The organism is Ruegeria sp. H3 (assembly GCF_056533095.1).
This window is the reverse complement of sequence record NZ_JBQFOD010000013.1, coordinates 52,658-106,889: the sequence shown is the minus strand read 5'-3', so window position 1 is coordinate 106,889 and position 54,232 is coordinate 52,658. Positions and strand designations below refer to the sequence as shown.

At 57.4% G+C, this 54,232-nt stretch carries 65 protein-coding genes and 1 pseudogene (1 of these 66 only partly in view); 27 read left to right on the top strand and 39 right to left on the bottom strand.

Annotated elements, in window-relative coordinates:
- From ACR0JE_RS15690 to parC, 3 genes are all read right to left on the bottom strand, one after another.
- Window positions 1-91: GTP-binding protein (locus tag ACR0JE_RS15690; protein ID WP_215675807.1), on the bottom strand; the 91-nt coding region annotated here is incomplete at its 3' end.
- 115 nt (window positions 92-206) lie between these two features.
- Window positions 207-797, bottom strand: a complete 591-nt coding sequence (locus ACR0JE_RS15685) for a hypothetical protein (RefSeq protein WP_480502129.1) — start codon at window positions 795-797, stop codon at window positions 207-209.
- Window positions 798-895: 98 nt separating this feature from the next.
- Complete coding sequence (gene parC / locus ACR0JE_RS15680) at window positions 896-3,244, bottom strand: DNA topoisomerase IV subunit A (protein WP_480864821.1); 2,349 nt, start codon at window positions 3,242-3,244, stop codon at window positions 896-898.
- A 205-nt stretch (window positions 3,245-3,449) separates the two neighbouring features.
- Here parC and ACR0JE_RS15675 point away from each other — a divergent pair, with 205 nt between their 5' ends.
- The 6 genes from ACR0JE_RS15675 (at window position 3,450) to ACR0JE_RS15650 (ending at window position 7,741) form a co-directional block, all read left to right on the top strand.
- On the top strand, window positions 3,450-4,097 hold the full coding sequence (locus ACR0JE_RS15675) for an SH3 domain-containing protein (RefSeq protein ID WP_480864820.1): 648 nt from the start codon (window positions 3,450-3,452) through the stop codon (window positions 4,095-4,097).
- Window positions 4,098-4,166: 69 nt separating this feature from the next.
- On the top strand, window positions 4,167-4,994 hold the full coding sequence (locus ACR0JE_RS15670) for an SDR family NAD(P)-dependent oxidoreductase (protein WP_480864819.1): 828 nt from the start codon (window positions 4,167-4,169) through the stop codon (window positions 4,992-4,994).
- A gap of 81 nt (window positions 4,995-5,075) precedes the next feature.
- Window positions 5,076-5,279 (top strand): twin transmembrane helix small protein, encoded by a 204-nt coding sequence (locus tag ACR0JE_RS15665; protein WP_170531301.1) that lies wholly within the window; start codon window positions 5,076-5,078, stop codon window positions 5,277-5,279.
- Window positions 5,280-5,852 carry a cob(I)yrinic acid a,c-diamide adenosyltransferase gene (locus ACR0JE_RS15660; protein ID WP_480549913.1) on the top strand — a complete coding sequence of 191 codons (573 nt, stop codon included), beginning with the start codon at window positions 5,280-5,282 and terminating at the stop codon, window positions 5,850-5,852.
- 201 nt (window positions 5,853-6,053) lie between these two features.
- Entirely contained in the window at window positions 6,054-6,812 is a 759-nt protein-coding gene (locus tag ACR0JE_RS15655; protein ID WP_480549915.1) for an electron transfer flavoprotein subunit beta/FixA family protein, read from the top strand.
- A complete protein-coding gene (locus ACR0JE_RS15650; protein ID WP_480549917.1) occupies window positions 6,812-7,741 on the top strand; it encodes an electron transfer flavoprotein subunit alpha/FixB family protein in 930 nt (309 codons plus the stop codon). Before ACR0JE_RS15655 ends, ACR0JE_RS15650 begins: the two co-directional genes overlap by 1 nt.
- A gap of 56 nt (window positions 7,742-7,797) precedes the next feature.
- Here ACR0JE_RS15650 and ACR0JE_RS15645 read toward each other — a convergent pair whose 3' ends face one another.
- Window positions 7,798-8,610: a DUF6473 family protein gene (locus ACR0JE_RS15645; RefSeq protein WP_480864818.1), complete on the bottom strand. Its 813-nt coding sequence runs from the start codon at window positions 8,608-8,610 to the stop codon at window positions 7,798-7,800.
- A gap of 163 nt (window positions 8,611-8,773) precedes the next feature.
- Here ACR0JE_RS15645 and ACR0JE_RS15640 point away from each other — a divergent pair, with 163 nt between their 5' ends.
- A complete protein-coding gene (locus ACR0JE_RS15640; RefSeq protein ID WP_480545017.1) occupies window positions 8,774-9,649 on the top strand; it encodes a 3-hydroxybutyryl-CoA dehydrogenase in 876 nt (291 codons plus the stop codon).
- A 72-nt stretch (window positions 9,650-9,721) separates the two neighbouring features.
- Here the strand turns inward: ACR0JE_RS15640 and ACR0JE_RS15635 are convergent, their stop codons facing one another.
- From ACR0JE_RS15635 to ACR0JE_RS15605, 7 genes are read right to left on the bottom strand one after another with little or no spacing between them, the layout of a single operon-like run.
- A complete protein-coding gene (locus tag ACR0JE_RS15635; RefSeq protein ID WP_480549919.1) occupies window positions 9,722-10,621 on the bottom strand; it encodes a lysophospholipid acyltransferase family protein in 900 nt (299 codons plus the stop codon).
- Between the two features lie 39 nt (window positions 10,622-10,660).
- Window positions 10,661-10,930: an HPr family phosphocarrier protein gene (locus ACR0JE_RS15630; protein ID WP_170531313.1), complete on the bottom strand. Its 270-nt coding sequence runs from the start codon at window positions 10,928-10,930 to the stop codon at window positions 10,661-10,663.
- A gap of 16 nt (window positions 10,931-10,946) precedes the next feature.
- Window positions 10,947-11,339 (bottom strand): PTS sugar transporter subunit IIA, encoded by a 393-nt coding sequence (locus tag ACR0JE_RS15625; RefSeq protein ID WP_170531314.1) that lies wholly within the window; start codon window positions 11,337-11,339, stop codon window positions 10,947-10,949.
- Window positions 11,336-12,217, bottom strand: coding sequence for an RNase adapter RapZ (gene rapZ / locus ACR0JE_RS15620; RefSeq protein WP_480864817.1), 882 nt, complete (start codon window positions 12,215-12,217; stop codon window positions 11,336-11,338). The genes ACR0JE_RS15625 and rapZ overlap by 4 nt, the downstream gene beginning before the upstream one ends.
- Window positions 12,214-12,684 carry an HPr kinase/phosphorylase gene (locus ACR0JE_RS15615; RefSeq protein ID WP_480826580.1) on the bottom strand — a complete coding sequence of 157 codons (471 nt, stop codon included), beginning with the start codon at window positions 12,682-12,684 and terminating at the stop codon, window positions 12,214-12,216. Before ACR0JE_RS15615 ends, rapZ begins: the two co-directional genes overlap by 4 nt.
- Before the next feature lie 4 nt (window positions 12,685-12,688).
- Window positions 12,689-14,407 (bottom strand): ATP-binding protein, encoded by a 1,719-nt coding sequence (locus ACR0JE_RS15610; protein ID WP_480864816.1) that lies wholly within the window; start codon window positions 14,405-14,407, stop codon window positions 12,689-12,691.
- Between the two features lie 32 nt (window positions 14,408-14,439).
- A complete protein-coding gene (locus ACR0JE_RS15605; RefSeq protein WP_170531319.1) occupies window positions 14,440-15,144 on the bottom strand; it encodes a response regulator in 705 nt (234 codons plus the stop codon).
- A gap of 347 nt (window positions 15,145-15,491) precedes the next feature.
- Here ACR0JE_RS15605 and ACR0JE_RS15600 point away from each other — a divergent pair, with 347 nt between their 5' ends.
- The 5 genes from ACR0JE_RS15600 to ACR0JE_RS15580 all read left to right on the top strand — a co-directional run bounded on the left by ACR0JE_RS15600 (window position 15,492) and on the right by ACR0JE_RS15580 (window position 20,899).
- Window positions 15,492-17,090 (top strand): phosphoenolpyruvate carboxykinase, encoded by a 1,599-nt coding sequence (locus ACR0JE_RS15600; protein WP_480864815.1) that lies wholly within the window; start codon window positions 15,492-15,494, stop codon window positions 17,088-17,090.
- A gap of 357 nt (window positions 17,091-17,447) precedes the next feature.
- Window positions 17,448-17,738 (top strand): hypothetical protein, encoded by a 291-nt coding sequence (locus tag ACR0JE_RS15595; protein ID WP_170531325.1) that lies wholly within the window; start codon window positions 17,448-17,450, stop codon window positions 17,736-17,738.
- 111 nt (window positions 17,739-17,849) lie between these two features.
- Window positions 17,850-18,314: a hypothetical protein gene (locus ACR0JE_RS15590; protein ID WP_480864814.1), complete on the top strand. Its 465-nt coding sequence runs from the start codon at window positions 17,850-17,852 to the stop codon at window positions 18,312-18,314.
- A 144-nt stretch (window positions 18,315-18,458) separates the two neighbouring features.
- On the top strand, window positions 18,459-20,150 hold the full coding sequence (locus tag ACR0JE_RS15585) for an acyl-CoA dehydrogenase family protein (RefSeq protein ID WP_480864813.1): 1,692 nt from the start codon (window positions 18,459-18,461) through the stop codon (window positions 20,148-20,150).
- Between the two features lie 197 nt (window positions 20,151-20,347).
- Window positions 20,348-20,899 carry a hypothetical protein gene (locus tag ACR0JE_RS15580; RefSeq protein ID WP_480864812.1) on the top strand — a complete coding sequence of 184 codons (552 nt, stop codon included), beginning with the start codon at window positions 20,348-20,350 and terminating at the stop codon, window positions 20,897-20,899.
- Window positions 20,900-20,901: 2 nt separating this feature from the next.
- Here ACR0JE_RS15580 and ACR0JE_RS15575 read toward each other — a convergent pair whose 3' ends face one another.
- Window positions 20,902-22,134, bottom strand: coding sequence for a hypothetical protein (locus ACR0JE_RS15575; RefSeq protein ID WP_480826576.1), 1,233 nt, complete (start codon window positions 22,132-22,134; stop codon window positions 20,902-20,904).
- A 218-nt stretch (window positions 22,135-22,352) separates the two neighbouring features.
- Here ACR0JE_RS15575 and ACR0JE_RS15570 point away from each other — a divergent pair, with 218 nt between their 5' ends.
- On the top strand, window positions 22,353-22,745 hold the full coding sequence (locus tag ACR0JE_RS15570; RefSeq protein ID WP_480826575.1) for an META domain-containing protein: 393 nt from the start codon (window positions 22,353-22,355) through the stop codon (window positions 22,743-22,745).
- On the opposite strand, the gene recO is transcribed toward ACR0JE_RS15570, so the two are convergent.
- On the bottom strand, window positions 22,729-23,454 hold the full coding sequence (gene recO, locus ACR0JE_RS15565; RefSeq protein WP_480864811.1) for a DNA repair protein RecO: 726 nt from the start codon (window positions 23,452-23,454) through the stop codon (window positions 22,729-22,731). The genes ACR0JE_RS15570 and recO overlap by 17 nt on opposite strands.
- Window positions 23,455-23,620: 166 nt before the next feature.
- Between recO and ACR0JE_RS15560 the strand changes: the two genes are divergently transcribed.
- Window positions 23,621-24,010, top strand: a complete 390-nt coding sequence (locus ACR0JE_RS15560) for a VOC family protein (RefSeq protein ID WP_480864810.1) — start codon at window positions 23,621-23,623, stop codon at window positions 24,008-24,010.
- A 49-nt stretch (window positions 24,011-24,059) separates the two neighbouring features.
- Here ACR0JE_RS15560 and ACR0JE_RS15555 read toward each other — a convergent pair.
- Window positions 24,060-24,143 (bottom strand): annotated as a pseudogene (locus ACR0JE_RS15555) (DUF1491 family protein); the annotation flags it as partial.
- 118 nt (window positions 24,144-24,261) lie between these two features.
- Between ACR0JE_RS15555 and ACR0JE_RS15550 the strand changes: the two are divergent.
- Window positions 24,262-24,870 (top strand): hypothetical protein, encoded by a 609-nt coding sequence (locus ACR0JE_RS15550; protein WP_480545002.1) that lies wholly within the window; start codon window positions 24,262-24,264, stop codon window positions 24,868-24,870.
- A 4-nt stretch (window positions 24,871-24,874) separates the two neighbouring features.
- Here ACR0JE_RS15550 and ACR0JE_RS15545 read toward each other — a convergent pair whose 3' ends face one another.
- The 13 genes from ACR0JE_RS15545 to folK all read right to left on the bottom strand — a co-directional run bounded on the left by ACR0JE_RS15545 (window position 24,875) and on the right by folK (window position 34,550).
- Window positions 24,875-25,204, bottom strand: coding sequence for a DUF1491 family protein (locus ACR0JE_RS15545; protein WP_480864809.1), 330 nt, complete (start codon window positions 25,202-25,204; stop codon window positions 24,875-24,877).
- On the bottom strand, window positions 25,201-26,109 hold the full coding sequence (era, locus tag ACR0JE_RS15540) for a GTPase Era (RefSeq protein WP_480864808.1): 909 nt from the start codon (window positions 26,107-26,109) through the stop codon (window positions 25,201-25,203). The genes ACR0JE_RS15545 and era overlap by 4 nt, the downstream gene beginning before the upstream one ends.
- 183 nt (window positions 26,110-26,292) lie before the next feature.
- Entirely contained in the window at window positions 26,293-26,811 is a 519-nt protein-coding gene (locus ACR0JE_RS15535) for a GNAT family N-acetyltransferase (RefSeq protein WP_480864807.1), read from the bottom strand.
- A 22-nt stretch (window positions 26,812-26,833) separates the two neighbouring features.
- Window positions 26,834-27,511 (bottom strand): ribonuclease III, encoded by a 678-nt coding sequence (gene rnc / locus ACR0JE_RS15530; protein WP_480544997.1) that lies wholly within the window; start codon window positions 27,509-27,511, stop codon window positions 26,834-26,836.
- Complete coding sequence (gene lepB, locus ACR0JE_RS15525) at window positions 27,508-28,335, bottom strand: signal peptidase I (protein WP_480864806.1); 828 nt, start codon at window positions 28,333-28,335, stop codon at window positions 27,508-27,510. Before lepB ends, rnc begins: the two co-directional genes overlap by 4 nt.
- A 31-nt stretch (window positions 28,336-28,366) precedes the next feature.
- Window positions 28,367-28,810, bottom strand: coding sequence for a holo-ACP synthase (gene acpS / locus ACR0JE_RS15520; RefSeq protein ID WP_480864805.1), 444 nt, complete (start codon window positions 28,808-28,810; stop codon window positions 28,367-28,369).
- Window positions 28,807-29,301, bottom strand: a complete 495-nt coding sequence (locus ACR0JE_RS15515; protein ID WP_480864804.1) for an ABZJ_00895 family protein — start codon at window positions 29,299-29,301, stop codon at window positions 28,807-28,809. The genes acpS and ACR0JE_RS15515 overlap by 4 nt, the downstream gene beginning before the upstream one ends.
- Window positions 29,301-29,924 carry a LysE family translocator gene (locus tag ACR0JE_RS15510; protein ID WP_480864803.1) on the bottom strand — a complete coding sequence of 208 codons (624 nt, stop codon included), beginning with the start codon at window positions 29,922-29,924 and terminating at the stop codon, window positions 29,301-29,303. Before ACR0JE_RS15510 ends, ACR0JE_RS15515 begins: the two co-directional genes overlap by 1 nt.
- Complete coding sequence (locus ACR0JE_RS15505) at window positions 29,921-30,667, bottom strand: pyridoxine 5'-phosphate synthase (RefSeq protein WP_480864802.1); 747 nt, start codon at window positions 30,665-30,667, stop codon at window positions 29,921-29,923. Before ACR0JE_RS15505 ends, ACR0JE_RS15510 begins: the two co-directional genes overlap by 4 nt.
- Window positions 30,668-30,716: 49 nt before the next feature.
- Window positions 30,717-31,358 (bottom strand): DUF2062 domain-containing protein, encoded by a 642-nt coding sequence (locus tag ACR0JE_RS15500; RefSeq protein ID WP_480864801.1) that lies wholly within the window; start codon window positions 31,356-31,358, stop codon window positions 30,717-30,719.
- Window positions 31,359-31,374: 16 nt separating this feature from the next.
- Window positions 31,375-33,507, bottom strand: a complete 2,133-nt coding sequence (locus ACR0JE_RS15495; protein ID WP_480864800.1) for a RelA/SpoT family protein — start codon at window positions 33,505-33,507, stop codon at window positions 31,375-31,377.
- A gap of 25 nt (window positions 33,508-33,532) precedes the next feature.
- Entirely contained in the window at window positions 33,533-33,886 is a 354-nt protein-coding gene (rpoZ, locus tag ACR0JE_RS15490) for a DNA-directed RNA polymerase subunit omega (RefSeq protein ID WP_142639234.1), read from the bottom strand.
- A gap of 94 nt (window positions 33,887-33,980) precedes the next feature.
- A complete protein-coding gene (folK, locus tag ACR0JE_RS15485; RefSeq protein WP_480544990.1) occupies window positions 33,981-34,550 on the bottom strand; it encodes a 2-amino-4-hydroxy-6-hydroxymethyldihydropteridine diphosphokinase in 570 nt (189 codons plus the stop codon).
- Window positions 34,551-34,687: 137 nt separating this feature from the next.
- Here folK and ACR0JE_RS15480 point away from each other — a divergent pair, with 137 nt between their 5' ends.
- The 7 genes from ACR0JE_RS15480 to ACR0JE_RS15450 all read left to right on the top strand — a co-directional run bounded on the left by ACR0JE_RS15480 (window position 34,688) and on the right by ACR0JE_RS15450 (window position 39,179).
- On the top strand, window positions 34,688-35,257 hold the full coding sequence (locus tag ACR0JE_RS15480) for a LabA-like NYN domain-containing protein (RefSeq protein WP_480864799.1): 570 nt from the start codon (window positions 34,688-34,690) through the stop codon (window positions 35,255-35,257).
- A gap of 190 nt (window positions 35,258-35,447) precedes the next feature.
- Window positions 35,448-36,398 carry a 4-hydroxy-3-methylbut-2-enyl diphosphate reductase gene (gene ispH / locus ACR0JE_RS15475; RefSeq protein ID WP_480864798.1) on the top strand — a complete coding sequence of 317 codons (951 nt, stop codon included), beginning with the start codon at window positions 35,448-35,450 and terminating at the stop codon, window positions 36,396-36,398.
- Window positions 36,395-36,847 (top strand): DUF3429 domain-containing protein, encoded by a 453-nt coding sequence (locus ACR0JE_RS15470; protein WP_480864797.1) that lies wholly within the window; start codon window positions 36,395-36,397, stop codon window positions 36,845-36,847. Before ispH ends, ACR0JE_RS15470 begins: the two co-directional genes overlap by 4 nt.
- Entirely contained in the window at window positions 36,844-37,437 is a 594-nt protein-coding gene (locus tag ACR0JE_RS15465; protein WP_480864796.1) for a class I SAM-dependent DNA methyltransferase, read from the top strand. The genes ACR0JE_RS15470 and ACR0JE_RS15465 overlap by 4 nt, the downstream gene beginning before the upstream one ends.
- Window positions 37,430-37,897 carry a ribonuclease HI gene (gene rnhA / locus ACR0JE_RS15460; RefSeq protein ID WP_480544985.1) on the top strand — a complete coding sequence of 156 codons (468 nt, stop codon included), beginning with the start codon at window positions 37,430-37,432 and terminating at the stop codon, window positions 37,895-37,897. Before ACR0JE_RS15465 ends, rnhA begins: the two co-directional genes overlap by 8 nt.
- Window positions 37,894-38,517, top strand: a complete 624-nt coding sequence (locus ACR0JE_RS15455; protein ID WP_480826563.1) for a trimeric intracellular cation channel family protein — start codon at window positions 37,894-37,896, stop codon at window positions 38,515-38,517. Before rnhA ends, ACR0JE_RS15455 begins: the two co-directional genes overlap by 4 nt.
- A 65-nt stretch (window positions 38,518-38,582) precedes the next feature.
- Window positions 38,583-39,179, top strand: coding sequence for a COG3904 family protein (locus ACR0JE_RS15450; RefSeq protein ID WP_480826562.1), 597 nt, complete (start codon window positions 38,583-38,585; stop codon window positions 39,177-39,179).
- A gap of 46 nt (window positions 39,180-39,225) precedes the next feature.
- Here ACR0JE_RS15450 and ACR0JE_RS15445 read toward each other — a convergent pair whose 3' ends face one another.
- The 5 genes from ACR0JE_RS15445 to def (ACR0JE_RS15425) are packed head-to-tail and all read right to left on the bottom strand — an operon-like array spanning window position 39,226 to window position 41,634.
- Window positions 39,226-39,462: a GlsB/YeaQ/YmgE family stress response membrane protein gene (locus tag ACR0JE_RS15445; protein WP_170531376.1), complete on the bottom strand. Its 237-nt coding sequence runs from the start codon at window positions 39,460-39,462 to the stop codon at window positions 39,226-39,228.
- A 1-nt stretch (window position 39,463) separates the two neighbouring features.
- On the bottom strand, window positions 39,464-39,700 hold the full coding sequence (locus ACR0JE_RS15440; RefSeq protein ID WP_480864795.1) for a hypothetical protein: 237 nt from the start codon (window positions 39,698-39,700) through the stop codon (window positions 39,464-39,466).
- 7 nt (window positions 39,701-39,707) lie between these two features.
- The gene (fmt, locus tag ACR0JE_RS15435; RefSeq protein ID WP_480549977.1) at window positions 39,708-40,622 is read right to left on the bottom strand and encodes a methionyl-tRNA formyltransferase; all 915 of its coding nucleotides are present in this window, start codon (window positions 40,620-40,622) and stop codon (window positions 39,708-39,710) included.
- Window positions 40,623-40,624: 2 nt separating this feature from the next.
- Complete coding sequence (def, locus tag ACR0JE_RS15430) at window positions 40,625-41,119, bottom strand: peptide deformylase (RefSeq protein ID WP_480549978.1); 495 nt, start codon at window positions 41,117-41,119, stop codon at window positions 40,625-40,627.
- Window positions 41,116-41,634 carry a peptide deformylase gene (gene def, locus ACR0JE_RS15425; RefSeq protein ID WP_480549979.1) on the bottom strand — a complete coding sequence of 173 codons (519 nt, stop codon included), beginning with the start codon at window positions 41,632-41,634 and terminating at the stop codon, window positions 41,116-41,118. The genes def (ACR0JE_RS15430) and def (ACR0JE_RS15425) overlap by 4 nt, the downstream gene beginning before the upstream one ends.
- Before the next feature lie 97 nt (window positions 41,635-41,731).
- On the opposite strand from def (ACR0JE_RS15425), the gene ACR0JE_RS15420 reads away from it, so the two are divergent.
- Window positions 41,732-42,904, top strand: coding sequence for a MalY/PatB family protein (locus tag ACR0JE_RS15420; protein ID WP_480864794.1), 1,173 nt, complete (start codon window positions 41,732-41,734; stop codon window positions 42,902-42,904).
- Between the two features lie 80 nt (window positions 42,905-42,984).
- Here ACR0JE_RS15420 and ACR0JE_RS15415 read toward each other — a convergent pair whose 3' ends face one another.
- Complete coding sequence (locus ACR0JE_RS15415; protein WP_170531387.1) at window positions 42,985-43,338, bottom strand: hypothetical protein; 354 nt, start codon at window positions 43,336-43,338, stop codon at window positions 42,985-42,987.
- Between the two features lie 215 nt (window positions 43,339-43,553).
- On the opposite strand from ACR0JE_RS15415, the gene ACR0JE_RS15410 reads away from it, so the two are divergent.
- Window positions 43,554-44,543: a glutathione S-transferase family protein gene (locus ACR0JE_RS15410; protein ID WP_480864793.1), complete on the top strand. Its 990-nt coding sequence runs from the start codon at window positions 43,554-43,556 to the stop codon at window positions 44,541-44,543.
- Here the strand turns inward: ACR0JE_RS15410 and ACR0JE_RS15405 are convergent.
- Window positions 44,525-44,887, bottom strand: a complete 363-nt coding sequence (locus ACR0JE_RS15405) for a response regulator (protein WP_170531391.1) — start codon at window positions 44,885-44,887, stop codon at window positions 44,525-44,527. The two genes, ACR0JE_RS15410 and ACR0JE_RS15405, sit on opposite strands and share 19 nt — an antisense overlap.
- A 183-nt stretch (window positions 44,888-45,070) precedes the next feature.
- Between ACR0JE_RS15405 and cobD the strand changes: the two genes are divergently transcribed.
- Genes cobD through ACR0JE_RS15390 form a run of 3 tightly spaced genes read left to right on the top strand, consistent with a single transcriptional unit; the run spans window position 45,071 to window position 48,121 of the window.
- On the top strand, window positions 45,071-46,030 hold the full coding sequence (gene cobD / locus ACR0JE_RS15400) for a threonine-phosphate decarboxylase CobD (RefSeq protein WP_480864792.1): 960 nt from the start codon (window positions 45,071-45,073) through the stop codon (window positions 46,028-46,030).
- Complete coding sequence (gene cbiB / locus ACR0JE_RS15395; protein ID WP_480864791.1) at window positions 46,027-46,947, top strand: adenosylcobinamide-phosphate synthase CbiB; 921 nt, start codon at window positions 46,027-46,029, stop codon at window positions 46,945-46,947. Before cobD ends, cbiB begins: the two co-directional genes overlap by 4 nt.
- Window positions 46,948-46,957: 10 nt before the next feature.
- Window positions 46,958-48,121 carry a lytic murein transglycosylase gene (locus ACR0JE_RS15390; RefSeq protein ID WP_480864790.1) on the top strand — a complete coding sequence of 388 codons (1,164 nt, stop codon included), beginning with the start codon at window positions 46,958-46,960 and terminating at the stop codon, window positions 48,119-48,121.
- A 10-nt stretch (window positions 48,122-48,131) separates the two neighbouring features.
- Here the strand turns inward: ACR0JE_RS15390 and ACR0JE_RS15385 are convergent, their stop codons facing one another.
- From ACR0JE_RS15385 to ACR0JE_RS15365, 5 genes are all read right to left on the bottom strand, one after another.
- The gene (locus ACR0JE_RS15385; RefSeq protein WP_480864789.1) at window positions 48,132-48,929 is read right to left on the bottom strand and encodes a class II glutamine amidotransferase; all 798 of its coding nucleotides are present in this window, start codon (window positions 48,927-48,929) and stop codon (window positions 48,132-48,134) included.
- Window positions 48,930-49,060: 131 nt separating this feature from the next.
- Entirely contained in the window at window positions 49,061-49,411 is a 351-nt protein-coding gene (locus ACR0JE_RS15380; protein ID WP_480864788.1) for a hypothetical protein, read from the bottom strand.
- A gap of 53 nt (window positions 49,412-49,464) precedes the next feature.
- Window positions 49,465-52,920 carry a chromosome segregation SMC family protein gene (locus ACR0JE_RS15375; protein ID WP_480864787.1) on the bottom strand — a complete coding sequence of 1,152 codons (3,456 nt, stop codon included), beginning with the start codon at window positions 52,918-52,920 and terminating at the stop codon, window positions 49,465-49,467.
- A gap of 140 nt (window positions 52,921-53,060) precedes the next feature.
- Window positions 53,061-53,456, bottom strand: coding sequence for a hypothetical protein (locus ACR0JE_RS15370; RefSeq protein WP_480864786.1), 396 nt, complete (start codon window positions 53,454-53,456; stop codon window positions 53,061-53,063).
- Between the two features lie 44 nt (window positions 53,457-53,500).
- A protein-coding gene (locus ACR0JE_RS15365; protein ID WP_480864785.1) for an aminotransferase-like domain-containing protein crosses the window boundary here: on the bottom strand, window positions 53,501-54,232 show its 3' portion. 462 nt of this gene lie beyond the right edge of the window; the window shows 732 of its 1,194 coding nt (coding positions 463-1,194); the start codon falls outside the window, past its right edge; its stop codon occupies window positions 53,501-53,503.

Sequence of the window (54,232 nt, the reverse complement as noted above, 5' to 3'; positions counted from 1 at the left end):
CTGCGGTCAGCGTCGTCTTGCCGTGGTCAACGTGGCCAATCGTGCCGATGTTGACGTGCGGTTTTGTACGCTCAAACTTTTCCTTTGCCATTCCTCAGGCGCCCTTTTGCATTTTGGGGGACCCTTGGTCCCGTGGTTACATCTGCGCGCGCGAGATATTTGGTTCAGGGGGGAAAATCAAGCACATCCTTGGGGAAAAGCCGAGCTCAGGCCGGATTTTGCACCAGTTCGGTAGAATCGAGCGGTTGGATCAGGTCTGGTCGCTTGTCGAACCAGCCATTGTCATTGTGCTCTTCGGCGAGCCATTCTTCGACGCGGTCAGCAACTTTGAGGGCCAAACCACTCATTTGCTCTTCTTTGGTTCGGGTGCGCCCTGAACCGGCAAAGGCGCTTTCCCCAGTCGTATCTTCCAGCACTTGGAACTGTTTGGCCTTGGCCAGAAACTCTTTCTTTTTCACGTCATAAACGTTTACCAAAACAATCGCGGTGCTTTTGGGATTATAGATAACGGGAACTCCGGGAGGAGCCAGCATATAGCCTTCGAGGCTGATTCCGATGTCATATTCCTGCGCCCCTTGATAGCGCCCCAGACGGATATCAACCGCGTTCTGGATCGCGTCTTCCCATTCTTTTGGGGTTGCATCGCGCGAAACCGGACCCTGTTTCGCTTTTTCGGCAAACGCGTAGTTTACACGTAGCTTGAATTCACCCAGTGACTCGGGTTCTTCGTAAACCTGTGTCTGCGTGCAGGCGCCCATCAGGGCCAATCCGGTGATCAGTGTCAGAATGCGCAACATGTCTCGTCTCGATAGGCCCGTTTTTCTTTTGATTTAGCGCACCAACACAGGCCATGCCAAGTCGCATCAGCAGAATTTCACCCGCGCAAGCCCTTTGATCACGAGAATTTATAGTCGCGTGGGAAACCATAGGGGGGCTTTTTCCCAACACTGGCGCGTTTGGCCAGCCACTGAGACATATCCGCCTCGTGCCGTGTCTTATCGCCACCCATCGACCATTTGAGGCCTTCCTCCCAGTTGAAGGTGGTGATGTCAGACAGGCCGCCATCCAGTTCCAGCGTCCCCTGCCGCCCGCGCGCCATATTGTATTTCTGCAGACGCACACCTTTGCCGCGTGTCATCTCGGGCAGGTCTTCGGTCGGGAAGACAAGGAACTTACCGTTCTGAGATACGACCGCCACATGGTCGCCTGCGACCGGCTTACAGATCATCGCCGTTTCGTCATCCTTGACGTTGAGCACCTGTTTACCGTTTCGGGTCTGGGCCAGCACGTCATCCTCGGGCACCATGAATCCGTTGCCTGCGTCGGAAGCCACCAGCAGCTTTCGCCTCGGTTTGTGGATCAGGATGTCGATGATCTGAGCCTCGTTCGGCAAGTCGACCATCAGGCGCAGCGGTTCGCCCATGCCACGCCCACCGGGCAGGTTGGCGGCACTGACCGTGTAAAACCGCCCGTTTGAAGCAAACACCAGCAGCCGGTCGGTGGTCTCTGCATGAAAGATGAACCGGGGGCCGTCGCCGTCCTTGAACTTCAATTCGCGTGCCAGATCGATATGTCCGGTCATAGCGCGAATCCAGCCCATCTGAGAGCAAACGACCGTGATCGGTTCGCGGTCGATCATTGCTTCGAGCGGCACTTCCTCGACCTGTCCGGCCTCAGCAAACTGCGTCCGGCGCGCGCCACCTTCATAGTCTTTGCCGAAGGTCTTCTTAGTCTCTTTCAACTGCTCGGCGATCTTGGCCCATTGCAGGGCGGGATCGGCCAGCAGGTCTTCGAGATTGGCGCGTTCCAGCATCAGGTCGTCGCGTTCACGGACCAGTTCCATCTCTTCCAGACGGCGCAAGCTGCGTAGGCGCATGTTGAGGATCGCGTCGACCTGAACCTCGGACAGTTCGCCCTCGCCCGGTTTGGGTGAGACATAGTCGGATTCGTCGGTCGCGCGAACATGGTCTTTGCCCCAGTCCTCGCGCATCAGCGCGGCCTTGGGGTCGTTGTCGTATCGAATGATGTCGATCACACGGTCGAGGTTGAGGAAGGCGACGATAAAGCCCTCCAATACCTCCAACCGGTGGTCGATCTTCGCCATGCGGTGGCGCGAGCGGCGGATCAGGACCTCTTGCCGGTGATCGAGGAAGGCGCGCAACACTTCCTTCATCGAACAGACCTTGGGCGTCACCCCGTCGATCAGCACGTTCATGTTCAGGCTGAACCGCACCTCAAGGTCCGAGTTGCGATAGAGCATCCCCATCAGCACCTCGGGGTCCACGTTTTTGGAACGCGGCTCGAGGATCAGACGGATGTCGTCGGCGGATTCGTCGCGCACATCGGCGAGGATTGGGATTTTCTTGGTCTGGATCAGTTCCGCTATCTTCTCGATCAGCTTGGACTTCTGAACCTGATAGGGAATCTCGGTGACCACGATCTGCCATTGGCCGCGGCCCAGATCCTCGACCTCGAACTTACAGCGCAGCCGGAAAGATCCGCGCCCGGTGCGATAGGCCTGCGCGATATTCTCGGGCGGCTCGACAATGACGCCACCCGTCGGGAAATCCGGGCCGGGCACGTAGTTCAACAACGTGTCGTCGCGGGCATCCGGCGTCTTGATCAGATGCAGACAGGCATCGCACAGCTCCGAGATATTATGCGGCGGGATATTCGTCGCCATGCCGACTGCGATACCGCTGGCACCGTTGGCCAGCAGGTTCGGAAATTGCGCGGGCAGTACGACCGGTTCGGTCAGCGTCCCATCGTAGTTGTCACGAAAATCAACCGCGTCTTCGTTCAGACCTTCCAGCAGCGCCTCGGCCACGATGGTCATCCGCGCTTCGGTGTATCGCGAGGCCGCCGGGTTGTCGCCGTCGATATTGCCGAAGTTCCCCTGTCCGTCGACCAGCGGGTAGCGGACGTTGAAGTCCTGCGCCAGACGCGCCATCGCGTCATAAATCGCAGCGTCCCCATGGGGGTGATAGTTACCCATCACGTCGCCGGAAATCTTGGCCGACTTTCGGAACCCTCCGTTTGCACTGAGTCGCAACTCGCGCATCGCATAAAGGATTCGCCGATGCACCGGCTTCAACCCGTCCCGCGCATCCGGCAGGGCGCGGTGCATGATGGTGGACAGCGCATAGGTCAGATAGCGCTCACCAATTGCGCGGCGCAGCGGTTCGGCTACCTCGCCCCCACCTTCAGGGGCCTCCATATTGGGGTCGTCGATCGTGTCATTCATAGATGATGTGATACGACGCAAGCGCGGCTGGGTAAAGCAAGCATGGCCCATTTTGCTGGGGACAAGTCGTGCTTTTTGCAACAGGGGGAGGCAAGCCTGTGTTTTCCCCCGATTTTCGACTCAGCCATCAAAATATGGTACCATTCCGACAATAAATGAATGCTGCCTTTTTGTTGTTGTAACGATTGATTTTGGGGGATGCGCCATGACGCGCCTTATTCTTATTACATTTGCCGCACTCGGCTGGACCTTTTACGTGATGAGCGGAGGTCCGGATTTTGAACCACGCGGCCTGCGCGCCGACAATCCGCAACGTATGGCTGAAGCTTTCAGTCCCGCATCTAAGCCCGTGGCCTCAGCCCCGGTGGAAGAGCTTGTGACACAGGTCAGCTTTGAACCGACCCCGTCGAATCGTCCTGCACCAACACTTGAGCCGCTTGCAGAGCCTGAGCCAGCCCTGACCGAAGAAGAAACCAAGGCCATGCTGGCACAAGTGGCCGCTGGCCTGCAGGCGAACCCCTCTTTGTTCGAAGATCAGACAGTTTCGCTTGCGCTCGCATCGCTTGAAGACGGTGTTGCCTCACTTCAACAGGTCGCCACAGACGCCGACCCCGAGACAGTAGGCGTGCCTGCTTTGCCTGAGCCAGAAAAGGACATCCGCGAGATTTCAGGCACACGCGTGAACATGCGCGATGGGCCCGGTACGATCTATCCGATCATCGGCAAAGCGCAGATCGGCCAGCAGGTCGAAGTTCTGAGCGACCCGGGCACCGGCTGGCTGCGCCTGCGCGTGTTGCCTGGGCAACAGGTCGGATGGATTTCAACATCGCTTGTCCGAAAAACATCAAACTGATTGTTTAGAGTCATTGTCCTGCCCCAATGCTAACCGTAGCTATTGAGCACATTCTGGTGCGGGACACTCATGCAAAAATCGATTCTCATCACAGGTTGTTCTTCGGGTATCGGGCTTGATGCGGCACACGGTATGCGAGCACAAGGATGGCGGGTGTTTGCCTCGTGCCGACAGCAGCGTGATTGTGATCGGTTGCGCGCCCAAGGCTTTGAAAGCCCGCGAATCGACTATGCGGATGCAGACAGTATCAAGGCCGGGTTGACCGAGGTTTTACAGGCCACCGGAGGCACGTTGGACGCCTTGTTCAACAACGGCGCCCATGGCCTGCCCGGCGCGGTCGAAGATGTACCCACAGACGGGTTGCGTCACATCTTCGAATCAAACTTCTTTGGGTGGCACGAACTGACGCGGCAGGTCATTCCCGTCATGCGGGAACAAGGGCATGGGAGAATTGTTCAATGTTCTTCTGTACTTGGGCTGGTGGCATTCCCATGGCGGGGGGCATATGTGGCGACGAAATACGCCATCGAAGGGCTCAGCGACACGATGCGTCTTGAATTGAAGGACACAAACATCCGCGTGATCCTCATCGAACCAGGCCCGATCACGTCAAAGCTGCGTGAAAAGGCCATCCCGTTATTCGAACGGTTCATTGATTGGGAAAACTCGGCCCTACGAGCGAAATATGAAAACTCACTGCTGAAGCGGCTGTATGAGAGCTCGGGACCCGACAAGTTTGAACTGCCCGCTTCGGCGGTCACGGCCAAGCTGGTCCATGCGGTCGAAGCGCGCAGACCCAAAGCCCGCTACTATGTCACCACGCCGACCTATATCGCCGGTTATCTGCGCCGGATATTACCCACAAGGGCGATTGACCGCATTCTGTCCGACATCTGAGACGAAATTACCGGTTCGCTTTTTCGGGTATCGGGGCTAGATCAGTCCAAACGAAACAAAAAACGCAGACGGTGAACCCTTATGGACCTTTTGATGGTCGTTTTGCTTCTGGCCATGGCGTCAGTGGTGGTCGTATTGGCGATCGGCATTTCCAACTTCGGCAAAGGCGGCATGGCGGCTGCGAAGAAAAGCAACAAGATGATGCGGCTGCGCATCCTGTTTCAGTTCATTGCCGTATTGCTGATCCTGCTCTACGTCTACCTCAAAGGACAGGGGGCATCTTAAATGGTTGTACTAAACAAAATCTACACACGAACCGGAGATGACGGGAAGACCGCCCTCGGCAATGGTGAGCGGGTTGCCAAATACTCTGGCCGGGTGGCCGCTTATGGCACAGTGGATGAGTTGAACTCCTTCGTGGGCGTGGCACGCACAGAGGCCGGTGGTGAAACCGACGCGGCCCTCGCCCGCATTCAGAATGATCTGTTCGATCTGGGGGCCGATTTCTGCCGCCCCGATATGGAAAAAGATGCCGAGGCAGACTATCCGCCACTGCGCATCGCCCCTGCCCAGATTGACCGTCTTGAGGCCGAGATTGATGCTATGAACGCCGACCTTGAACCGTTGCGCAGTTTCATCCTGCCGGGTGGATCCCGTCTGGCGGCCCATCTACACGTCTGCCGCACCGTGTCCCGTCGGGCCGAACGCCTTGCCGTTGAGCTGACAAATATGGAGCCGGTGAACGAGGTCGCCGTCAAATACCTCAACCGTCTCAGCGACTGGTTTTTTGTGGCGGCACGCTGCGCCAACAACAACGGCAAAGACGACGTCTTGTGGATTCCGGGCGCGAACCGCTGACTGGCACGCCTGCAAATCAACTGCTTCTATCCGCAACAAAGTTTCGCGCCGTGGCGTCAAAAATTACGAAACGCGACGTCCCGAGCCCCTGACGTGACGATTTTGCCCTGTTGCACCGTGAATTGAGACGCTATTCAGTCGTCCGAGAGCATTGGTGGAGTCGCGTTGCGACTTACCGTTTTTGTGAGGAGAAAGCGCAAAATGAAGGTACTCGTGCCTGTCAAGCGCGTGATTGACTATAATGTGAAGGTCCGCGTGAAAGCGGACGGTAGCGGTGTTGATCTCGCCAATGTCAAAATGTCGATGAACCCGTTCGACGAGATCGCGGTGGAAGAAGCGATCCGCCTGAAAGAAGCGGGCAAGGCTGACGAAGTGGTTGCCGTTTCGATCGGCGTCAAGCAGGCGCAGGAAACCCTGCGCACCGCGCTGGCCATGGGTGCAGACCGCGCCATTCTGGTTGTTGCCGCTGATGATGTCCATCAGGACATCGAGCCGCTGGCCGTCGCAAAGATCCTAGCCAAAGTGGTCGAGGAAGAGCAGCCCGGCATCGTTCTCGCAGGGAAGCAGGCGATCGACAACGACATGAACGCCACCGGGCAGATGCTGTCGGCCCTGCTGGGTTGGTCGCAAGGCACCTTCGCGTCCGAACTGGACATCGAAGGCGATAGCGCCAAGATCACCCGCGAGGTTGACGGCGGTCTGCAGACCATCAGCGTCAAGATGCCGACCATCGTGACCGTTGACCTGCGCCTGAACGAGCCGCGCTATGCGTCGCTGCCCAACATCATGAAGGCGAAGAAAAAGCCGCTGGACGAGAAAACCGCCGCCGATTACGGCGTCGACGTCACGCCGCGTCTGGAAATCGTCAAGACCGACGAGCCGCCGGCACGTGCCGCAGGCATCATCGTAGGCTCGGTTGACGAGCTGGTCGGGAAACTCAAAGAAGCGGGGGCTGTGTAATGGCTGTTCTTCTTCTGGCTGAAGTCAACAATGGCGAGCTGTCGCTGGACGCTACCGCCAAGGCCGTAGCCGCCGTCAAGTCGCTGGGCGACATCACCGTTCTGGCCGCTGGCGGTTCCGCTGCCGCAGCTGGCGAGGCTGCTGCCAAGATCGACGGTGTCGGGAAGGTTCTGGTTGCCGAAGACGCATCGCTGGGCCACCGCCTGGCGGAATCGACCGCAGCCCTGATCGTGTCGCTGGCCGATGGGTATGAGCACATCGTGGCCCCTGCGACCACCGACGCCAAGAACGTGATGCCGCGCGTTGCTGCGCTGCTGGACGTGATGGTGATCTCGGATGCGTCCGGCGTGGTTGACGGCTCGACCTTCGAGCGTCCGATCTATGCGGGCAACGCGATCCAGACCGTGAAATCGAACGACGCCAAGAAAGTTGTCACCATCCGTACCGCGTCCTTTGACGCGGCAGGCGAAGGTGGTTCGGCATCGGTTGAAACCGTTGCGGTTCCCGGCTCCGCAGGACTGTCGTCCTGGGTTGAGGACAAGGTGGCCGAGAGCGACCGTCCGGAACTGACCTCGGCTGGTGTTGTTGTTTCGGGCGGCCGTGGTGTCGGCTCGGAAGAGGACTTCAAACTGATCGAAACGCTGGCCGACAAGCTGGGCGCGGCGGTTGGTGCCTCGCGCGCGGCGGTGGACTCGGGCTATGCGCCGAACGACTGGCAGGTGGGTCAGACCGGTAAGGTTGTTGCCCCCGATCTGTATGTAGCTGTCGGCATCTCGGGCGCGATCCAGCACCTTGCTGGTATGAAAGACTCGAAGGTCATCGTTGCGATCAACAAGGACGAAGAAGCGCCGATCTTCCAGGTCGCCGACTTCGGACTGGTCGCCGACCTGTTCCAGGCCGTGCCGGAACTGACCGAGAAACTCGGCTGATCTGACAGACCAGGTTTTTGCTGAAGCCTGTCGAAAGGCCCGCCAACAGGCGGGCCTTAGTCGTTCAGATCTTTGAGGTTAGGCAAGATAGCATCCGCAATGGCACGATGCGCGGCGGGGCCGATCATGTGTTCGGCCATTGGCTGCTGCAACGTGCCAAACAGCACATCCTCAAGCATCTCAGACGCACCTGATACGGCAACCTCGGCTTTGGCCACTTTCGCAGCAAACTGTCTGAGTTGACCCAGCATCGCATCGCTGATCTGTATCAGGGTATCCTCGACAAGCTGCACCCGACTCACCGTGAGGTGCAGCAGAAGAACCGGATTTTCGATGTTTAGCAGCAAGGTTTTCATCGCCTTCACCCAGCCTTCTTGCAGCTCCTGGGCGACCATCTCAAAACGGGCATCCTGATTGGCCTGAAGCCGGGTCAGCAAATGGCGCACAAAATTGATCTCGGCAAAGTCAATCTCGGGATACAATGCCAGAAGGTCGGGCGTAGGAGCAAGGAAGCGGTCGTTGCGGCGAGGGTGCACGCGATAGAATCGATTCGATTGACCATAAACCTCTGGCAGTTGCAGAATACACATCTGGCTGCCATTGATCAGCTCCAGCAAACCGTCGTCGCCAAGAATGGCATCAACACCTGAAAACAGGCTGCCCAGGTTGACGCATGTCTGTCGCAACTTGTCTTGAAGAACAGCAGGATACGGGTGCTCGACAAATCGCCCAAAGGTTTCATCCATGCCGACACAAGCCACATAGGGACCATCCAGCGCATTGGCAGGCCCGCGAAACCACAGTTTCGACCCAAAATACTGACATAGTTCGCCCCCGGCCACGCCGGAGCCTGCCTGATGATAGCTCATCTCACTCACCCATTTTTCACCCAACTGCCATCTTGACGCCCCAGATGTTGAGATTTTCCTAATATGCGCATTTGAAGCGAATTGCGGCCATACCTGCCCCTTGCCGCCCGCCCCGAACTGCCGATACTGTCGCCCATAACGCGCAGGGCAAAGGCAGCAGAACATGGATGTAAAATCGGTCGGAGTTATTGGCGCAGGTCAGATGGGCAACGGTATCGCTCATGTGCTGGCCTTGGCGGATTATGATGTTCTGCTGAACGATGTCAGCCAGGAGGCGCTTGACCGGGCGATCAATACGATCCAAGGCAATCTCGCGCGTCAAGCCTCGCGCGGGAAGATCAGCGACGAGGTAATGCAGGCTGCGTTGCAGCGGATCACAACAACGCTGGAACTGCCACGACTGGGCCAGACTGATCTGGTCATTGAGGCCGCAACCGAGCGCGAGACGATCAAACAGGCGATTTTCGAAGACCTGCAACCGCATCTTCTGCCACATACGATTCTCACGTCGAACACCTCGTCGATCTCAATCACACGACTGGCCAGCCGGACAGATCGGCCAGAGCGGTTCATGGGATTTCACTTCATGAATCCGGTTCCCGTGATGCAACTGGTCGAATTGATCAGAGGCATCGCGACCGATGAGCCAACCTATGCTGCGTGTAAAGCAGTGGTGGACCGTCTGGGCAAAACCGCCGCGAGTGCCGAAGATTTCCCAGCCTTCATCGTGAACCGCATCCTGATGCCGATGATCAATGAAGCCGTGTACACGCTTTATGAAGGCGTAGGGAACGTTCAGTCCATCGATCAATCCATGAAGCTTGGCGCAAACCATCCGATGGGGCCATTGGAACTGGCGGATTTCATTGGGCTGGATACCTGCTTAGCGATCATGAATGTGCTGCATGACGGATTGGCGGATACAAAATACCGCCCCTGCCCGTTGCTAACCAAATATGTTGAAGCCGGATGGTTGGGTCGCAAAACGGATCGTGGCTTTTATGACTATCGCGGTGAGGTTCCCGTGCCCACGCGCTGAGGGGGCCAGCCCCCTCGCCCGGATGGTATCCGGGCTCACCCCCGGGATATTTCTGGCCAGATGAAGAGTAGATCAGGACCTGTCTGATGTGCCCAAGGACATGGTGCGATCTCTGAGCCACGCCATGAACCCGCGCGGATCACGTTCCAGAAGCTGCATATCCTCGTCAGAGATCGGCTCTCCGATGACCGGAGATTGCGGTTTGTTGCAAGAGCGGACGATCTCATGCAGCAACAAGCCCTGGCGTAGGATCGGCGACAGTTTATTGGCAATCTGATAGGCACGTGAGTTACGACCCGGGAAATAAATCGGAACAACCGTCGCACCCGAGCGGCGGATCATTTTGGCGGTGAAAACGTTCCACTCGCGTTCAATCGCCGGGCCGAACCAATCGTCCGAGGACATCACCACCCCAGAGGGGAACAGCGCGACGACACCACCATCCTTGAGATGGTCCATCGCCTTACTGCGCATTTCCAGCATTTTTGCCTGCGCTTCGGGGTCATGTGGGAACGGCACCGGGATCATGAACGACGTGGCGGCCTCATCCAGACCGGTCAGAACCGAACGTGTCAGGATGCGGTAATCACTACGGACGCGCCCGATCAATTCTGCAAAGATCATACCATCCACCATGCCATGCGGGTGATTGGCAACAACGACAACAGGGCCGGTTTTCGGAATACGCGCGATCTGTTCTTCGGGCGTTGTAAGGGTAATCCCCATGGTCTTGAGCGCGCCGCTCCAGAACCGTTGGCCACGATACAGCTCATTTTTCTTTTCGAACTTGTTGACCATCCTCAGAATGGTCAGCTTGCCGGTGCACCATTCGATGGCGCGAATAGCGGTTGCGGTCCAGGCATCGTCGAACGAGTTCGCATAGGTGAGCGTTCTACGATCGTAGATCTCGCCCTGATCCTCGGTCCCGTTTACGATCGGGCCTGTCTTGGTCTCGTGCGTTGTTTCCGCCAATTCCTGGTCTTCCCGTAGTTCCTGTCCCGGTGGGGCGGTTTAGAACCCTTCTCCGAACTTGTCATTCACAAGCGCTTCCAAGGCTTCTGCCAATGCCTCAGCATCTGGCCCCGAGGTCTGAACGTCAATAGTCGTTCCGCGTGAGGCTGCCAACATCAAAAGGCCCATGATGCTGTCGCCGGATGCAGAAAGGCCATCCTTGGAGACTTCAGCATTGGCATCAAATCCCTCGACAACCTCGACCAGTTTGGCGGAGGCACGGGCGTGAAGCCCTTTTTCGTTAATGATTTTCAAGCTTCGGTTGGTCATTTCAATCTGTCCGGTCTTAGTCCAATGTCACATTTTGCGCATTGATGTATTTCCGTCCAGCCTCCATCGCCTGACGTACTGCGTCGGCAACCGGCAGGTGGCGGCTTTTGGCCAATTTGATCAGCATGGGTAGGTTCGCGCCATAGAGGATTCGGCGATCCTGTGGCGCACAGGCCTTGAGGCTGAGGTTTGAGGGGCTGCCTCCGAACAAGTCTGTCACGATGACAACGCCGTCACCCAGATCGACCTCATTCGCTGCACGGCAGATTTCGGCTTGTTTCTCTTCGCGGTCATGATCGGCTTCGATCGCGATCGCCGCCAAACCAGGTTGCGCCCCCACCACATGCTGCATGGCGGCCAGATACTCCTGAGCCAAACCACCATGCGCTACGATTACAATCCCGATCAATCCGACCTCACATTCAACGCGCGTCGTTCCATTTCGCGGTGTCTAATTGCCACCTGCTGGCCCTGTTCTGCAAGGGCCTTTGCAACCGCTTCAGCCATTGCCACCGATCTGTGTTGCCCCCCGGTGCAGCCAAACGCTACCGACAGGTGCGCCTTACCCTCGGCGCGAAACGCCGGCAGAAGCAGATTTAGCAGATCGGTGATCCGGTCAAAAAACGGCGCATAGTTCATATCCGACTGGACATAGTGCGCGACATCCGGGTTTCGACCATCTGCCGACCGCAATTCGGGTCGCCAATAGGGGTTTGCCAGAAACCGGCAGTCGAAGACCATATCCAATCCACGCGGCAGACCGCGCTTGTAGGAAAAAGATTCAATCGAGACCGCCAGATGCCGACCGTCTTTGGGGGCGAACCAGCGCTCAACCTCTTCGCGCAACTGGTGCACGTTTAACCCGCTGGTATCGATCAGAGTATCCGCGATCTCTCGAATGGGCGCTAACAGCTCTTTTTCGCGGCGAACGCCGGTTTCGGGGCCCGCATCCTGAGCAACCGGATGGCGCCTGCGGGTTTCGGAAAAGCGCCTCAGCAACACATCATCGCTGCAATCCAGATAGAGAACTGTCAAATCCACTTGGGGCATGCGGCCCAGCTTCTCGGCAAGTTCGATAAAACCGATGGTCGAAAAATCCCGGTTGCGCGCGTCGATACCAAGAGCCATGGGTCGGTCAGCCTCTGCTCCGTCCATTAGACGCGCCAGAAGCCCCATAGGCAGGTTATCGATGGCCTCAAAGCCCAAGTCTTCCAGCACATGGATCGCTGTAGAGCGGCCTGCGCCCGACGGCCCTGTCACCAGAACGGTTCGCTTTTGCGATGTCATTTCGTCGGCCATTCCGGGTCTACGCGTCCGAATCTGAGAAGTTGCAACAGGGCTTGTGCCAAATTGGGCACAGCAGCGCCCCGAAGCAAGGGCACGGTGCCCCTAAGCAGCGGGATCGTGATCGGATCAGGCAGGCGCGCTGTCTCTTGCTGATCCAGATCTAATACGAAATGCAGCGCAACAGACAGTGTATTCTGTGCCCTCAACAAGCCGATCCCACGGGCTTCGATCAAACCGGCAATCTCTGGTACGGGTGAGGCCATGATACAATTCCGTGCCATCCCAAGATCAACGCGATCATCGGCAACCAATACTGCGCCCTGCGTCATCATCTGCAGCGCCAGAGAGGATTTACCTGCTCCGGAAGCCCCTACGATCAAAAGCCCCTTGCCGGCAACGGCAACACAGCTGGCATGAACGCGGGCACTGTCCCGGTCTGCTGCATCTTTCAGGGATGAGATGGTCATCGGATCAGACAGGCAGCCCGACGACAAATCGCGCGCCTAGCGGATCAGAGGTGACATCCGCCTCGGTAGGGCGGATGTTTTCAGCCCAGATCACGCCGCCATGTGCCTCGACAATCTGCTTTGAGATCGCAAGGCCAAGGCCGGAATTGTTGCCAAAATGCTCGGCTGGACGCTGCGAGTAGAACCGTTTGAAGATCTTTGTCAGGGCCTGTTCCGGGATCCCGGGGCCAGTATCTTCGACGACAACCAACACTCGATTGTCCCGCTGGCGCACCCAGACGCGGATGGCGTCGCTTTCCTCGCAGAACGAAATCGCGTTGGTGATGAGGTTGACGAACACCTGTGCCAAGCGTGCCTCTAGCCCGTTCACGACAATCGGATCGGCAGGCAGGTCAGTGATATAGTCGATACCCTGCGCACGGGCATCCTCGCCCAAAAACTGCCCGATATTGCCAAGCAGTTTAAGCAGATCAAAAGGCTGTTCTTCCTCTTTGACCAGTTCCGCATCCAGACGTGACGCGTTCGAGATGTCGCTGACCAAACGATCCAGCCGCTTTACGTCATGTTCAATCACGCCCAGCAGCTTCTCGCGCTGATCATCGCGTTTGACCATGCGCAGGGTTCCGACGGCGGATTGCAGGCTGGCCAGCGGATTCTTGATTTCATGCGCGACATCGGCAGCAAATTGTTCATTCGCATCAATGCGATTGTACAGCGCAGTCACCATACCCCGCAGCGCGCGGCTTAACCGGCCAATTTCATCCGGTCGGGCGCTGAGGTCCGGAATGCGAATACGCCCCGGATTGACACCTGTGCCCCTGTCCTTCCCCATCTCGGCCGCCGAGGCGAGATCTGCCAACGGGTTGGCAATAGTCGAGGCCAGAACAAGGCTAAGGCCGATCGAGACAAGCAGCGCAACAACAAACATCTGAAGGATGCGTTCCTGTTCACGCCTGGCGAGCGCATCGATCTCACCCGCAGGACCGGACATTGCCACGGCACCTGCTGGAACGCCTTCATACAGGATCGGAGCGGCGGCCACGATCACCGTATCTCCGGCATCATCCTGCACAGCCTGAACCTGACTCTGGCCCATCAACGCTTGCGGAATAATAGCCTGCACCTGTTGTGCCAATGTCGGAGCCTCGGTGCCCGAAGACCAGTTGAAAATGCGCGACAATCCCGTCCAGACCGCATTCAAGGCGTCACTGATGACGGTGCCGCCTGTCCGCATCTCGGTGTCCGGCCGCAAAAGTACAGGAAGCTCCGATGCTTGCGGCGCGCCCCGTGTCCAGCCGATCAGCGTACCGCTGGCATCGTAAACAAAAACCTCGCCCCCTTCAGGCAGGCTGAGACCAGCCAGCGTGTCCTTAACGTCAAGTTGGCTTGTATCCTGCGACGATTGCACAACACCCTGTCGCAACTGTGTTTCGAACACATTGCTGACCAGCTGCGCATCGCCCATTAAGTTGCGTGCGGTCTGCTGTACCTGCTCGGACCGCGAGTCATCCAGATAGAGTAGCCCCGTGACCAAGATCACGAGAGCAATCAGGTTGAAGGTGATGATCTTGCGGGCCAAAGGTGACCCGCGCAAAGAAAACAGGTTCCTGCGGGACCGCTTTTCTCGTAACTCCGCAGACTCGGGGTCCTGGGGGATAACCCAGTCATCCCCGAGAACGACATCACCGTCGCGCGTTTCATTGGCTTGTTCGGTGTCGCGCACGGGACCCCATTACCCCTTGTAGATGGCCGCGCCTATTCTTCGTTGTATCTGTACCCGATACCATAAAGCGTTTCGATTGCCGAAAACTCAGAATCTGCCGCACGCATTTTCTTGCGCAGACGCTTGATATGGCTGTCGATGGTGCGGTCATCAACATAAACCTGATCATCATAAGCCACATCCATTAACTGATCCCGGCTTTTGACAAAGCCCGGACGCTGTGCAAGTGCCTGCAACAACAGGAATTCGGTCACTGTCAACGAGACATCGGTGCCTTTCCAACTGACCGCGTGGCGCAACGGATCCATCCGCAATTCTCCGCGTTCCATGACCTTGGTGTCGCCGGTTGCGGCAACAGTTGCATCACCGCTGGTGGCTTCTTGCCGACGCAGCAGCGCACGAATGCGCTCCACAAGCAGACGCTGAGAGAATGGCTTTTTGACATAGTCATCGGCCCCCATACGCAGGCCAAGGACCTCATCAATCTCGTCATCTTTCGAGGTCAAAAAGATCACCGGCATTTGCGTCTTCTGGCGCAGACGCTGCAACAGGTCCATCCCGTCCATACGCGGCATTTTGATATCCAGAACGGCCATATCCGGCAGTTTCTTGTTGAACGCGTCCAGCGCGGCCTGTCCATCATTGTAGGTTTCAACCTCGAAACCTTCGGCTTCGAGCGTCATGGATACGGACGTCAGAATGTTTCTGTCGTCATCCACCAGTGCAATCTTTGACATCGGGCTTACCCCTATTCCTGCTCACATACGCAATAATACGCTTTTTTGTAAGGTATTGTTGGCGTTTTTGCTGATCCGAATCAATCCGTAACCTTGAATCGTGCCATTGTTGCGGCAGCTATGCGGCAAAAATGCCTTGCTGCCCGCAAAATGCTGCCCAGTTTTCCGACAGGAAATCTTTGGTGGCGCTAAACCTCAACTTGGTTGCGCTAACTGCGCCAAACCGTCCTGTTCACGCCCCAAAAGACCATGATAAGACCCACTCATCGGCCGGTTTTCCCCGGCAAACTGCCCCAAAGGCGCACCCGACCCAACACGCCGCAGCGCCGCCACAGGAGAAGACACGCATGACATCTGGACGGGTTAACCCGCAATTCCGCCTCGAAAATCAGGGGATCGAGGGCCTGGGCAATGTCTATTACAATTTCATGGAACCGGCGCTGATCGAAGAGGCGCTGAAGCGTGGCGAAGGCACGCTGGGCAACGGCGGTGCCTTTTTGGTCACCACCGGTAAGTTCACCGGCCGCTCGCCCAAGGACAAGCACGTCGTCAAGACCGACAGCGTCGCCGACAGCATCTGGTGGGAAAACAACGCCGCGATGAGCCCGGAGGGGTTCGATGCTCTCTATGAAGATATGCTCGAGCATATGAGGGGCCGCGACTATTTCGTGCAGGACCTCGTAGGCGGAGCTGATCCTACCTATTCAATCAATGTGCGCATGGTCACCGAGCTGGCCTGGCACAACCTGTTCATCCGTCACCTGCTGCGCCGTCCCGATCGTGAGGATCTGGATGATTTCACGGCGGATTTCACCATCATCAACTGCCCCAGCTTCAAGGCGGACCCGGCCAAGCACAACTGCCGCAGCGAGACAGTCATTGCGCTGAACTTTGACCGCAAGCTGATCCTGATCGGCGGCACGGAGTACGCAGGTGAGAACAAAAAGTCCGTCTTCACCCTGTTGAACTACATGCTGCCGGAAAAAGGCGTGATGCCGATGCATTGCTCGGCCAACCACGCCGTGGGCAACCCGGTCGACACGGCGGTCTTCTTCGGCCTGTCGGGCACCGGCAAGACAACGCTGTCCGCTGACCCTGCCCGCGTGCTGATAGGTGACGACGAACATGGCTGGTCGGATCGTGGCACCTTTAACTTTGAAGGTGGCTGCTACGCCAAGACGATCAACCTGAACGCCGAGGCCGAGCCCGAGATCTACGCGACAACCAGCAAGTTCGGCACAGTCATCGAAAACATGGTCTTCGACCCCGAAACAAAGGAACTGGATTTCGACGATGACTCGCTGACCGCGAACATGCGCTGTGCCTACCCGCTCGAGTATATCTCGAACGCCTCCAGCAGCGCCCTCGGTGGGCATCCCAAGAACATCATCATGCTGACCTGTGATGCGTTTGGCGTGTTGCCTCCGATCGCGCGGCTGACACCGGCGCAGGCGATGTATCACTTCCTGTCCGGCTTCACCTCGAAGGTGGCAGGCACCGAGCGTGGCGTGACCGAGCCGCAGCCGACCTTCTCGACCTGCTTTGGCGCACCCTTCATGCCGCGTCGACCCGAGGCCTATGGCAACCTGCTGCGTGACAAGATCGCCCAGCACGGCGCCACCTGTTGGCTGGTCAACACAGGTTGGACTGGCGGCGCTTATGGTGTGGGCAGCCGGATGCCGATCAAGGCGACCCGCGCGCTGCTGACAGCTGCGCTCGAAGGGTCTCTGGCTGACGCCGAATTCCGCAAGGATGCCAATTTCGGCTTTGACGTACCCGTTTCAGTGCCCGGCGTTCCCGAAGTTCTGCTGGACCCGCGCCGTACGTGGGACGATCAGGCAGCCTTTGACAAGCAAGCCGAGAAATTGGTGCAGATGTTTGCCGAGAATTTTGAGCAATACATCCCCTTCATCGACGACGACATAAAATCGGTCGCAATCGGCTAAACAGACAGGGGCGCTTGCGCCCCTTCTTTTTTGCGTCATCAATATGGCGCTTTGACCTTCAATAGTTACGCGACGGCACCATTCTCAACAATTTTATTGTTTTGACACTCAGATTGAGATAGGCACTCTGCCCATTACTAAGACCTCCGATGCAACTGCGCCGGAACCAAAACAGAAAGCACCACAGGGTTTCTCGCGCCTGCATACTCACCTCTGCAGATCGGGCCACCCAAATAGCAGAGTAAACCACTTACACGGGGATACGTGCCAGCGCGCAACTTGTTGAACACCCAAATTCAACCGATTTCGCGCCACCAGGACTGGACAGTGTCAGGCACGAAGCAAGACAGGTAAAATATGACAGAAATTTCGAAACTGACCGAGCTGCGCAAGTTGATGCAGAGCATGGAGCGTACATTGGGGCTGGAGAATCTCTCGCCGGTCGAACGCGACATCTACTACGCGGCCGAGGAGCTATCGAAAGCAGATCAAGAGGTTCGGACGTTCGGCTTGATCGAACACACACTGGTCCAAAGAGTTTCGCGTCCGACTTTTTTTCGTGCGCTGAAATCGTTGGTTGAAAAAGGCTATTTGTCTCAAAGCGGCAATGCAAATCGAGGGCGATACATCGTTCATGCGCCCAGATAAGCTGCGCCTCTTGCGCATCATTGGTTGATCTCGGTGCGCAGGTGGGTCACAGAAACTTTCTTTGCCTCTTTGGCTTATGTGTTCGCATCACTCCTCACCTTTGAGGTTTTGATGCCGCTACAGAACATGTTCTTTCCAGAATATCCCAGCCGGGCAAGCCTGCTGTTTCTACCGCACGGAGTGCGCGTGCTATCCGCTTGGCTGTTAGGTTGGCGGGCGATCTTTGCGCTGTTGCCGGGGGTCATTGCGGTTTTTGCAATACTGGGCGGGGTGGATCTGTTCCTGCCCAGCCGCCTGATGGCCATTGCCATCGCGGTCACAACCGTGCCGGCGGTGTTCTACCTTCTGAAATGGATGGGTTGGGATTTGTTCCCAAGAGCCGACAGAAAGCCCTGTTGGATTTGCGTCATGGGCGTTGGCGTAATCACGTCAATTCTGGTCTCTGGCCTGACCAACATGGCCTTTGGCAGCGCGACGGTTGAATATGTTGCCTATTTGATCGGCGATATCTCGGGCCTGTTTTTCCTGATGCTGGGTCTCTATTTTGTGTTTCGCTTTGCAGATGGGCGGCGCTGAAACCAACACTATGTACAGCGTCAAGCTTTCTGCATCGCAAAATGAAAGCGCAACTTTTGAACTTTTTCGCAACGTAATAAGTATTTTTGTTGCGCTGCACGTGCAGCATGATATGACCAGACCACCCAAGACAGGACGCGATTCATGGCCCATGATGGACAGGACATATCCCAGATGACCACCAATGCGACTTTGCCAGACCTTCTTAGCCTGACCAGCAAAGCGGTACCGGCTGTTGAGGCTGTCTTTGAGAAAGCGCGCGATTCAATACGGGACAAGGTGACATCCGATGGGCGCGTCTCTGGTGCGTTGATCGAAGCCAACCAAACCGCCGCGCATGGGCTGGCCTGGCTAGCCACCTATCACCAATCGCTTCAACAGATGCAGCGGTGGGCCGAAGCACTGGAAGCCGCAGGCAAGTTCGGTGAGATCGAACAGCTGCTGCATCAGATCGCCTTTGGTGAATACCTGCATCAGGTGGCCGGTGGCATCCCCATGAACCAGGGCGAAGTTGTGCGCCTTCAGGATCTTGGCCTTGGTTGGGATGCGTTGTCCGGGTTCCAATGCCCCGAGGTGCAGACCCTCATGTCGCAGGCCAACTCACAGGCCGCGCGGACACGTTTGGTCGAATTGATGGAGGCGCAGGCCGGTGCCGCCATGTTCGGGGCTTCGGGGCTGGATGAAGAGCTTGAGATGATCCGCGACCAGTTCCGCCGCTATGCGGTCGAAAAGGTCGAACCCAACGCCCATGACTGGCATCTGAAGGACGAGCTGATCCCGATCGAGATCATCGAAGAGCTGGCCGAAATGGGCGTGTTCGGCCTAACCATCCCCGAGGAATTTGGCGGCTTTGGTCTGTCCAAAGCATCGATGTGCGTGGTTTCAGAAGAGTTGTCGCGCGGCTATATCGGCGTCGGCTCACTGGGGACCCGGTCCGAAATTGCAGCGGAATTGATCCTGGCTGGCGGCACGGACGAACAAAAAGCCAATTGGCTGCCCAAGCTGGCCAGCGCCGAGATTTTGCCGACCGCCGTGTTTACAGAACCCAACACCGGTTCGGACCTCGGCAGCCTGCGCACCCGTGCGGTCAAGGATGAGAACGGCGATTACCAGATCACCGGTAACAAAACCTGGATCACACATGCGGCCCGCACCCATGTCATGACCCTGCTGGCCCGCACCAACCCGGACAGCACCGACCACCGTGGCCTGTCCATGTTCCTAGCCGAAAAAACCCCGGGCACAGATGAAAACCCATTCCCCACCCCCGGCATGACCGGTGGCGAGATCGAGGTTCTGGGTTATCGCGGGATGAAGGAATACGAGCTGGGATTTGACGGCTTCCACGTGAAAGGCGAAAACCTTCTGGGCGGGGAAGAAGGCAAGGGCTTCAAACAGCTGATGGAGACGTTTGAATCCGCCCGCATCCAAACCGCCGCACGCGCCATTGGGGTAGCGCAAAGCGCATTGGATATTGCGATGCAATATGCGCAGGATCGGAAACAATTCGGTAAATCGCTGATCAACTTTCCCCGCGTCTCGGGCAAGCTGGCAATGATGGCGGTCGAGATCATGATTGCGCGGCAGCTGACCTATTTCTCGGCCTGGGAAAAGGACCATGGCCACCGCTGCGACCTTGAGGCCGGTATGGCCAAACTGCTTGGTGCCCGCGTTGCTTGGGCTGCAGCTGACAATGGTCTGCAAATTCATGGCGGCAACGGCTTTGCGCTGGAATACAAGATCAGCCGCGTTCTGTGTGACGCGCGCATTCTAAATATCTTCGAAGGGGCTGCCGAAATTCAGGCACAGGTCATCGCACGACGTCTGCTCGGGTGATCGAATAAGGCGGCCTTGTTTCCCCAACTGACCCGGTCTTTGCACCGGGTCTTTTCTTGCGCCAGTTGTTGCAACCAACGCAGTCCAATTTCCTAAACCAGTAGTGTTGGCAAACCTGCGGCCAAACTTCCCCTATGAAATCCGTCGATACCGACTTATTGCCACCAGAAGAAACTGGACAATTGCTGGCACCCTACATGACACGAATATTGGTTCTCTGGGCTATGTTGACAGCCCTGACCCTAAGCGGCTGCGCGGTGCCGCAGCCAACCGCCAATCAGGATGATATCGACGAACTGGCACAAGCCATTCAATCCCTCGGGCCGGAGGTTGATCCGATTGAGGCACAAACCGCCGCATCAATCTCGTACACCTATTCTCAGCACCTTGCCCGAGAATGGAACGTAACCGACCCGGCGATCATACATAACGCCAAGGTCGCCAACGGCTTTCGGGAATACGGGCTGTGCAATGACTGGGCACAGGCCATGACGCGGCGACTGCGGCAGGAAGGGTTTCGAACGCTCGAACTACACTGGGCTACATCGCCACCGACACCGTTCCGGATCATTCACCATTCCGCCTTGATCAGTGCCAAGGGCGATTCGATGTATGACGGCATAATCCTTGATCCATGGCGCAATAGCGGCGCCTTGTTCTGGGGGCCTGTTCGGAAAGATACCCGGTACAACTGGCGCCCAAGGATGGAGGTGCGCACACAATTGCTAAACGGTGAACTTGCGTTCTGAGATCAGGACCCCGTCTCGCATTTTGAAATGGTGTCGATCACTACGGGCAGCATCCGGGCCGCCACCAGTTTCGAACCTTCCGCCGTCAGGTGCGTATAGTCGACATACAGGCTTTTGTCCTTGTGTTCAGGAGCTGCGATCTCAGCGATTTCGGTATAGGGAATATCGGCCTGATCAAACAGCTCCGGAAACTCAGCGCGCGCGCGCGTCATCACCTGCTCTCGTCCGGGCACGTACCAGTCGCGCGTAATCTGAGCGATTTCCTGATCTGCCGCGCTCAGGTTTTCGACGTTTTCGAATACCACCTCAGGCTGCAGGAAGACATGGTAGCAGAACCCGTGATAGGCACCAAAAGACTCGATCAGCTTGTAATTGCGCAAAAACCCACGACGTGCGGTCTCGGCCAGCTCGGCTGAGAAATCGCGTTCCAACGCGGTCACGTCGCCGGTCAGATTGTAGTTGGGTGCCTCATAGCGCTGATACAAACCTTGGGTGAATTTCGACGCCAGCTTGAACGTATAGGAATACTCGGCCGGGGCCCGCAAGAACGCATAGGCCGCAAAGAAAGGCTCGCGGTCGTTGAGCGCATCCACCATCCGAGCCGAGGAATAGCCATAGCTCTGGATCGGATTTTTAACCCCCACATTGTAGAAATCATTGTGACCGTCCAGAAAAACAATCAGGTCAGGCTCGTACTCATAGAGCGTCTCGTAGATATACAGCACATGCTGAAAGCTGTGATAGGCGGCAACACCGGCGTTGATCACCTCGATCTTCACACCGGGCATTTCATCCTTCAGCTGCTCGCGGAGAGTTTGTTCAAGAAAGTAGGACACCGTTTCACTATTGGTAAGCGTCGGATGATCTGGATACACGCGCCCTTGTGATCCGATGGCATAGGCGGTGGAGCCGCCCATCAGAAAGATGCGGTAGGTGCTATTCGGCTTGGGCAGATCGACAACGGAGTCATACCGGAACCCCTGATCCGAATGAATGCGCTGCCCGCCAGTATCGAATTGACGTTGGTAGTCGGGGTTAAGTTCATGCCCTCGGATCGAGGAGTAAAGATGACGCTCGGCCTTGCCACCGAGCGCATTGTCAAACAGGTGGACAACCGCGACGTAAGACAACAATTCAACCAGCAGGAACAAAAACACCAGATAAACCAGGACGATCACGACTTTGACGATGGGCCGCGTTCGCTTTTTGGTTTCGGTGTCGCTGACCTGTGACATGAAACAAACTCTGCTTTTGCGCTACCAGCTTAATGGGCATTGCCCTTCGGGATTAGCTGTGATGCTGACTAGGGCCCGGGTTTGGCTTGGCTCCACTATGTCGATTTGTGACCTTGGGTCAACTATGGCCTGAATACGACCAGAAGCCTTCAACTTCCTTGACGATGCCGGATCGACACGCCTAAAGGCAAAGCGTTCCAAGGTTGTAGGAGACTGATATGATCCGCCTTGCCTTTGCGTTACCGCTCATCGGGTTGTTGCAATGTGACCGGGATGAAACCTTGTCTGCCTATGGTGCGGCAGACCAGTCATGGCAGTTGCAGGAGATTGATGGCCAATCGTTTGAGGCCAGCGCGCTGCTACGGTTTCCCGCAGACGGGCAGATTGCCGGAAATGCCCCCTGCAACAGCTATCAGGCGACGATCAGCGCGCCATATCCCTGGTTCGGGATTGAAAACCTCAGCGCGACGCGTGCGGCTTGCGCATCGCTGGAACTTGAAGGCACTTATTTTGCCGCGTTGATGGCGATGACACAATCCGAGGTGTCGGGGAATGTGCTGATCTTACGCAACGAAGCCGGGCACGAGATGGTGTTTAAAGCCGTCGAGTAAGTTGATCTACAAACCGCGCCCGTGCCTGAGGCAATGGCGTATGACCCAACGCGGGGGCGACGCGGTTTTCTAGGAAATAACCTGTGGTCTGTAGGCCGGTTGCAACCTCAACATCCGGCGCGTCGCCTTCGCCCCGCAAGCAAGCCGGCAACGGCAATAACCGATCTGCCCAATCACCTGCGCCCTCAGTGCTGACCGCCCGCCCCGTTTTGGGTGAGACAAAGGCCAGCCTCTCGGTCGCGCCGGTGACGGCGCAGGCTGACAGGTCAAGACCAAAACCCAGTTCTTCAAGCAGCGCCAACTCCCACCGCAGATAGGCCAACGGCCAAATGTCGTCCTGTCCCAGCAGGTCCATCAATTGTTCGGTCTGCTTGTAGATCGCCGGATGCGGCTCTCGCTCTGGCAGGCAGAAGGACAGCAGCGACACAACCGCGTTCAAACCTGACAAAGCCAACCGCCCGGAAAACGCCGCCGCTGCGCGGGACCGCAGAGGTTCAACCTGAAACGTGCCGATATGCTCCTCCAACCGCGCGCGCCACAGCACATCCAGCTGTGCGCCCGGCTGTAGGATCGGCGCAATCTTCCGGCTGGTCCCACCGCGCACGACCCCGGCATGGCGACCATGGGCTTCTGTGAAAACCTCGACAATCGCCGATGTTTCGCCGTGTCGGCGAGAAGTCAGAAGTATGCCGTGATCGCGCCAATCCAAGGCTGTATCCGTTCGGTTGTCTTGTCTATTCGCAGAAAATCTCATGCCCGCTGAACACACAAGGCAGAAACTGGCCTAGGGGATTTACAGGGTCGAACAATCGAATTGCGCGCTATCACCGCACTGGCTAATGTTCGCCCAATGTTCTTAGAAAGGAATTCAATCCATGTCTCTTAACTACGTAATGATCGGCTCAAACGACGTTGCTAAAGCCCGCAAATTTTACGACACAACAATGGCCGGAATTGGTGGCAAAGTCGTAGCTGAATACATGCCATACGCTGTCTGCTACCAACTGCGCGACGGCGGACGAATATGGGTTTCGCTGCCACATGATCAAAAAACTGCAACACCGGGTAACGGAAACATGGTCGGCCTGATGTGCGAAAGCGAAGATGAAGTGCGCAAAGTCCATGCAATCGCGATCGCCAATGGCGGCACCAACGAAGGCGACCCGGGACCGCGCCCGCAGTATGGCCCGGACTTTTTTGGCGCATATGCCCGCGATCTGGACGGCAACAAGATGAGCTTTGTCTATTTTGCAGACTTAGACTGAACGCGTTTATGTTCAGGCAAAAGAGTGGATACCGAACTCGCTAGAGTTCTTACTCCAACCCCTCTTCCCTTAACAGATGCCGCCCTTGCCTATCCTCGACCTCGATCACCCAAAGATCGGGGTCAAAGCTGCGTTAATACTCCAGAGTTTCTGCGCGTCTATATATGATTATCTGCACTTCTCAGAGCCCATCGTCTTCTCTAGTGCTCAATTTCACTTAAATCGATTCCTTCCACGTTCTAATAGTTTGTATGAAAATCATCCGATACTCTGTACTAGCGCTCATTGCATTCATCGGTTTGTTTGTAGCGATGATCGCTATCCTTCGCCATCCTACAGTCTCTCTCGCCTTCTCTTCGTCGAGTTACAAACTGAAGACGACGGAATTGAATGGCCTGACAATCGCGGCACAAAAAGCCCCCATTCCGCTCTCCTTTGGGTGGGAAAAGCACCGCAGGGTGGTCGTTTGTGACGGCTCTGTCTTGTGTACCTCAGAGCATCTGATTGCCGATTATGCACGAAAGATAAACTTATACAGGCACGAAAATGGCTCAATCGTAATGGTAAATGACATTTGGATGATGGAGTTGAATCCGGGTCCGGCGATACGAATCTACGATATGCAAGAGGAAGCAGACGCCCGGCTACGGGAACCCGGCTGGAAATGTAACGAAACGGGATCTCTGGTGACATCAGGTTTCCCGGAATCTGTTTTCTTTAAGGACATGGAATATCTCGGAGCATTCTCGATGCGCCACAATCCCTCACAACCTATTTTCAGCATTGTCTATCGCGGAGCAAGGTTCGTGCCATCCACGTCGCATGGTGAAAAATTGTGTCGATATCCCTCCAGAGGTTGAGCTACTACTCCAACCCCTCCTCGCCCAACATATGCCGCCCTTGCCGGTCCTCGACCTCGATCACCCAAAGATCGGGGTCAAAGCTACGCTGTCTGGTCAGGGCGGCGTCAACATCACCTTCGGGCCCCGAAGATAGCTCAATCCATTTCCGCTCACCGCTCATAAGGTCAAAGCTGCGTTGATAGGCGATTGCCTGCCCGTCTAGCGTATTGATCTTGACCAGCACCGCGCCTGCCGTGTTGTCCCCATGGGCCACAACAAATGCCGGTATATCCTGCAACCGCAAGCGCGCCAGATAGGCATGCACCCAGAATTCGGCGGTCAGGCGAGTCATGCGTTGCCGTCTTTGAAGTCCAGCCCCATTTCCGAATAGCGCTCGGATTCCTCCAGCCAGTTGGGCCGGACTTTGACCTGCAGGAACAGGTGGATCTTGCGGTCGAGGAACTCTTCCAGTTCCGCGCGTGCAGCCTGGCTTACAGCCTTGATCGTCTCACCTCGTTTGCCCAAAACGATGCCCTTGTGGCCGTCGCGCATGACATAGATGACCTGATCGACCTTGGCCGAGCCATCCTTGCGCTCTTCCCAGTTTTCGGTCTCGACCGTCAGCTGATAGGGCAGTTCCTGGTGTAGGCGTAGGGTCAGTTTCTCGCGCGTCATCTCGGCGGCAATCATACGCATCGGAAGGTCCGCGATCTGGTCTTCGGGATACAGCCACGGGCCTTCGGGCACCTCGCCAGCCAGCCATTTCCGCAGATCATCAACGCCGTGACCCTTTTCGGCCGAGATCATGAACGTCTCGGAAAAGGCGTAGCGCGCGTTCAGGTCGCTGGTCAGGGTCAGCAAGACTTCGGATTGAACCCTGTCGATCTTGTTGATGGCCAGCGCAACTTTGCGGCCCTGTCCGATTTCTTCCAGACCTTCAAGGATGCGTTCAACGCCTTCGGTAATGCCGCGATGGGCCTCGACCATCAGAACAACCACATCCGCATCCGCAGCGCCGCCCCAAGCGGCGGCGACCATGGCGCGATCCAGGCGGCGGCGGGGTTTGAACAGGCCGGGCGTATCGACAAAAACCAGTTGCGCGTCGCCCTCCATCGCCACACCGCGAATGCGCGCGCGTGTGGTCTGCACCTTATGCGTCACGATCGAGACCTTGGCCCCGACCATTCGATTCAGAAGGGTGGATTTGCCTGCATTGGGCTCTCCGATCAGGGCGATAAATCCGGCGCGTGTGGTCATGTGTGCTGCGATCCTGTTTGCAAGTGCGCACCCGTATAGCAGAATGGCGCTGCGGGCCAGAGGGATTTGTCGCGTTCCGAGCGGGTAGCGTAGTTCTGGAGCATTCGGGAAGCTGGACGCTTCAGTGTCATGCCATCAAGCATTGGAAGACCGGGCCAAGCGGCTTTACCCAGCAGATTGACTTTAGGCTTGCCCTGGTATCGTCAAAGCCAGCACATGGTTCGGGTAGGCTTGATCCCCAATACGGAAATCCGTGACACCAACCTGCTCAAACCCTTTGGACAGATAGAAATCAATCGCAGGTTTGTTCTCGGAATTGGTTGTCAGCCAGATTCCATTACGGCCTAGATCCCGAGCATATTCGATCGCAACATCCAGCAATGCGGAACCTATGCCTTTACCGTGATGGCGGGGCTGGACGTAAAACGTCAGGACCTCAAGATCGGAAAGCCCATCAACGAGTGCAACGCGTTTCTCTGCTAGCCGAATATAGCCGTCGATCCCGTCGCTGTTTTCAGAGACCATCAGCATATCGCCCCCCTCTTCAAGCAGAGCCTCGAACTGGGCGGTCGTGAATTCGGACAGAACAAACTCGGCGAAGAAAGCGTTTACGCCATGCCGCAGGTAGGTACTGATCCAGACCTCAATCGACAATGCCGCAAGGCTGGCAGCGTCCGCTATCTGTGCCGGTCTGATCTTCATGTTCCGAATTCGGCGAAACAGCTCAACTCAACTGACCCAACAGAGATTTCGCAGCAGCCTGCTCGGCCTGGCGTTTCGAGCCTGCGGTCGCCTGCGCCTCAGTGCCGTCCTGCAGACGGGCAGCGATGGTGAAAATGGGGGCGTGGTCGGGGCCGGTGCGTTTGACCTCGACATAAGCCGGAGGTTTCTGACCGCGGGCTTGCGCCCATTCCTGCAGCGCGGTTTTGGCATCACGGGCGTCGGCTTCAACCTTATGAATGCGCTCGCCCCATAGGGCTATGATGACGTCCCGCGCCGCCTCAAAACCAGCATCACGATAGATGGCCGCGATGACCGCCTCCATCGCATCGCCAAGCAGTGCCTGTTTGCGGCGACCACCCGACAGCATCTCGGACCGGCCCAGTTTCAGGACGGCCCCCAGATCAATCTGGCGAGCGACATCGGCACAGGCCTCTTTGCGGACCAACGCGTTGAAGCGCGGCGCCAACTGGCCTTCGGTGGCTTTCTTGTCCGCCTCTAGGAGCGCAGTCGCCATAACCAACCCCAGCACACGGTCCCCCAGAAACTCCAACCGCTGGTTATCGGGCCGCGTGGCCGAAGACACTGATCCATGAGTCAATGCGCGCACCAGCAGTTGGGGATTGGTGAATTCGTATCCCAAACGCTGCTGGAATGCTTTTATCTCGGATGAAAGCTTCAATTCACCGCCTTAAAGAACCGATCCCCGCGCCAAGTCCAGAAGAACAGCATGGAGCGCCCGGCGGACGAGAACATGATCCGGTCGGCGCGACCGATCAGGTTTTCGTAGGGCACGTAACCAACGCCGCCCGCGGATTGCGGCAGACGGCTATCAGCGGAGTTGTCGCGGTTGTCCCCCATGAAGAAATAATGGCCTTCGGGCACCGTATAGATGCCGGTATTGTCTGACCCCTGATTGCCGATGTTCAGCACATCATAGGACACGCCATTGGGCAAAGTTTCAATTAGGCGCGACTTTTCGCAGGTGCCGCCATTTCCAACCGGCCCGTTTTCACAGCGCGGGCGCAGGCGTTGCGGCCCCTGGGGTTCGGCGATTTCTGTAAACACCCCGTCAGGCTGTTGCGGCACCGGCGTGCCGTTCAAAATGATCTGACCTTCGCGCACCTGAATGCGGTCACCCGGCAAACCGATCAGACGTTTGATGTAGTCCCGCCCCGTAACCGGATGTCGGAACACAATGACATCACCGCGCTCGGGCTCGCCGCCCCAGATACGTGTGTTGTCATCGCCGGGCAGCCAACCACAGATATCTTCGGCATCGATGTTCATAAAGTTCAAGCTGGGGCAGGAGGCATAAGAGTAGCCATAAGCCATCTTGTTCACGAACAGAAAGTCGCCAATCAGCAGGGTCTGCTTCATCGAGCCGGAAGGAATCCAGAACGGCTGAAAGAACAGGGTGCGGAAAACGCCCGCGATCAAAAGGGCATAGACGATGGTTTTGATCGTCTCCCACACGGGGTTACCTGTTTTGGCGTCCTCGGCCATACTGCTCTCCGGTCATTGCGTTGTTGGGATGCTACATGCGGGGCGACTGGGGCCAAGTCAAGACCGCAGCCGTGTCAGCAAGGGGTCTGGCCTCGATCACCACAAAAGCCTGCGCCCAAGGGTGATCATCCGTCAGGGTGACATGGATGATTGCCTCATGCCCCTCGGGCGTCATTTCCTTGAGCCGTTCGGCCGCCCAACCGGTGACATGCATCACGGGTTGACCGGTTTTAAGGTTGGTGACCGCCATATCTTTCCACGAGATACCCATACGCAAACCAGTGCCCAACGCCTTGGAACACGCCTCTTTCGCGGCCCAGCGTTTGGCGTAGGTGCCAGCGGTGTCAGCGCGGCGTTCGGCCTTACGCTGCTCGGTCTCGGTGAAGACACGGTTGCGGAACCGGTCGCCAAAGCGATCCAGCGTGCCCTGAATGCGGTCAATATTTGCGAGGTCTGTGCCGATGCCGAGGATCATTTCTGTGTGCACCCCGAATTCCGCTTCGACTTTAGTTCCTCGGTTTTGTTTCCGGCCCAGAAAAAGAAGACATTGAATACGAACGCAAAGGCCGTCGCCGCGAAAATTGCTGCGTAGAACGCTCCTAAATGCACATTTCTAATGTACACGATATCTTGGTCAAAAAAAGATGGGCCAACAAAAAAGTACGAACCGACGATGGAAATTGTTACCTCAAGCGAGGCAACTAGTATCGTAGCAAGAAAAGCCGACAGCCAGATCTCGCTTATCGTCATGACACGCCCATGGCTTTGGTGAAACTCCGCTGCAAATCGGTATGCGGCATAAATTAGGGGCAGCTGCGACACTGCGATGGTCGAAACATAAGCTCCTGTGGCTATTACGTATGCCTGGATACACACAGTTAGCGAGAAACGCGCCAACAGGTACCTGCAAGCATAGCTTGTAAAACCCGAGACTGGCTTGCACCTCACATTAGGGGGTTCAGCCATCACCCCAACCGCACCGTCAGAATCTTATAACTCGCCAGCCCGAAGAACCCGGCAAATGCCAGGTCAAACCAGCGGCGGGCGCGGCGGTAACCTTGGACCATGCGGCTTGAGGAAAAGAGAAAGGCATAGCCGATAAAGATCAGCAACGACCCGACATAGAGCAGCGCGAAATACCCAAGCAACATCAGCAAGCTGGCATCGTTCGGCGCGACAATGGCGTAGATAGAACCCCAGCTGAGGATTGCCTTGGGATTGGTTAGGTGGATTGCAGCGCCTTTGGCAAAGATTGTCGGCAGAGAACCTGTGACAGGTTGGCCCAAAGCAACTTCATCCGAGGTCATCGCGCGGCGCAGAGCTTTGAAGGCAAGCCAGCCCAGATAGGCCACGCCCACATATCGGATGATTTCGAAAACCCAGACATTGGCCAGCATGATCGCCGACAGGCCCAGTGCAGCGGCGATCCCCCAGGCTGCAGAGCCAGCACAAATGCCCAACGCGAAGGCCAACCCGGCGCGGCGGCCTTCGTTCATTGCGGTTCCTGCGATGCCCATGGTTGCAGGCCCCGGAGAGCCCCCGGCCATGATCCAGGCAAACCAGATCGCAATGAAGCCGTATGTGATCATGCGCGCGCCTCATCCATCAGACGACGCATCTGCTGGATGGCAGGCGTGAGGCCCAGAAAGATCGACTCGCCAATCAGGAAGTGACCGATATTCAGCTCTTTCACCTCAGGGAAGGCAGCGATCGGCTGAACCGTGTCATAGGTAAGTCCGTGGCCGGCATGCACCTCAAGCCCCAGAGAATGCGCAAAGCTCGACATTGTGCGCAGCGCCTCAAGCTCGCGGGCAGCCTCCTCCATGCGGCCTTCGGCATGGGCATCGCAATAGGCACCGGTGTGCAACTCGATGACCTCGGCCCCAATGCGATGCGCGGCTTCGATCTGGCGTTGATCGGCGGCGATGAAGATCGACACGCGGCAACCTACGTCGCGCAACGGCGCAATGAAATGCGCCAGCTTGTTTTCCTCGCGCGCCACCTCAAGCCCGCCCTCGGTTGTGCGCTCCTCGCGCTTTTCGGGAACGATACACACAGCATGCGGTTTGTGGCGCAGGGCGATTTTCTGCATCTCGTCCGTTGCCGCCATCTCGAAGTTCAGCGGGACCGACAGAACCTCCATCAGCCCGTCGATATCGGCGTCAGAGATATGGCGACGGTCTTCGCGCAAATGGGCGGTGATGCCATCGGCCCCAGCCTCTTCGGCCAGCTTGGCAGCACGCAGAGGGTCAGGATAAGCCCCACCACGCGCATTACGTACGGTGGCGACGTGGTCGATGTTTACACCCAGGCGCAATTGGTTGTCAGACATCGTTCGATTCCTTTTGCAGTGTTTGGCCTGAACCTAGAGGCTTTGTTGTCTAAGCGTCAGTGGATTCTTCCGCCCGTCGTCTGATTTCGTCGAATTTCGCCTTGATCTTGTCGCGGCGGCGTTGCTGATACGTGCGGATCAGCGGCAGGCTGAGGTAGTGGCATATAGCTCCGGCCAAAAGGCCGGGCAGAATGCCCCCAACGAGGTAGGGGTAAAACACCTCGTAATAAAACACGCCAAGCCCGTGCCAGTCCGCGACACGGTCGGTGAATATCGACAGAAAGTTGTTTTTGAGATCGCCCAACGCGCTGGCGAACTTACCCATCAACCCGCGCTCAACACTCTTGTCGAACTCTGTGCCCAGAATGAAATGGCCTGTTTGTAGGCAGATCACACCAATCGGTACATAAGTCAGGGGATTACCAAAGAACGTCCCGCTGAGCGCCGCAAGGATATTGCCGTTGATCAGGCGTGCACAAAGCGCGGCAACAACGAAGTGCATCCCATAAAACGGCGTAAAGGCTGCAAAAACTCCGGCGCCGATGCCACGGGCGATCCGATCAGGGGAATCCGGCAGACGCCGCACCCGATGTTTGACGTAGTGAAAGGCGCGGGTCCATCCACCGCGCGGATAGACGAACTCCGATGCGATCTGGACAGGCGAGCGTCGATCTCGGCGCTTGAAAACCACTCGCGATCACCCCTACTCAGCCAGCTGCCACAACTGGTTTCGCCTGTTCCCTGTGTCGCTCAACGGCGGCGACATCGCTTTCAGCCTCAAGCATCAGCATAAGCGAATGCAACTGTTCCAGGTCACGCAACTCAACATTGATTAGCAACCGGTAGAAATCTGGTTTCCGATCAACAAACTCCAGGTTCGAGATATTGGCCTTTTTCTCACCAATCAATGTGCAAATTCGCCCCAGCACCCCGGCGTCATTGCCGATGGTCAGATCAAGCGTCGCGCCATAGGCGGCAGGGTGAGTGCCGGAATGCCAATGCAGATCGACCCAGCGCTCTGGCTCGCTTTCGAATTCTGATAATCGATTGCAATCGATTGCATGCACCTCAACGCCTTTACCGCGATAGGTGATGCCAACAATGCGCTCACCGGGCAACGGCTGGCAGCAAGGTGCACGGTCGAATTTCTGCCCCGGCTCCAGGCCAATCACCGCGCGGCGCATCGGGATCGCATCGCCTTCATCCTTGGTCAGTTCGGGATAGACGGCCTCGACAACGTCATGGGCGGTCAGTTCCGCACTGCCCAATCGCGCCAGCAGTTCATCACGATCCTTCATGCGCAAATGCTTGGCCGCAGTGTCCAACGCCTTGTCGGTCGCCTTGCGGCCCACATGTTCAAAGCCCGAGCGCGCCAGTTCTTTGCCCAATCGGATAAAGCGCTCGCGGTCCACTTCACGCAGCGCACGTCGGATCGCGGTGCGGGCCTTGCCTGTCACCGCGATCTCAAGCCATGTGACCTGCGGCGTCTGTCCATCTGCGGTGATGATATCCACCGATTGTCCGTTCTTGAGCCGGGTCCATAGCGGCACCCGAATGCCATCCACCTTTGCTCCGACACAGGCGTGGCCAATCCGGGTGTGGATCGCATAGGCGAAATCAATTGGTGTCGCCCCGCGCGGCAGTTTCACCACATCGCCTTTGGGCGTGAAACAGAAGACCTGGTCGGAATACATTTCCAGCTTAACGGCTTCGAGGAAATCTTCGTGGTCTTCTTCGTTGTCGAACTGTTCAGTCAGGTTCGAAATCCATTTGGCCGGGTCTACGGCAAACGGGTTTTCGGTGCGCACACCATCCCGATACGACCAATGCGCTGCGACCCCGGTTTCGGCGACGTCATGCATCTGACGGGTGCGGATCTGCACCTCGACACGCTTACCATCGCGGCCCGACACTGTGGTGTGGATCGAGCGGTATCCGTTCGATTTCGGCTGGCTGATATAATCCTTGAACCGTCCTGGCACCGCGCGCCAACGCTGATGTATGGCTCCAAGCGTGCGATAGCAATCCTCCTCGGTCATGGTGATGATGCGGAACCCATAGATGTCAGACAGTCGAGAGAAACCCTGGTCTTTCTCCTGCATCTTGCGCCAGATTGAATAGGGTTTCTTGGCGCGGCCAAAGACCTCGGCCTCAATCTCTGCCTTTTCCAATTCATGCCGCATATCACCGGTGATCCGGTGGATCACATCGCCGGTTTCGCGTTGCAGCGTGATGAAACGGCGAATGATCGACTGGCGGCCTTCGGGGTTGAGAACGCGGAAGGCGAGGTCTTCCAGTTCCTCACGCATCCATTGCATCCCCATCCGGCCTGCAAGTGGCGCATAGATATCCATCGTCTCGCGCGCCTTGATCACCTGCTTTTCGGGGCGCATCGCCTTGATCGTGCGCATGTTGTGCAGACGGTCAGCCAGCTTGACCAGAATGACCCGCAGGTCCTTGGACATGGCCATGAACAGCTTGCGGAAATTCTCAGCCTGTTTGGTTTCGCGGCTAGAAAGCTGCAGGTTGGTCAGCTTGGTGACGCCATCCACCAGCTTGGCGACCTCATCCCCGAACAGCTCGGCCACTTTGCCGTAGCTGGCTTTGGTGTCTTCAATCGTGTCGTGCAAAAGCGCCGTGATGATCGTCGCATCATCCAGACGCTGTTCGGTCAAAATGGCGGCAACGGCAACGGGATGGGTAAAATAGGGCTCGCCAGAATGGCGGAACTGCCCCTCATGCATCTGATGGCCAAACTCATAGGCCCGCTCGATGCGCTCGGCATTTGTCTTGGGATTGTAATTGCGGACCAGCGCAATCAGGTCTTCTGCTGAAATCATCCGGTCCGCACCTTTATCGCTGGGGTTAACCCTGGCCTTGCGCCTCCATCAGAGCACGCAGGAGCTTTTCTTCGGACATGTCGTCATCGGCGGGCTTGTCCGTTTCTGCACCCATCAGCAATGCCATCTGATCTTCTTCGGGCTCATCAACCTCGATCTGGGTCTGGTTGGCTTCGATCAGACGCTCGCGCAATTCATCCGCGCTCTGGGTTTCGTCGGCGATCTCGCGCAGCGACACGACAGGGTTCTTGTCGTTGTCACGGTCAACGGTGATCGGACCGCCGGCAGAAATCTCGCGCGCCCGGTGGGCGGCAAGCATCACCAGTTCGAACCGGTTCGGAACCTTGTCTACGCAGTCTTCAACCGTCACGCGGGCCATTGGGCGCTCTCCGTTACTGAGTCCATGTCAGGAAGAGGTTTATCTAAGGCCGATTGTACGCCTTGACAAGCAAGAAATGCTGCCCCTGCACCAATCACAGTGGCGTGACCTCAGCCACGTCTGCAGCGGGTAAGGCAGCCATCATCTGCATCACAGTCTTGTTCAGCACCGGATGCCGCCAGTCCGGCGCAATGTCGGCCATAGGAATCAGCACAAACGCCCTGTCCTGAAGACGCGGATGCGGTAGGATCAGCTCGTCCGGGGCCGCCCGCGCCTGCAGATCCGGATCAAGATCACACCAAAGATCGAAAGTGGCGCGATCTGGCAATACCTGATCCGCGTAGCAGATCAGATCCAGATCAAGGGTCCGCATGCCCCATCGCTGCGCGCGTTCTCGACCGAACTCATGTTCCACGGCATGCAAATCCTGCAACAACTCCACCGGAGCCTTGGCCGTTTCAATCGACGCAGCCGCATTCACATAATCAGGCCCCGCACCTGCGGGAAAACACGGTGTGGAAAAAAACCGGCTGACGTCGCGAATCACCAGGCCCTTCTCCGAAAGAGCCGAAAGTGCCTGCCGTAACGTCAAGTGCGGCTCAGTTCGTCCCAAACTGAGATTTGCCCCCAAGGCAACGATGGTTTTTGGCACAGAATCACTCATATGAGGCCGTATATTCGGTCAACTGCATACTTGCGATGCCCAACAAAAGCCCTAATTATAGGGGCACCAAAGCGCGACATTTTTACACCCACTCACACATCACTCACCGCGCTGTATTATACCGGAAGGGACTATTTATGTTTTATAAAGACGAACGGCTAGCGCTGTTCATCGACGGCTCCAATCTTTATGCGGCCGCCAAAGCGCTTGGATTTGATATCGACTACAAGCTGCTGCGACAGGAATTCATGCGCAGAGGTAAACTGCTTCGGGCTTTCTATTACACAGCGCTTCTGGAAAATGATGAGTATTCTCCGATCCGTCCGCTTGTAGACTGGCTGCATTATAACGGCTTCACCATGGTGACCAAGCCGGCCAAGGAATACACCGACAGCATGGGGCGTCGGAAGGTCAAGGGAAACATGGATATCGAGCTTACCGTCGATGCGATGGAACTGGCACCGCGGGTTGATCATATCGTGCTGTTCTCGGGCGATGGGGATTTCCGCCCACTGATTGCCAGCCTGCAACGACAGGGCGTGCGCGTTTCGGTGGTCTCAACCATCCGCAGCCAACCGCCGATGATCTCGGACGAGCTCCGCCGCCAGGCCGACAACTTTATCGAACTGGAAGACCTACGCGATGTAATCGGGCGGCCCCCGCGCGAAATGCCGGCTGAACCCCGCAGCGTCGCAGTCGGAACCTGATCGAAGCTTAGCCCCAAAAGGCTAGGAAGGTCGCGCGGCCAAGGCTCACTGATCTGGCCGCGCTTCATTAACTATAGCTTGGTGCTCAAACACCGGCTGGCTAACACCGATTCATGTCAGATGGATGACAGATCTGGCGGCTGGACCAATGCCGGGAAAAGACTTACCTGTGCCGTAAGGAGACACCGACATGACCAAGCCACCACTGACATTGTATCTGGCCGCCCCTCGCGGATTTTGTGCAGGCGTAGACCGGGCCATCAAGATCGTTGAAATGGCGCTGGAGAAGTGGGGCGCGCCTGTCTACGTCCGTCACGAAATCGTTCACAACAAGTTTGTCGTAGACGGCCTGCGCGACAAAGGTGCTGTCTTCGTGGCCGAGTTGGACGAATGCCCGGATGATCGGCCTGTGATCTTCTCGGCTCATGGCGTTCCAAAATCTGTCCCGGCTGAGGCATCCAGGCGCGAGATGCTGTTTGTAGATGCGACCTGCCCGCTGGTGTCAAAGGTGCATATCGAGGCGCAACGCCATTTCGATGCCGGTCTGCAGATGGTGATGATCGGCCATAAAGGACACCCGGAAACGATTGGCACCATGGGGCAATTGCCCGAAGGCGAAGTGCTGTTGGTCGAAACGGTCGAAGATGTCGCTGATATCGAGGTACGAGACTCGGACAAGCTGGCGTTCGTGACCCAGACCACCCTGTCGATTGACGACACGAAAGACGTGATCGCAGCCTTGCAGGACCGCTTTCCAGCCATCGTAGGGCCGCATAAGGAAGACATCTGCTACGCCACCACAAACCGGCAAGAAGCTGTCAAAGCCGTCGCCCCAAAGTCAGACGCCCTATTGGTGGTCGGCGCGCCGAACTCGTCAAACTCGAAACGTCTGGTCGAGGTCGCCTCGCGCGCCGGATGCAGCTATGCGCAACTGGTTCAACGCGCACCCGATATCGACTGGCGCGCCCTTGAGGGCATTGCCAGCGTGGCCATCACAGCCGGTGCCTCGGCCCCCGAGCAACTGGTGAACGAGGTCGTCGACGCTTTCCGTGAACGCTATGACGTTACAGTTGAGTTGGCTGAAAACGCCGTGGAAAACGTGGAATTCAAAGTGCCCCGTGTGCTTAGGCAGCCGGCATGAATGGTGTGCCCAGGGCCGCACTGTACTTAGGTCTGGCGGGGTTGATCCCGTTTATCTGGGGTGCTTTGACTTATCTAAACAGTGATCTGAACGCGTGGGGTTCACGGCAGTTTGGCGCGCGTTTCGTAGGGCCATATATCCAGCTGTTTTACGGCTCGGTCATTCTGAGTTTCATGTCTGGGGTGCTTTGGGGTTTTGCAACCAAAGCATCAGGTAGCCGAGCAACAGTGGGGTATACCCTTTCGGTTCTGCCTGCGCTCTGGGCCTTTTTTATGACAGGTGGCGGGCCGGTGAATGCAGGCAACAACCTGATTGCTGGCTTTGCGGGACTTTTGGTCTTGGACGCCATCTTTTGGTACTGGGGTTTGGCACCCAACTGGTGGATGCGACTTCGCATTCTGCTGACCGTGGCTGTACTGCTTTGCTTGGCAGTTGGAGTTTATCTGTGAGCGACAGCAACACCATATCCGTCTATGACGCTCAGGCGACGCGCTACGCCGAGCTGACGAATGAAGACAACACGGGCGATCCTCAATTAGGTCGGTTCATCCAAGCAGTGCCCGCCGGTGGCAAAGTGCTGGATTTCGGGTGTGGACCGGGCGCATCCTCTGCAATCATGGCCAAGGCCGGATTACAAGTCGACGCAATGGATGCATCGGAAGAAATGGTGAAACTGGCCTCGGAACACCCCGGTGTATCGGCCAGACAAGCCACGTTTTCCGACCTTACAGTCGTGGGCATCTATGATGGCATCTGGGCCAATTTTAGCCTGCTGCATGCCACGCGGGCAGAATTTCCCAAACACCTGAGCGCTATTCACCGCGCACTGAAACCCGGTGGTGCGTTCTTTATCGCCATGAAACTGGGCGAAGGTGACGGGCCTGACCGTTTGGGTCGATATTACAGTTACTACTCCGAGGACGAATTGAAGACTTATCTGGAAGATGCCGGCTTCACCATCACGAACCGAAGACGAGGCAGCGGTACTGGACTTGACGGCTCGGTCTCGGAATACATCGCACTGGCCGCCCATGCCTGAACTGTTCGCCTACACGGACGGAGCCTGCTCTGGCAATCCCGGCCCCGGTGGTTGGGGCGTGCTGCTGCGCGCGATCGAGGGTGAGAAGGTCCTGAAAGAGCGCGAGTTAAACGGTGGCGAGGCCGAGACAACGAATAACCGCATGGAATTGCTGGCCGCAATCAGCGCCTTGGAAACGCTAGAACGCGCATCCCGTATCACCATCGTGACCGACAGCGCCTATGTCAAAAACGGCGTCACCGGCTGGATTTTCGGGTGGAAGCGGAACGGTTGGAAAACGTCGAACAAAAAACCCGTCAAGAATGTCGACCTGTGGCAACGTCTGGATACCGCGCAAGAACGCCATGATGTGACCTGGGAATGGGTCAAAGGCCATGCGGGTCATCCCGAAAATGAAAAAGCCGATGAACTGGCCCGCGCCGGCATGGCCCCTTTCAAACCCAAAAAGGCGCAGGCGTGAACGGGCTTGCACTGCTCGACTATGCCTCGGTCCTGATCTTTGCATTGACCGGCGCGCTGGTTGCAAGCCGTGCGCAGCTTGACCTTGTGGGGTTTGCATTTATGGCCTGCCTGACGGCAGTGGGAGGTGGCACCGTTCGGGACCTTCTGCTGGATCGACATCCTGTCTTTTGGGTTGGTCAGCCGGATTACATCCTGATCGCAGTCAGCGCCGCCGTTCTGGTGTTTTTCACCGCTCATCTGGTTGAAAGCAGATATAGCTGGCTGGTCTGGCTGGACAGTTTCGCCCTATCCATCGCCGTTGCTGCCGGAACAGGTGCCGCGCTTTCATTGGGCCAATCCGGGATCATCGTGGTGTTGATGGGAGTTACAACCGGATGTCTAGGCGGCCTGATGCGCGATGTGGTTTGCAATGAGGTGCCTCTGGTGCTGAAACAGGGTGAACTCTATGTCTCCTGCGCCTTAGCAGGCGCATTGAGCGCGGTTTTGGCCACCAAATTCGGGCTAGAGGGCCTGCTGGCTCTTGGGTTATGTGCTCTTGTTTGCTGGGTTCTCAGAGCTGGCTCTTTGCTGTTTGGCTGGCAACTACCGGTTTACAAGGCCCGTCCACCGCGACAATAAGCTCGATACCTACGCACCATCTTTGGGCTGTTTGCAGTCTGCTAGACTTTGGAGGTCAAAGACTGATGAAAGCATATGCGATTTTGACGAGCCTGACCGTCCTGACCGCCTGCGCCGAGCAATACACGCCTGTCAGCTTTGTCTCCCAAGGGGATCAGATCATTGCCGCAGGTACCATTGATCACACCACGCTGGATGCGTTTGAAGAGGTGATTGCGCAGAATCCTCAAGCCAAAACGCTGGTGTTGCAGCAAATCGAAGGATCGGTCGATGACGATGCGAATGTCATCTTCAGCCGCGTTGTTCATGAGAGCGGGATGACTACGGTTGTGCCCTCTGATGGGCTGGTCGCATCGGGCGGGACCGATCTTTTTCTGGCCGGGAACTCCCGTGTTCTGCAACCTGGCGCGTGCGTCGGTGTCCACAGCTGGAGCGGTGGGGGATTGGTTGCGACAGAGTTGCCAGAGGATGACGCCGAACATGACCGCTATCTCGACTACTTCGAAGATATCGGCGTGGACGAAGACTTCTACTGGTTCACGCTCGAAGCTGCCCCGGCTGAAGACATGCACTGGATGACCGCGGCCGAAGCGAACCGGTTCGATATGACCAGTCTCACCGCAACTCGTCTGAGCTCAGCAACAGTTTGCGACGAACGCTAAGACGCACATTGCATTTGCTCGGACAGCATAGGGCCAACGAAGCTTGCTATCGACGACGAATTGCCTGCCAAATCCAGATCACCAGCAACGCCCCGAGTACAGCCCCCACAAATCCAGACAACCAGCCCATCATCGTCGCCAGGGCTCGCAGAAGGAAACCGCCAACCAGCGCTCCCACAATGCCAATCAACATCGTTGTCGGTATATCGGATTCGATCCGCATCAGACGGGTCGCCAGAAAACCCGCAGCGGCACCGATGATGATCAGGGCGATAACGGGCATGTCACTTCCTCCAATGGGTCGGCACGATGATCAGCGCCCCGATGGAGGACAAAACTGCATCCAGCCCCGGAGGACCAAAGCTGATGCCGAACATGATGCGCACGAAATAGAACAGAAATGCCCCGCCCACGCAGATGATGATAGATTGCAAATAGCCATTATGGGTAAAGCCGGTTCTCTCCGACAGGTATCCAACAATCCCGGCGATCACGACAGTACCCATCAAGACCATGAACATGAATGCGCTACTCCGATGCCAATCGCGTGCCCGGCGGGATCGGCCAGCCCCGCAGGAAGGTTTCCCGATCCTGCGCACCTTTGCCTGCCCTTTGCAAGCGCAGCAGCTCGACCGCGCATTGGCCGCAGGCCACGTGCAGATCATCGTTCAGAACCTCACCGGGCGCGCCCTGCCCCTCTGCCAAACGTGAGGCCAGCAACTTGATCCGCTCTCCATCGATCTCGGTCCATGCACCGGGAAATGGAGAAAGGCCGCGTATCTGGCGATCAACCTCGGCAGCGCTGCGTGACCAGTCGATCCGAGCCTCGGCCTTGTCGATCTTCGAGGCATAGGTGACGCCTTCATCGGGTTGCGGCTCGGGCGTCAGATTAGACAGGCGGTTCAGCGCCTGAACGATCAGCGCCGCACCCATGACTGACAGGCGGTCGTGCAACTGGGCCGTTGTCTCTTCGGTCTGGATCGGTGTTGCTTGCCGCAACAGGACGGGGCCTGTATCCAGCCCAGCCTCCATCTGCATGATACAGACGCCGGTTTCTGCATCCCCCGACATGATCGCACGATGTATCGGGGCCGCCCCGCGCCAGCGCGGCAATAGGCTGGCATGGATGTTCAAACAGCCCTGCGCAGGCGCATCCAGAATGGCTTGTGGCAGGATTAGCCCATAAGCGACCACAACCGCCACATCTGCATTCAGTGCCGCAAAAGCGGACTGTTCTTCGGCTGATTTCAGAGACACCGGATGACGTACCACCAGGCCCAGCGCCTCGGCGCGTGCATGAACTGGCGTCGGGCGATCTTTCTTGCCGCGGCCCGCCGGACGTGGCGGCTGGCAATAAACGGCGGCAATCTCATGTCCGGCCTCAACCAGCGCATCCAGAACCGGGACCGAGAAATCGGGCGTACCCATGAAAACGACGCGCATCGTTACCCCTGTTTCCTGGCTTTGCGCAGAAGCATGTCGCGTTTGACCTTGCTAAGCCGGTCGAAATACATCTTGCCGTTCAGATGATCGATTTGGTGCTGCACGCTGGTGGCTTCGATCCCCACGAAATCGCGGCGGTCGATCATCCCGTTTTCATTCAGGAACTTGACCGTTACAGCACGCGGGCGTTTCACCTTGGCCGACACACCTGGCAGGTTGGGACTGGCCTCATCATGCTCACGCATCTCGATTGAACTATGCAGGATTTCCGGGTTCGCCAAACGCACCGCCCGGCCCCGCTCGGTCGAGCCATCCACCACGGCCAACCGCAGCATCACACCGATTTGGGTTGCGGCAAGGCCAACGCCTGGCATCGCCTCCATCGTGTCGATCATGTCGTCCCAGATGGCGCGTATGTCATCTGTGATCTCGGCAACGTCTTCGGCCTTGGTGCGCAGGCGCTTGTCGGGCCAGGGCAGGCAAGTCCGAACGCTCATGCCCGCGCCTTTTCACGCTTCAGCTTCTGCATCTTGCGCGTGATCATCTGCCGTTTCAGTGGCTTCAGGTAGTCGATGAACAGCTTGCCATCCAGATGATCAATCTCATGCTGCACGCAAGTCGCCCAAAGCCCATCGAAGGTTTCTTGCTGCGGGTTGCCGTTCTGATCCATCCAGGCGACGTCCACAACCTTGGGGCGCGTCACCTCGGCATATTGTTCGGGGATCGACAGGCAGCCCTCTTCATAGACATTGGTCTCATCGGAGGAGGCAATGACCTCGGGGTTAAACATGATCAACGGACGTGGGGCCTCGCCCTCTTCCTTGACACAGTCCAATACTATCAGCCGATCCAACACACCAATCTGCGGCGCGGCCAGACCAACACCGGGCGCGTCATACATCGTCTCCAGCATATCATCAGCCAGCTTGCGCAAATCGTCTGTCAGGTCAGCCACCGGTGCGCAGACCTTTTTCAGACGTGGATCGGGATGGATCAAAATAGTGCGTTTCATGGGGCTGATTTAGGACATCGCGCCCGCCGCCGCAACGCCCCCCTTGCACGTGCTGCAATTCCGGATAGCTTGCAGAGCGATCATACAGGAGACACCCATGAGCTTTGACGACCTCATCAACCGCCACGGCACCCATTGCGCCAAATGGGACATGATGGAGCCGGTCTACGGCGTGCCAGCCGATGACGGCCTGGCGATGTGGGTCGCCGATACTGATTTCCGCGCACCGCCACCCGTGTTGAGTAAGATGCGCGAGTTGCTGGACCATGGCGTTTTTGGCTACGTAAACCTCGATCAACCCTATAAGGACGCCATCCGCTGGTGGATGCGCACCCGTCACGACTGGGCGGTCGAAGCGGATGCTATCTTTACAACCACGGGTCTGGTCAACGGGGTTGGCATGTGCCTGGACACCTTTACCAACCCGGGTGACGGGATCGTGTTGTTCACCCCGGTCTATCACGCCTTTGCCAAAGTCATCCGGAATGCCGGGCGCGAAGTTGTTGAATGCGAGATGTGCAATACCAACGGTCGGTATGAGATGGATTTCGACGCCTATGACGAACAGATGACCGGAAACGAGAAGATGGTCATCCTGTGCTCGCCGCATAATCCCGGCGGTCGGGTCTGGAGTCAGGACGAGCTGCAAGCCGTTGCCGATTTCGCCAAGCGTCATGACCTGCTGATCCTGTCGGATGAGATACACCACGATCTGGTTTTTCCGGGTCACACTCATATCCCGATGCAAAACGCCGCCCCTGAGATTACCGACCGCTTGCTGATGCTGACTGCGCCATCAAAGACGTTCAACATCGCAGGGCTGCACACCGGTCAAGTGATCATCCCCGACCCTGAATTGCGCGGCAAATTCGCCAAACGTATGGCTGCCTTGTCGCTCGCACCCAACTCGGTCGGCCAGTTTGCTACGGCAGCCGCGTATTCGGCGGAGGGTGCCGCATGGGTGGATGATCAGGTCGCGTATATCGACGCGAACCGCCAGGTATTCGATACCGCCATTGCCAACGTCCCTGGCCTCAGGTCGATGCCGCTCGAAGCAACATACCTTGCCTGGGTCGATTTCTCGGGAACCGGGATGGAGCGTGCCGAATTCACCAACCGTGTCGAACAGACCGCCAAAATCGCGGTCAACCACGGCACAACATTTGGCAAAGGCGGCGAAAACTTCCTGCGCTTCAATCTGGGAACCCAGCGCGCGCGGGTTGAGGACGCCTGTGCGCGGCTGAAAGAGGCCTTCTCGGATTTGCAATAAGCGATCTGCTTTTGCGTAGAAAACACAAAGCCGGGCGTACTTCCTTACGGAGCACCCGGCTTCGATCTAGCCTTAAGGCCCTAGTCCTCGTGCCCCAACAACGCGATTGGTGCGTCCGGTGCGCGGTAGAAATCCAGCGGTGCCTTATCATGCGCCGCTGTGCTGCGCTTGAACTCGTATCGCATCTCGCCGCCTTCATCCTCATCCGCGATGATCAGGCATTGGTACAAATGGTTCGCCCCGTCATAGATATCGACCAACCCACGCAGGCGTGGCGTTGTCGCGGCCTCGACCGTAAAACCGTCTTTCCACAATTTCAGAATTTTGTAGGTATTGTCGCCCATCTCAACCCGCAAACGGCTGGATTTTTTAAGGGCGGCGATTCGTGCGGCGTCTAATTCGGCGCGAATCTCCTTGGAAACATAAGTACTCATCAAACTATTCCCCCTATTGTATCTATTATTGTGGGCATGCGAGCGTAAAAATCCAGTGAACTTCGTCACATACACCTGACCGGGTGGCAAAATATTGCGCAGCCATCGCAAGCATGACTGTGCAAAGGCGCAGGCCAGATGCGCATAGGCTGATGTGGCGTGGCTATCCCTGCCCTCCTATCTTTGCTGCAGACTCAAAATGCGGAGGATGACCAATGGGTTTGCTGGTCGATGGGACATGGCACGATACTTGGTACGATACTAAGTCCACCGGCGGGGCGTTCAAACGCAGCGCCGCGCAATTTCGCAACTGGCTAACGGCTGATGGCAGCGCTGGACCATCGGGTAGGGCCGGCTTCAAGGCGGAACCGGATCGCTATCACCTCTATGTCTCGCACGCCTGCCCTTGGGCACATCGCACATTGATCTTCCGCGAACTCAAAGGGCTGCGTGATCTGATCCCCGTCTCAGTCGTGCATCCGGACATGCTGGACAAAGGTTGGACGTTCGAAACAGACAATCACGGCGCAACGGGTGATGACCTCTATGGCCTCGATTTCGCCCATCAGATCTATAGCAAGGCCGATCCCGCCTATTCCGGTCGCGTTACCGTGCCGATCCTTTGGGACAAACAACAAGAGACAATCGTGTCGAACGAAAGCTCGGAAATCATCCGCATGTTCAACACGGCTTTCGACGGGATCACCGGCAACACAGATGATTATTGGCCCGAAGAGATGCGCGCTCAGATCGAAGAGGTCAACGCTCGCATCTATTCTGACGTCAACAATGGCGTCTACAAATCTGGCTTTGCCACCTCGCAAGAGGCTTACGATGCCGCCGTAGGTCCGTTGTTCGACACACTGGATTGGCTCGAAGACCGCCTAAGCCGAAGTCGCTATTTGATGGGGGATCGCGTGACCGAGGCGGACTGGCGCTTATTCACAACCCTGATCCGGTTCGATCCGGTCTATCACTTGCATTTCAAGTGCAACAGGCGCCGGCTGGTCGACTACCCGAACCTTTGGGCCTATACCCGCGAGCTATATCAATGGCCCGGAGTCGCTCAGACGGTAAACATGAACCACATCGTGCGGCACTATCATTATAGCCATGACAGCATCAATCCGCACCGGATCATCCCGGTGAACCCGGTGCTGGACTACATGGAACCGCATGGCCGCGATCAGCGACCCGCTGCGTAGTGTTCAACCATCGCCGCCAGATCCTCTGGCGGCGTGCCACTTTGCACATAGGCACAGGCATTGGGGCTATGGGCAAAGATCGACCCGTCCGAGAAGAACGTTGTGTTGGTAACAAAGATCACCCGCGCCTCGGGGCGACGATAGCTGGCAAAGTCAGCCACAGCCAAGGCACTGCCGCTTTCCAGCACCAGATCCAGCACGATAATGTCAAACGCAGTGCTATAGAGCGCGAGGATCGCAGCCTCTTGCCCCGTGACCAGTTCAACATCTGCACCTTGTCTCTCAAGATGTCTTTTCCAGACCCGACCAAGGTCGGGGTTACTCTCAACAATCAGAACTTTCATTTGCAACAACCTCGGCACTTGGTATGGTGAGTGGTGCCGACCCCCGTGGTCTGTGATCCCGTTATTTCCTTAACAAAGTGTTAACGACGCCAGCGACACGCGCTGATCACGCGGATTTGCTTGTCAAAACGGCAAAAATCCGCTTGAAGCAAGGCGAATTCGGCGTTTGAGGCTTGAGGCGCGATGACTGAAAACATGTTGAATCCGCGCGCCGAACGCGACCATGGCGGCGGGCTGGATCAGGCGATCAAGCACTATGGCGGCACTCGAAGCGATTGGATAGACCTGTCGACCGGTATCAACCCGCACCCCTATGACCTGCCAGCCTTCCAACCCGAAGATTGGGCCCAATTGCCCGATCATGGCGCTTTTGAACGGCTCTGTGAGGCAGCACGGGGTTTTTGGAATGTGCCCGAAACTGCACATATACTGCCTGCCCCCGGCGCATCCGCTGTGATTGCACGCCTACCCGCGCTTGCGCCCGTTGGGCGGGTGCAAATCACGACGCCTACCTATAACGAACATGCTGCTGCCTTTGCCGTGCAAGGCTGGCAAGTTCAGGAATACGGGTCGGCCGATGCGCGCGTTCTGGTGCACCCGAACAACCCAGACGGACGCCTCTGGCGTGAAGAGGATGCCAATGCGCCCTTGACCGTGATTGATGAAAGCTTCTGCGACGTGAGCCCAGAGGCGTCTCTGATCCAGTTATCCGCCCGCCCAGGTGTCGTTGTACTAAAGAGTTTCGGCAAGTTCTGGGGCCTGGCTGGGCTGCGGTTGGGCTTTGCGATTGGTCAGCCTGGCATGATCTCTCGGCTGAACGACCTGACCGGTCCTTGGGCGGTATCCGGACCAGCGTTGCGAACGGGAACCGCCGCTTTGCAAGACAGGAACTGGGCCGAAGAGACGCGCGCGAAACTGGCAACCAACGCCGATCGTCTGGACACTTTGCTACTGGACAGCGGCGCGCAGCTGGTCGGCGGCACCACGCTGTTTCGTCTTTACAAGGTCGACAACGCACGAGGTTGGCGGGACCGTCTGGCCAGCGCACACATCTGGAGCCGCATCTTCCCCTATTCCGACACCTATCTGCGCCTTGGACTGCCCCCATCAGACGGGTGGAGCCGGCTGGAAAACGCGTTATGAGCACGGCCTTTGTGCTGGCTTGCGCCATGCTGCTGGACGCGGCACTGGGCGAACCCGATTGGCTCTGGTCCCGCGTGCGTCACCCTGCGGTGATCATGGGGAAAGCGGTTGGCACGCTTGATAAGACCCTGAACCAAGAGCCATATCAACGCTTGAAGGGCGTAGGTGCTTTGATCCTACTGATCGGCCTAGCTGGCCTGTTGGGCTGGGCGCTGGCCTTACTTGGCCCGGTTGCCGAAGGAGTCATCTGCGCCATCCTTCTGGCCCAGAACTCACTTGTTTCGCATGTGCGAGCCGTAGGTAACGGGCTTCAACAGTCAGTGGAGGCAGGTCGAGCCAAGGTCGCCATGATCGTATCCCGCGACACGACGGATATGACCGAGGCTCAAATCGCCCGCTCGGCCATCGAAAGCGCGGCAGAAAACCTGAGTGACGGGGTCATCGCCCCTGCCTTCTGGTTCCTGATTGGCGGCTTGCCTGGGCTGTTGATCTACAAAATCGTCAACACCGCCGACAGCATGATCGGCTACCGCACGGAAAAGCACCACGCATTCGGATGGGCCTCGGCCCGGTTCGACGATCTGCTGAACCTGATCCCGGCACGGCTGACCTGTCTGATGATCATCGCTCTGTCGGGCCAATGGTCCCGCTGGTCCGAGATCATCGCAGATGCGCGCCGCCATATCTCGCCCAATGCGGGATGGCCTGAGGCTGCAATGGCGCGGGCCCTGAACATCGCATTGGCTGGGCCGCGCAGCTATGATGGACAGCTCCGCGATCTGGCCTGGGTAAACGGAAACGCCAAGCGTGAGATCGGAGCTGAGGAGATTTTCCGCGCATGTACCATCTTGTGGCGGGTCTGGGGGCTTGCACTCGGCCTTCTGTCAGTGTGGGTTGGGATCACGTTTATTTTCTGAAGGACATCCGATGCGTTTGTTGCCCTCTCTGTTCGCCGCCGCCCTGTTTGCAGCACCTGCCTTTGCCCAATGCGGTGGCGGTTTCAACCAATTCGTAAACGGGCTGAAATCCGAAGCCGCGCAAAAGGGCTTTGATCAGGCCACGGTGAATGCCTTCTTTCAAGGCGTCCAACAGGACCCAGCGGTGCTACGCGCTGACCGGGCTCAGGGGGTGTTTCAGAAACCTTTCATCGATTTCTCACGCCGCCTGATTTCGCAAAACCGGATCGACCGGGGGCAATCCATGTCGCGCAAGTATGACGCGGTGTTTGACCAGATCGAGCGTGAATACGGCGTTTCACGGGGCGTTTTGCTGGCCTTCTGGGCGTTCGAAACCGACTACGGCGCGGTTCAGGGTGATTTCAACACCCGCAACGCGCTGGTCACCCTGGCCCATGATTGTCGTCGCCCCGATTTGTTCCGACCACAGGTTTTTGCGGCCATCGAGCTGTTCAGCCAAGGCAATTTCGACCCGAACCGCACCACCGGGGCCTGGGCCGGTGAAATCGGCATGGTGCAAATGCTGCCGCAAGACATTCTGGACAATGGCGTCGACGGCGATGGCGATGGCAAGGTTTCCCTAAAAACATCGGCCCCCGATGCGTTGGTGTCCGGTGGCAAGATGCTGTCACATCTGGGCTGGCAACCGGGCCAGCCCTGGCTGCAAGAGGTGATAGTGCCTGCCCAGATGGATTGGTCTTTGTCTGGCCCTGGCAAATCACGTTCAATCGCGGATTGGCAGGCAATGGGCGTTCAGGCGCGCAGCGGGTCTCTGGCCAGCCTGCCCGCATCGCTGATCCTGCCACAGGGGCACAAAGGCCCTGCCTTCCTCGCCTATCCGAATTTCGACGTCTACTTCGAGTGGAATCAGAGCTTTGTCTATGTGCTGACCGCCGCCTATTTCGGCACCCGACTTGAAGGCGGTCAAATCTATGACGCAGGCAACCCTCCTGCGGGATTATCGGGCGCGCAGATGAAACAGCTGCAAACCAAATTGCAGGCCAAAGGCTATGACGTTGGCAAGATCGACGGCATTCTGGGCGCGGGTACGCGCGCCGCGGTACAGGCTGAACAAAAGCGGTTGGGGCTACCTGCGGATGCGTGGCCAACCGCGGACCTACTGAACCGGCTGTAACAGGGTATCCTTAGGCAACCTCGACCTGATCTAAGGCCTCGAACGGCCTGAACGAGTGTGCCCTGATCAAGGACCCCTCGGTTTCAATCGCCGTATTGGGTTGGATTTCGATCCAACCCTCATTGTTTCCATCCAGCGGCTCGGATGAGATGATGATGCCGTCCGTGCAGGTTCGGTAGTGCAGACTGGGCGCGTAGTTGTCTGACGCATAGCGCGCTGCGTATACGCGTTCGCCATCTGACCAGCATGCCGCGAACCTCATATACGGCAATACTCTTTGCTGACTGGATACCTGTTCCACCCGCGCAACGGCGCGTGCCATTGCACCAATCGGATCCGTTTCCAGCCCTTCACCATGCGCGATCAAGAAAATGGCTTCGCTTTCTGTGGCCCCAAACCGATGCCCGTATAGATGCGCCGGAATCATCGCATCCAGTTCCTGCCGTATCAGATCATGCCCGCCCGCCTGACCATTATGCATAAAGCTCCAGCGATCGACACCAAAAGGGTGGCAGTTGTTCCGGGACGTGGCTGTGCCAGTAGAGGCGCGTACATGGGCCAGAAAAAGCCGTGACTGTGTGTGATGTGCCAGCTGTTTCAGGTTGGCGTCCGACCAGGCCGGGTGCGTGTCTTTGTAAAAACAAGGCACTTTTCGGCCTGAATACCAAGCAAGGCCAAACCCATCCGCATTGATCGGTGTCTTTCCGATCAGGGCATTGCGGCTTTGGATGACAAGAGATTGCTCTTGCTCCAGCACCAGTTCATCAAGATATCGCTGCTTGCCGACCCAAGCCAAAACCCGACACATCTGATCACTTTCTTCACCATTCGAGTTGAGGGAAGACTATCAAAGCAGTACGCAGATTCTTTTCGGTTTTGCCTTACGAATTTCCTCTTCTTTCGATCAAATGATCTTCCAAGAAGACAAAAGCGGGTCAATTAATTCGGTCGCACCGGATATCGATCGCCTTTTTGATCAATCAGGATCAATCGCTCGCCATTGCGCACATACAGATCACACCGGTCAAACCCATTGCGGTAGGCGATGCAGACACTGCCATCTTCAGCGATGGAGTATGTCCCAAAGGCCGCGTCTCCGCTGGAGTAGGTGTAGGAGTAAGCGCCGCCTGCCGAAAATCTGGCCTGACCGTCATCATAAAATGTCAGCGTTTGGCCTGCCAAAGCATCCAATTCGTCGGAAGACAGCGGGACGTCACCGGTTTTTGTGGGCCAATCGGCGGCAAGGACCGGACTGGCGGCAATGAGGGCGGGGATCAGAATGCGTTTCATAAGGCAAAGTTAGCGCGATAATCCCGACATGATCGTAACGATCCGGTGAGGGATCAGGCGACCATCTGCTCGGCCTTCTTCAGATCGACCGAGACCAACTGGCTGACGCCTTGTTCCTGCATGGTCACACCAAACAACCGGTCCATCCGCGCCATGGTCACTGCGTGGTGGGTGATGATCAGGAATCGCGTGTCGGTCTGGCGGCACATCTCGTCCAGCAGATCGCAGAACCGGGTGACGTTGGCATCATCCAACGGCGCGTCGACCTCATCGAGCACGCAGATCGGCGCAGGGTTGGCCAGGAAGACGCCAAAGATCAGCGCGGTCGCGGTCAGCGTCTGCTCGCCACCCGACAGCAGGCTGAGGGTCGAGAGTTTCTTGCCCGGTGGCTGGCACATGATCTCAAGGCCTGCATCCAGCGGATCGTCGCTTTCGACCATAACCAGATTGGCCTCACCGCCGCCAAACAGATGCTTGAACAGCATTGCGAAGTTCGAGTTCACCTGTTCGAACGCAGTCAACAGACGCTCACGCCCTTCACGGTTCAGGCTGGCGATGCCGCTGCGCAGGGCCTTGATCGCCTCTTCCAAATCAGACTTTTCGGTGTTGAGCGTGTCGAATTCTTCCTGAACCTCATTGCTGTCCTCTTCGGCCCGCAGGTTCACCGCGCCCATCGCATCGCGCTGGCGCTTGTGGCGGTTAACCTCTGCCTCCAGCGCATCGGCGGCAGGCATCTGATCAGGGTTCACATCCAGCTGGTTCAACAACTGGTTCGGCGTCAACTGCTGATCTTCGGCGATCCGCTCTGCCGCCGCGACGACGCTTTCCTTGGCCGCGTCACAGCGCGCTTCAGCAGCCGCACGGATTTCACGCGCTTCCGAGGCCAGACGCTCCGCCTCACGCTCGGCCATCACAACCTCGCGCTGCTGGGTCTCGGCTGCGGCCAGCTTGTCGGCGGCTCCAGCCCGGCGGGCCTCGGCGGTTTCGATCAGTGTGTTCAGTTCGGCACGTGCCTCGGCGATTTCACTCGGCGCAGCGGTGGCCTTGGTCAGTTCTTCCTCGGAACTTTCCTTGCGCTCAGCCAGTTCGGAAATGCGTTTCTCAGCGGTTTCCAGACGATGCCGCCAACCGCTGAGATCCTTGGTGACTTCCTGCGAGCGCCGGGTCCGGGCATCGCCTTCCCGGCGAAGTTCGTCATGGGACGAACGGTGGGTCAGCATGGTGATCCGCGCCGCCTCGACAGTCTGTTTAATGTCTTCAACCTGCGCGCGGGCGCTGTCGAGGTCGCCCAACCCGGTCAAAGCACCTTCGGCCTCGCGCAATTGGGCACGAGCGGCCATGGCATCCTCTTTATGACGATCCACAGCCAGTGTCAGGGTTTCCAGCTTGCCTTGCGCGAGATTGCGATCCGCCTCTGCCCGGCTTAGCTGTCGGGCGGTTTCGGCCATACGCTGATCGGCTGCCCGGCGCGCCTCTCGCGCGCGACGGTCGGCTTCGGTCACTTCTGCCAATTGTTTTGACAGGGCCTCATGTGCCGCGCGCGCGCCATCAGCTTGTGCTTCGATCCACGCTAGCTCCTGCTTAAGCGCTTCCAGCTTGTTCAGCTGTTCCAACCGCAAGGCCGCCGCGCTTGGGGCATCCTCAGCCCAGGCCCGGAACCCGTCCCAACGCCACAAATCACCCGACCGAGAAACCAACCGCTGGCCCGGTTTCAACTGGGTCTGCAAACGCGCGCCCTGATCTGCATCCACCAGCCCGATCTGAGCGATCCGTCGGCTCAACCGATCCGGGCCGTTGATATGCAAGGCCAAAGGTACGGCCCCTTCGGGCAAAGGTTGGTCGCTGTCATAGCCCGCCATCGGAACCCAGCCGGATGGCCCGTCGCCTTCGACCAGCGGCGCGCGCAAATCGTCGGCCAGTGCAGCGCCCAAAGCCTTCTCATAACCCGGTGCCACCCGAAGCATGTCCAACACTTGACCACCCTCAGCGGTATCGCGTTCGACCAGCTTGGCCAGCGCCATGGTTTCAGCGCGGATTGCACCCAACTCGCCTTCGGCCTCGGACCGTTGCGCCCGCGCTTCGGCCTCACGCGCCTGCGTTTCCGAGCGCTTCTCATCCGCTGCCGTCAACGCCTGTTCGGCCGCATCCGCTGCCACACGGGCCTCTTCCTCACCGACCTGCGCCGTCGCAAACGCTTCACTAGCACGGGTCAGGGCCTGTTTGGCATCGTCCACTGCGGCGCGGGCTTTGTCCTCTTCACCCTCCGAACGAGCCAAGGTTTTCCGGCTGTCCTCGACCAGACGCTGCGCCGATTGGTGACGGGCCACCAGCCGGGCCATATCTTCTGTTTCCTGCGACAAGTGATCTTCGCGCTGTTGCAAAACGGTGGCAGCTTCGCGGGCAATCTCAGCAGCTTGAGACACTTTGTCATCGTAACCTTCGGCGGCTTTGGCAAGCTCGCGAGCCTCCCATTCCAGCCGCTCGATCATCTCGCCCGCGTCACGATTCAGGCCGGATTCGCGTTCGATATCGTTGCCCAGCTGCTTAATCCGGTTAGTCAGTGTCTCAATCGTCTGACGCGCGCGCGTTTCCTGATCGGACAATTGATCGCGCTGAACCTGCTGGCGTTGCAGTACCGCAGCCGCGATAGCCTCTTCTTCGCGCAGGGGCGGCAGCGTATCTTCGATCTGGGCCCGCTTGACCCCGGCTTCACGGGCGGCGGCTTCGGCGCGTGAGGCTTCGTTGATCCGCTCGCGTAGCTTCTCTTCTGCCTGCTGACGGGCCATGTCAGCCTCTTTCCAACGGCGATACAGCAGCATGCCTTCGGCCTGACGCAGCAACTCTCCGATTTCACGGTAGCGTGCTGCCTGCCGAGCTTGACGCGCCAGCTGCGCCAGTTGGCCGCCCAACTGTTCCAATACGTCATCGACGCGGGTCAGGTTGGCCTCGGTGCCTTTCAGCTTCAGCTCGGCCTCGTGACGCCGTTGATAGAGGCCCGAGATCCCGGCGGCCTCTTCCAGAATACGACGGCGCGCCCGAGGTTTCGCGTTAATCAGCTCGGCAATGCGGTTCTGCCCCACCAGCGCAGGCGAATGCGCACCGGTCGAGGCATCCGCAAACAGCATCTGCACATCGCGCGCGCGTACATCTTTCCCATTGGTCTTGTAGGCGCTACCCACATCGCGGGTGATGCGGCGCACAATCTCAAGCTGATCGCTTTCATTAAATCCCGACGGCGCAAGGCGTTCTGAATTGTCCATAGTCAGGACAACCTCGGCAAAATTGCGCGCAGGCCGGGTAGCCGCCCCGGCAAAGATCACATCTTCCATCGCGCCGCCGCGCATGGATTTGGGACGGTTTTCGCCCATTACCCAACGCAAAGCTTCGAGAAGATTGGATTTGCCGCAACCATTCGGACCCACGACCCCTGTTAACCCGTCCGCGATGATAAGATCGGTCGGGTCAACGAAGCTTTTGAAGCCGGTCAGTTTGAGTTTGCTAAAGCGCAATGGCTGCTCTTTGAATGATTCCTATGGATAAGAAGTCTGCGCAACGGATCACAGAGGTGTCAACGTGAATGCGCAGGATATGGCATATTGCGCCGACTTATCCACAATATCTTGCCGAAATACGAAGTGAAACCCGTGTTTCAATACGGCGTGCACTCGAACACTTCGTAAGCATAGCCACTGGATGCGCCGTAATTTACGCATTCGTAATTGGGGCGTGAGATTGCAGTCAGCAGCAAACGTTCCCCGGCTTTGCGATCACAGCCCAGCACTCCAACCGTGACAGCAGCGTCGCCCAGCACATCCAAAATAGGACAACCGGACACCTGCGCCATGGCAAGCGCCGCCCGATCGCGAATTGGCCCCAACCGAGGCGCGTATTGAGCATTGACGCGGACCGCCTCGGCCAGTTCCCCGCGCACACGCACATCGAATACGCTGCCATTGACTGATATACGCGTCGCAGGCAGATCGCGGAAATGTGGCGTGCCAGCCGAACAGGCCGCCAGCAGCAAAGGGGCAAGGTGCCGGATCATGCCCGTAGGATTGCAGAGTATTGGTTAACAGAACCTTTCCGAACTCACGTGCGCAACACGACACCCAAGCGGCGAATACCCTCACGGATCGTGTCTTCGTTGGAATTCGAAAAACTCAGCCGGATCGTATTGGCACCGCTTCCGTCAGGGAAAAAGGCCCTTCCGGGAACAAAAGCGACCTTCTCCGTCTCCAAAGCTCTCTCTAACAAGATGGCGCCATCGATATCTGACGGCAAAGTCAGCCAAACGAACATACCACCTTCGGGCCGGGTCCACTGAACGCCATCTGGCATATGCTGTTCCAGCGCCGCCAACATCGCGTCGCGACGCGCCTGATAGGCCGCACGGACCTTGGGGATATGCGTGTCGAAACAGGTCTCAGCCACATAATGAACTGCCATCTGGTTGATGGTTGCCGAGTGCAGATCGGCAGCTTGTTTCAACAGCACCATCTGAGAAATGATCGGTTTGGCCGCGACGACCCAACCCATACGCAGCCCCGGTGATAGTGTTTTTGAGAAACTGCCGCAGTAAATCGTACGACACGCTTCGATCTTTCCTTTGCGCTCAAACTCCAGCGCCAGAATCGATGGTATGGCCTCTCCGTCATAGCGCAACGCTTGATAGGCCCCGTCCTCGGTGATCGCACAATCAAGCTCCTCTGCCTGATCAAGCAACGCCTCGCGACCGCGCAGATCAACGGTTTCCCCCGTCGGGTTTGAAAAGTCGGGCGACAGATACGCGAACTTCACGGCCCCATCGCCGGCAGCATCCCG

Coding starts and splice junctions, on each gene's coding strand:
- era (WP_480864808.1), bottom strand. CDS start 26,109: ATGACCACACGCGCCGGATTTATCGCCCTGATCGGAGAGCCCAATGCA.
- ACR0JE_RS15510 (WP_480864803.1), bottom strand. CDS start 29,924: ATGATCACATACGGCTTCATTGCGATCTGGTTTGCCTGGATCATGGCC.
- lepB (WP_480864806.1), bottom strand. CDS start 28,335: ATGGCCGAGGACGCCAAAACAGGTAACCCCGTGTGGGAGACGATCAAA.
- ACR0JE_RS15420 (WP_480864794.1), top strand. CDS start 41,732: ATGAGCTTTGACGACCTCATCAACCGCCACGGCACCCATTGCGCCAAA.
- ACR0JE_RS15685 (WP_480502129.1), bottom strand. CDS start 797: ATGTTGCGCATTCTGACACTGATCACCGGATTGGCCCTGATGGGCGCC.
- ACR0JE_RS15675 (WP_480864820.1), top strand. CDS start 3,450: ATGACGCGCCTTATTCTTATTACATTTGCCGCACTCGGCTGGACCTTT.
- fmt (WP_480549977.1), bottom strand. CDS start 40,622: ATGCGCGTCGTTTTCATGGGTACGCCCGATTTCTCGGTCCCGGTTCTG.
- acpS (WP_480864805.1), bottom strand. CDS start 28,810: ATGATCCTCGGCATCGGCACAGACCTCGCAAATATTGACCGCATTCAG.
- ACR0JE_RS15380 (WP_480864788.1), bottom strand. CDS start 49,411: ATGAAACGCATTCTGATCCCCGCCCTCATTGCCGCCAGTCCGGTCCTT.
- ACR0JE_RS15660 (WP_480549913.1), top strand. CDS start 5,280: ATGGTTGTACTAAACAAAATCTACACACGAACCGGAGATGACGGGAAG.
- ACR0JE_RS15415 (WP_170531387.1), bottom strand. CDS start 43,338: ATGAGTACTTATGTTTCCAAGGAGATTCGCGCCGAATTAGACGCCGCA.
- ACR0JE_RS15605 (WP_170531319.1), bottom strand. CDS start 15,144: ATGTCAAAGATTGCACTGGTGGATGACGACAGAAACATTCTGACGTCC.
- rnhA (WP_480544985.1), top strand. CDS start 37,430: ATGCCTGAACTGTTCGCCTACACGGACGGAGCCTGCTCTGGCAATCCC.
- ACR0JE_RS15405 (WP_170531391.1), bottom strand. CDS start 44,887: ATGAAAGTTCTGATTGTTGAGAGTAACCCCGACCTTGGTCGGGTCTGG.
- cbiB (WP_480864791.1), top strand. CDS start 46,027: ATGAGCACGGCCTTTGTGCTGGCTTGCGCCATGCTGCTGGACGCGGCA.
- ACR0JE_RS15410 (WP_480864793.1), top strand. CDS start 43,554: ATGGGTTTGCTGGTCGATGGGACATGGCACGATACTTGGTACGATACT.
- ACR0JE_RS15645 (WP_480864818.1), bottom strand. CDS start 8,610: ATGAGCTATCATCAGGCAGGCTCCGGCGTGGCCGGGGGCGAACTATGT.
- ACR0JE_RS15390 (WP_480864790.1), top strand. CDS start 46,958: ATGCGTTTGTTGCCCTCTCTGTTCGCCGCCGCCCTGTTTGCAGCACCT.
- def (WP_480549978.1), bottom strand. CDS start 41,119: ATGAGCGTTCGGACTTGCCTGCCCTGGCCCGACAAGCGCCTGCGCACC.
- ispH (WP_480864798.1), top strand. CDS start 35,448: ATGACCAAGCCACCACTGACATTGTATCTGGCCGCCCCTCGCGGATTT.
- ACR0JE_RS15385 (WP_480864789.1), bottom strand. CDS start 48,929: ATGTGTCGGGTTTTGGCTTGGGTCGGCAAGCAGCGATATCTTGATGAA.
- ACR0JE_RS15515 (WP_480864804.1), bottom strand. CDS start 29,301: ATGGCTGAACCCCCTAATGTGAGGTGCAAGCCAGTCTCGGGTTTTACA.
- ACR0JE_RS15665 (WP_170531301.1), top strand. CDS start 5,076: ATGGACCTTTTGATGGTCGTTTTGCTTCTGGCCATGGCGTCAGTGGTG.
- ACR0JE_RS15575 (WP_480826576.1), bottom strand. CDS start 22,134: ATGTCACAGGTCAGCGACACCGAAACCAAAAAGCGAACGCGGCCCATC.
- rpoZ (WP_142639234.1), bottom strand. CDS start 33,886: ATGGCCCGCGTGACGGTTGAAGACTGCGTAGACAAGGTTCCGAACCGG.
- ACR0JE_RS15535 (WP_480864807.1), bottom strand. CDS start 26,811: ATGAAGATCAGACCGGCACAGATAGCGGACGCTGCCAGCCTTGCGGCA.
- folK (WP_480544990.1), bottom strand. CDS start 34,550: ATGAGTGATTCTGTGCCAAAAACCATCGTTGCCTTGGGGGCAAATCTC.
- ACR0JE_RS15595 (WP_170531325.1), top strand. CDS start 17,448: ATGACAGAAATTTCGAAACTGACCGAGCTGCGCAAGTTGATGCAGAGC.
- ACR0JE_RS15615 (WP_480826580.1), bottom strand. CDS start 12,684: ATGACCATCTCATCCCTGAAAGATGCAGCAGACCGGGACAGTGCCCGC.
- ACR0JE_RS15470 (WP_480864797.1), top strand. CDS start 36,395: ATGAATGGTGTGCCCAGGGCCGCACTGTACTTAGGTCTGGCGGGGTTG.
- ACR0JE_RS15450 (WP_480826562.1), top strand. CDS start 38,583: ATGAAAGCATATGCGATTTTGACGAGCCTGACCGTCCTGACCGCCTGC.
- ACR0JE_RS15590 (WP_480864814.1), top strand. CDS start 17,850: ATGCCGCTACAGAACATGTTCTTTCCAGAATATCCCAGCCGGGCAAGC.
- ACR0JE_RS15480 (WP_480864799.1), top strand. CDS start 34,688: ATGTTTTATAAAGACGAACGGCTAGCGCTGTTCATCGACGGCTCCAAT.
- ACR0JE_RS15585 (WP_480864813.1), top strand. CDS start 18,459: ATGGCCCATGATGGACAGGACATATCCCAGATGACCACCAATGCGACT.
- ACR0JE_RS15440 (WP_480864795.1), bottom strand. CDS start 39,700: ATGTTCATGGTCTTGATGGGTACTGTCGTGATCGCCGGGATTGTTGGA.
- ACR0JE_RS15550 (WP_480545002.1), top strand. CDS start 24,262: ATGAAAATCATCCGATACTCTGTACTAGCGCTCATTGCATTCATCGGT.
- ACR0JE_RS15655 (WP_480549915.1), top strand. CDS start 6,054: ATGAAGGTACTCGTGCCTGTCAAGCGCGTGATTGACTATAATGTGAAG.
- ACR0JE_RS15630 (WP_170531313.1), bottom strand. CDS start 10,930: ATGACCAACCGAAGCTTGAAAATCATTAACGAAAAAGGGCTTCACGCC.
- ACR0JE_RS15545 (WP_480864809.1), bottom strand. CDS start 25,204: ATGACTCGCCTGACCGCCGAATTCTGGGTGCATGCCTATCTGGCGCGC.
- ACR0JE_RS15650 (WP_480549917.1), top strand. CDS start 6,812: ATGGCTGTTCTTCTTCTGGCTGAAGTCAACAATGGCGAGCTGTCGCTG.
- def (WP_480549979.1), bottom strand. CDS start 41,634: ATGAAACGCACTATTTTGATCCATCCCGATCCACGTCTGAAAAAGGTC.
- ACR0JE_RS15445 (WP_170531376.1), bottom strand. CDS start 39,462: ATGCCCGTTATCGCCCTGATCATCATCGGTGCCGCTGCGGGTTTTCTG.
- cobD (WP_480864792.1), top strand. CDS start 45,071: ATGACTGAAAACATGTTGAATCCGCGCGCCGAACGCGACCATGGCGGC.
- ACR0JE_RS15570 (WP_480826575.1), top strand. CDS start 22,353: ATGATCCGCCTTGCCTTTGCGTTACCGCTCATCGGGTTGTTGCAATGT.
- ACR0JE_RS15600 (WP_480864815.1), top strand. CDS start 15,492: ATGACATCTGGACGGGTTAACCCGCAATTCCGCCTCGAAAATCAGGGG.
- ACR0JE_RS15505 (WP_480864802.1), bottom strand. CDS start 30,667: ATGTCTGACAACCAATTGCGCCTGGGTGTAAACATCGACCACGTCGCC.
- ACR0JE_RS15640 (WP_480545017.1), top strand. CDS start 8,774: ATGGATGTAAAATCGGTCGGAGTTATTGGCGCAGGTCAGATGGGCAAC.
- ACR0JE_RS15495 (WP_480864800.1), bottom strand. CDS start 33,507: ATGATTTCAGCAGAAGACCTGATTGCGCTGGTCCGCAATTACAATCCC.
- rapZ (WP_480864817.1), bottom strand. CDS start 12,217: ATGACATCGCAAAAGCGAACCGTTCTGGTGACAGGGCCGTCGGGCGCA.
- ACR0JE_RS15560 (WP_480864810.1), top strand. CDS start 23,621: ATGTCTCTTAACTACGTAATGATCGGCTCAAACGACGTTGCTAAAGCC.
- parC (WP_480864821.1), bottom strand. CDS start 3,244: ATGAATGACACGATCGACGACCCCAATATGGAGGCCCCTGAAGGTGGG.
- ACR0JE_RS15370 (WP_480864786.1), bottom strand. CDS start 53,456: ATGATCCGGCACCTTGCCCCTTTGCTGCTGGCGGCCTGTTCGGCTGGC.
- ACR0JE_RS15580 (WP_480864812.1), top strand. CDS start 20,348: ATGACACGAATATTGGTTCTCTGGGCTATGTTGACAGCCCTGACCCTA.
- ACR0JE_RS15670 (WP_480864819.1), top strand. CDS start 4,167: ATGCAAAAATCGATTCTCATCACAGGTTGTTCTTCGGGTATCGGGCTT.